At 57.8% G+C, this 56,913-nt stretch carries 52 protein-coding genes and 1 tRNA gene (1 of these 53 running past the window's edge); 26 read left to right on the forward strand and 27 right to left on the reverse strand.

The genetic code is table 11. The features are described from left to right. Nucleotides 1-563, reverse strand: the start of a protein-coding gene (gene hslU / locus ACR0A2_RS11170; RefSeq protein ID WP_480835031.1) for an ATP-dependent protease ATPase subunit HslU. The gene continues 745 nt to the left of window position 1, outside the view; 563 of the gene's 1,308 nt are visible here — the first part of the coding sequence; the start codon lies at nt 561-563; its stop codon lies off the left edge, out of view. Between the two features lie 192 nt (nt 564-755). Between hslU and ACR0A2_RS11175 the strand changes: the two genes are divergently transcribed. Continuing rightward, complete coding sequence (locus ACR0A2_RS11175; RefSeq protein WP_480835032.1) at nt 756-1,997, forward strand: MFS transporter; 1,242 nt, start codon at nt 756-758, stop codon at nt 1,995-1,997. On the opposite strand, the gene hslV is transcribed toward ACR0A2_RS11175, so the two are convergent. After that, entirely contained in the window at nt 1,989-2,546 is a 558-nt protein-coding gene (hslV, locus tag ACR0A2_RS11180) for an ATP-dependent protease subunit HslV (protein WP_171230161.1), read from the reverse strand. The genes ACR0A2_RS11175 and hslV overlap by 9 nt on opposite strands. 29 nt (nt 2,547-2,575) lie before the next feature. Here hslV and ACR0A2_RS11185 point away from each other — a divergent pair, with 29 nt between their 5' ends. After that, on the forward strand, nt 2,576-2,938 hold the full coding sequence (locus ACR0A2_RS11185; protein ID WP_480835033.1) for a DUF1127 domain-containing protein: 363 nt from the start codon (nt 2,576-2,578) through the stop codon (nt 2,936-2,938). 61 nt (nt 2,939-2,999) lie between these two features. On the opposite strand, the gene ACR0A2_RS11190 is transcribed toward ACR0A2_RS11185, so the two are convergent. The 10 genes from ACR0A2_RS11190 to regB all read right to left on the reverse strand — a co-directional run bounded on the left by ACR0A2_RS11190 (nt 3,000) and on the right by regB (nt 15,606). Then, on the reverse strand, nt 3,000-3,362 hold the full coding sequence (locus ACR0A2_RS11190) for a Lin0512 family protein (RefSeq protein WP_480835034.1): 363 nt from the start codon (nt 3,360-3,362) through the stop codon (nt 3,000-3,002). Then, on the reverse strand, nt 3,359-3,709 hold the full coding sequence (locus tag ACR0A2_RS11195; RefSeq protein ID WP_480835035.1) for a Lin0512 family protein: 351 nt from the start codon (nt 3,707-3,709) through the stop codon (nt 3,359-3,361). Before ACR0A2_RS11195 ends, ACR0A2_RS11190 begins: the two co-directional genes overlap by 4 nt. Nucleotides 3,710-3,783: 74 nt before the next feature. Then, nucleotides 3,784-4,146: a thioredoxin gene (gene trxA, locus ACR0A2_RS11200; RefSeq protein WP_367396964.1), complete on the reverse strand. Its 363-nt coding sequence runs from the start codon at nt 4,144-4,146 to the stop codon at nt 3,784-3,786. 18 nt (nt 4,147-4,164) lie between these two features. Further along, entirely contained in the window at nt 4,165-7,521 is a 3,357-nt protein-coding gene (gene addA, locus ACR0A2_RS11205; protein ID WP_480835036.1) for a double-strand break repair helicase AddA, read from the reverse strand. Then, nucleotides 7,518-10,442: a double-strand break repair protein AddB gene (addB, locus tag ACR0A2_RS11210; RefSeq protein WP_480835037.1), complete on the reverse strand. Its 2,925-nt coding sequence runs from the start codon at nt 10,440-10,442 to the stop codon at nt 7,518-7,520. Before addB ends, addA begins: the two co-directional genes overlap by 4 nt. Then, a complete protein-coding gene (locus ACR0A2_RS11215; protein WP_480835038.1) occupies nt 10,435-11,121 on the reverse strand; it encodes a nucleotidyltransferase family protein in 687 nt (228 codons plus the stop codon). The genes addB and ACR0A2_RS11215 overlap by 8 nt, the downstream gene beginning before the upstream one ends. After that, nucleotides 11,118-12,122, reverse strand: a complete 1,005-nt coding sequence (locus tag ACR0A2_RS11220) for an aminoglycoside phosphotransferase family protein (RefSeq protein WP_480835039.1) — start codon at nt 12,120-12,122, stop codon at nt 11,118-11,120. The genes ACR0A2_RS11215 and ACR0A2_RS11220 overlap by 4 nt, the downstream gene beginning before the upstream one ends. After that, a complete protein-coding gene (tsaE, locus tag ACR0A2_RS11225; protein WP_480835040.1) occupies nt 12,119-12,592 on the reverse strand; it encodes a tRNA (adenosine(37)-N6)-threonylcarbamoyltransferase complex ATPase subunit type 1 TsaE in 474 nt (157 codons plus the stop codon). Before tsaE ends, ACR0A2_RS11220 begins: the two co-directional genes overlap by 4 nt. 41 nt (nt 12,593-12,633) lie before the next feature. Beyond that, complete coding sequence (locus ACR0A2_RS11230; RefSeq protein ID WP_480620442.1) at nt 12,634-14,142, reverse strand: PAS-domain containing protein; 1,509 nt, start codon at nt 14,140-14,142, stop codon at nt 12,634-12,636. 66 nt (nt 14,143-14,208) lie between these two features. Then, a complete protein-coding gene (regB, locus tag ACR0A2_RS11235; protein ID WP_480446487.1) occupies nt 14,209-15,606 on the reverse strand; it encodes a sensor histidine kinase RegB in 1,398 nt (465 codons plus the stop codon). A gap of 90 nt (nt 15,607-15,696) precedes the next feature. Here regB and ACR0A2_RS11240 point away from each other — a divergent pair, with 90 nt between their 5' ends. The 3 genes from ACR0A2_RS11240 to ACR0A2_RS11250 all read left to right on the forward strand — a co-directional run bounded on the left by ACR0A2_RS11240 (nt 15,697) and on the right by ACR0A2_RS11250 (nt 17,431). Further along, a complete protein-coding gene (locus ACR0A2_RS11240) occupies nt 15,697-16,323 on the forward strand; it encodes an SCO family protein (protein ID WP_480835041.1) in 627 nt (208 codons plus the stop codon). An 80-nt stretch (nt 16,324-16,403) separates the two neighbouring features. Next, the gene (locus ACR0A2_RS11245) at nt 16,404-16,958 is read left to right on the forward strand and encodes an ActR/PrrA/RegA family redox response regulator transcription factor (RefSeq protein WP_152459641.1); all 555 of its coding nucleotides are present in this window, start codon (nt 16,404-16,406) and stop codon (nt 16,956-16,958) included. A 101-nt stretch (nt 16,959-17,059) separates the two neighbouring features. Continuing rightward, a complete protein-coding gene (locus tag ACR0A2_RS11250) occupies nt 17,060-17,431 on the forward strand; it encodes a VOC family protein (protein WP_480835042.1) in 372 nt (123 codons plus the stop codon). A gap of 78 nt (nt 17,432-17,509) precedes the next feature. Here ACR0A2_RS11250 and ACR0A2_RS11255 read toward each other — a convergent pair whose 3' ends face one another. Then, entirely contained in the window at nt 17,510-18,223 is a 714-nt protein-coding gene (locus ACR0A2_RS11255) for an SGNH/GDSL hydrolase family protein (protein ID WP_480835043.1), read from the reverse strand. Nucleotides 18,224-18,274: 51 nt separating this feature from the next. Beyond that, nucleotides 18,275-18,868: an HD domain-containing protein gene (locus tag ACR0A2_RS11260; RefSeq protein WP_480835044.1), complete on the reverse strand. Its 594-nt coding sequence runs from the start codon at nt 18,866-18,868 to the stop codon at nt 18,275-18,277. A 206-nt stretch (nt 18,869-19,074) separates the two neighbouring features. On the opposite strand from ACR0A2_RS11260, the gene ACR0A2_RS11265 reads away from it, so the two are divergent. The 4 genes from ACR0A2_RS11265 to ACR0A2_RS11280 all read left to right on the forward strand — a co-directional run bounded on the left by ACR0A2_RS11265 (nt 19,075) and on the right by ACR0A2_RS11280 (nt 22,126). Further along, the gene (locus tag ACR0A2_RS11265; RefSeq protein WP_480835045.1) at nt 19,075-19,389 is read left to right on the forward strand and encodes a hypothetical protein; all 315 of its coding nucleotides are present in this window, start codon (nt 19,075-19,077) and stop codon (nt 19,387-19,389) included. A 103-nt stretch (nt 19,390-19,492) separates the two neighbouring features. Beyond that, nucleotides 19,493-20,881, forward strand: coding sequence for an adenosylhomocysteinase (ahcY, locus tag ACR0A2_RS11270; RefSeq protein WP_171206516.1), 1,389 nt, complete (start codon nt 19,493-19,495; stop codon nt 20,879-20,881). 13 nt (nt 20,882-20,894) lie between these two features. Then, nucleotides 20,895-21,644 (forward strand): extensin-like domain-containing protein, encoded by a 750-nt coding sequence (locus ACR0A2_RS11275; protein ID WP_480835046.1) that lies wholly within the window; start codon nt 20,895-20,897, stop codon nt 21,642-21,644. A 140-nt stretch (nt 21,645-21,784) separates the two neighbouring features. Further along, the gene (locus ACR0A2_RS11280; RefSeq protein WP_171171577.1) at nt 21,785-22,126 is read left to right on the forward strand and encodes a DUF2853 family protein; all 342 of its coding nucleotides are present in this window, start codon (nt 21,785-21,787) and stop codon (nt 22,124-22,126) included. Between the two features lie 218 nt (nt 22,127-22,344). On the opposite strand, the gene ACR0A2_RS11285 is transcribed toward ACR0A2_RS11280, so the two are convergent. The 5 genes from ACR0A2_RS11285 to tsaD form a co-directional block, all read right to left on the reverse strand. Continuing rightward, entirely contained in the window at nt 22,345-23,658 is a 1,314-nt protein-coding gene (locus ACR0A2_RS11285; protein ID WP_480835047.1) for a hypothetical protein, read from the reverse strand. Between the two features lie 161 nt (nt 23,659-23,819). Further along, nucleotides 23,820-24,242, reverse strand: coding sequence for an EVE domain-containing protein (locus ACR0A2_RS11290; protein ID WP_171723979.1), 423 nt, complete (start codon nt 24,240-24,242; stop codon nt 23,820-23,822). Next, nucleotides 24,242-24,511 (reverse strand): YciI family protein, encoded by a 270-nt coding sequence (locus tag ACR0A2_RS11295; protein WP_152459651.1) that lies wholly within the window; start codon nt 24,509-24,511, stop codon nt 24,242-24,244. The genes ACR0A2_RS11290 and ACR0A2_RS11295 overlap by 1 nt, the downstream gene beginning before the upstream one ends. A 1-nt stretch (nt 24,512) precedes the next feature. Next, complete coding sequence (locus ACR0A2_RS11300; RefSeq protein ID WP_480835048.1) at nt 24,513-25,475, reverse strand: NAD(P)H-dependent glycerol-3-phosphate dehydrogenase; 963 nt, start codon at nt 25,473-25,475, stop codon at nt 24,513-24,515. Next, nucleotides 25,472-26,569, reverse strand: a complete 1,098-nt coding sequence (gene tsaD, locus ACR0A2_RS11305) for a tRNA (adenosine(37)-N6)-threonylcarbamoyltransferase complex transferase subunit TsaD (protein WP_480835075.1) — start codon at nt 26,567-26,569, stop codon at nt 25,472-25,474. Before tsaD ends, ACR0A2_RS11300 begins: the two co-directional genes overlap by 4 nt. A gap of 98 nt (nt 26,570-26,667) precedes the next feature. On the opposite strand from tsaD, the gene ACR0A2_RS11310 reads away from it, so the two are divergent. Genes ACR0A2_RS11310 through ACR0A2_RS11320 form a run of 3 tightly spaced genes read left to right on the forward strand, consistent with a single transcriptional unit; the run spans nt 26,668 to nt 30,190 of the window. Continuing rightward, complete coding sequence (locus ACR0A2_RS11310) at nt 26,668-27,381, forward strand: uroporphyrinogen-III synthase (protein ID WP_171233504.1); 714 nt, start codon at nt 26,668-26,670, stop codon at nt 27,379-27,381. 54 nt (nt 27,382-27,435) lie between these two features. Further along, nucleotides 27,436-28,686 carry a COG4223 family protein gene (locus tag ACR0A2_RS11315; protein ID WP_480835049.1) on the forward strand — a complete coding sequence of 417 codons (1,251 nt, stop codon included), beginning with the start codon at nt 27,436-27,438 and terminating at the stop codon, nt 28,684-28,686. Between the two features lie 10 nt (nt 28,687-28,696). Continuing rightward, nucleotides 28,697-30,190 (forward strand): heme biosynthesis HemY N-terminal domain-containing protein, encoded by a 1,494-nt coding sequence (locus ACR0A2_RS11320; RefSeq protein WP_480835050.1) that lies wholly within the window; start codon nt 28,697-28,699, stop codon nt 30,188-30,190. Nucleotides 30,191-30,531: 341 nt separating this feature from the next. Here ACR0A2_RS11320 and ACR0A2_RS11325 read toward each other — a convergent pair whose 3' ends face one another. Beyond that, a complete protein-coding gene (locus tag ACR0A2_RS11325; protein ID WP_480835051.1) occupies nt 30,532-31,119 on the reverse strand; it encodes a TetR/AcrR family transcriptional regulator in 588 nt (195 codons plus the stop codon). An 80-nt stretch (nt 31,120-31,199) separates the two neighbouring features. On the opposite strand from ACR0A2_RS11325, the gene ACR0A2_RS11330 reads away from it, so the two are divergent. Continuing rightward, nucleotides 31,200-31,673, forward strand: a complete 474-nt coding sequence (locus tag ACR0A2_RS11330; protein ID WP_253286155.1) for a cupin domain-containing protein — start codon at nt 31,200-31,202, stop codon at nt 31,671-31,673. A gap of 260 nt (nt 31,674-31,933) precedes the next feature. Here the strand turns inward: ACR0A2_RS11330 and ACR0A2_RS11335 are convergent, their stop codons facing one another. Further along, entirely contained in the window at nt 31,934-32,575 is a 642-nt protein-coding gene (locus ACR0A2_RS11335) for a TetR/AcrR family transcriptional regulator (RefSeq protein ID WP_480835052.1), read from the reverse strand. 87 nt (nt 32,576-32,662) lie between these two features. Here ACR0A2_RS11335 and ACR0A2_RS11340 point away from each other — a divergent pair, with 87 nt between their 5' ends. Together ACR0A2_RS11340 and ACR0A2_RS11345 are read left to right on the forward strand one after the other, a co-directional pair. Then, the gene (locus tag ACR0A2_RS11340) at nt 32,663-33,823 is read left to right on the forward strand and encodes an efflux RND transporter periplasmic adaptor subunit (RefSeq protein ID WP_480835053.1); all 1,161 of its coding nucleotides are present in this window, start codon (nt 32,663-32,665) and stop codon (nt 33,821-33,823) included. Nucleotides 33,824-33,835: 12 nt separating this feature from the next. Next, nucleotides 33,836-36,979: an efflux RND transporter permease subunit gene (locus ACR0A2_RS11345; protein ID WP_480835054.1), complete on the forward strand. Its 3,144-nt coding sequence runs from the start codon at nt 33,836-33,838 to the stop codon at nt 36,977-36,979. 518 nt (nt 36,980-37,497) lie between these two features. On the opposite strand, the gene ACR0A2_RS11350 is transcribed toward ACR0A2_RS11345, so the two are convergent. After that, nucleotides 37,498-37,584, reverse strand: a tRNA-Leu gene (locus ACR0A2_RS11350). Between the two features lie 201 nt (nt 37,585-37,785). On the opposite strand from ACR0A2_RS11350, the gene ACR0A2_RS11355 reads away from it, so the two are divergent. Continuing rightward, a complete protein-coding gene (locus ACR0A2_RS11355; RefSeq protein ID WP_480835055.1) occupies nt 37,786-38,769 on the forward strand; it encodes a complex I NDUFA9 subunit family protein in 984 nt (327 codons plus the stop codon). On the opposite strand, the gene ACR0A2_RS11360 is transcribed toward ACR0A2_RS11355, so the two are convergent. Further along, the gene (locus tag ACR0A2_RS11360; protein ID WP_480835056.1) at nt 38,770-39,573 is read right to left on the reverse strand and encodes an undecaprenyl-diphosphate phosphatase; all 804 of its coding nucleotides are present in this window, start codon (nt 39,571-39,573) and stop codon (nt 38,770-38,772) included. Between the two features lie 230 nt (nt 39,574-39,803). Between ACR0A2_RS11360 and ACR0A2_RS11365 the strand changes: the two genes are divergently transcribed. The 8 genes from ACR0A2_RS11365 (at nt 39,804) to ACR0A2_RS11400 (ending at nt 52,009) form a co-directional block, all read left to right on the forward strand. Beyond that, the gene (locus ACR0A2_RS11365; RefSeq protein ID WP_480620871.1) at nt 39,804-41,237 is read left to right on the forward strand and encodes an NAD(P)-dependent oxidoreductase; all 1,434 of its coding nucleotides are present in this window, start codon (nt 39,804-39,806) and stop codon (nt 41,235-41,237) included. A 24-nt stretch (nt 41,238-41,261) separates the two neighbouring features. After that, nucleotides 41,262-41,699, forward strand: a complete 438-nt coding sequence (locus ACR0A2_RS11370; RefSeq protein ID WP_480835057.1) for a GFA family protein — start codon at nt 41,262-41,264, stop codon at nt 41,697-41,699. Next, nucleotides 41,696-46,228: a glutamate synthase large subunit gene (gene gltB, locus ACR0A2_RS11375; RefSeq protein ID WP_480835058.1), complete on the forward strand. Its 4,533-nt coding sequence runs from the start codon at nt 41,696-41,698 to the stop codon at nt 46,226-46,228. The genes ACR0A2_RS11370 and gltB overlap by 4 nt, the downstream gene beginning before the upstream one ends. A 180-nt stretch (nt 46,229-46,408) precedes the next feature. Then, nucleotides 46,409-47,323 carry a Hint domain-containing protein gene (locus ACR0A2_RS11380; protein WP_171233493.1) on the forward strand — a complete coding sequence of 305 codons (915 nt, stop codon included), beginning with the start codon at nt 46,409-46,411 and terminating at the stop codon, nt 47,321-47,323. Between the two features lie 39 nt (nt 47,324-47,362). Continuing rightward, the gene (mtgA, locus tag ACR0A2_RS11385) at nt 47,363-48,097 is read left to right on the forward strand and encodes a monofunctional biosynthetic peptidoglycan transglycosylase (RefSeq protein WP_171640519.1); all 735 of its coding nucleotides are present in this window, start codon (nt 47,363-47,365) and stop codon (nt 48,095-48,097) included. 58 nt (nt 48,098-48,155) lie between these two features. Then, nucleotides 48,156-48,821: an FtsZ-binding protein FzlA gene (fzlA, locus tag ACR0A2_RS11390; protein ID WP_171635778.1), complete on the forward strand. Its 666-nt coding sequence runs from the start codon at nt 48,156-48,158 to the stop codon at nt 48,819-48,821. A 74-nt stretch (nt 48,822-48,895) separates the two neighbouring features. After that, nucleotides 48,896-49,933, forward strand: a complete 1,038-nt coding sequence (gene queG / locus ACR0A2_RS11395) for a tRNA epoxyqueuosine(34) reductase QueG (RefSeq protein ID WP_480835059.1) — start codon at nt 48,896-48,898, stop codon at nt 49,931-49,933. A gap of 72 nt (nt 49,934-50,005) precedes the next feature. Then, nucleotides 50,006-52,009 carry a hydantoinase/oxoprolinase family protein gene (locus ACR0A2_RS11400; protein ID WP_480835060.1) on the forward strand — a complete coding sequence of 668 codons (2,004 nt, stop codon included), beginning with the start codon at nt 50,006-50,008 and terminating at the stop codon, nt 52,007-52,009. Between the two features lie 39 nt (nt 52,010-52,048). Here the strand turns inward: ACR0A2_RS11400 and msrA are convergent, their stop codons facing one another. Next, nucleotides 52,049-52,561: a peptide-methionine (S)-S-oxide reductase MsrA gene (gene msrA / locus ACR0A2_RS11405; protein ID WP_152459670.1), complete on the reverse strand. Its 513-nt coding sequence runs from the start codon at nt 52,559-52,561 to the stop codon at nt 52,049-52,051. Further along, nucleotides 52,561-53,007: a peptide-methionine (R)-S-oxide reductase MsrB gene (gene msrB, locus ACR0A2_RS11410; RefSeq protein ID WP_170345953.1), complete on the reverse strand. Its 447-nt coding sequence runs from the start codon at nt 53,005-53,007 to the stop codon at nt 52,561-52,563. The genes msrA and msrB overlap by 1 nt, the downstream gene beginning before the upstream one ends. Nucleotides 53,008-53,152: 145 nt before the next feature. Here msrB and ACR0A2_RS11415 point away from each other — a divergent pair, with 145 nt between their 5' ends. After that, nucleotides 53,153-53,674, forward strand: a complete 522-nt coding sequence (locus tag ACR0A2_RS11415; protein ID WP_480835061.1) for a glutathione peroxidase — start codon at nt 53,153-53,155, stop codon at nt 53,672-53,674. Here ACR0A2_RS11415 and ACR0A2_RS11420 read toward each other — a convergent pair. Beyond that, nucleotides 53,650-54,537, reverse strand: a complete 888-nt coding sequence (locus tag ACR0A2_RS11420) for a DMT family transporter (RefSeq protein ID WP_480835062.1) — start codon at nt 54,535-54,537, stop codon at nt 53,650-53,652. The genes ACR0A2_RS11415 and ACR0A2_RS11420 overlap by 25 nt on opposite strands. 182 nt (nt 54,538-54,719) lie before the next feature. Between ACR0A2_RS11420 and ACR0A2_RS11425 the strand changes: the two genes are divergently transcribed. Beyond that, nucleotides 54,720-55,916: a BCCT family transporter gene (locus ACR0A2_RS11425; RefSeq protein WP_171171652.1), complete on the forward strand. Its 1,197-nt coding sequence runs from the start codon at nt 54,720-54,722 to the stop codon at nt 55,914-55,916. Nucleotides 55,917-56,117: 201 nt separating this feature from the next. Here ACR0A2_RS11425 and ACR0A2_RS11430 read toward each other — a convergent pair whose 3' ends face one another. Then, nucleotides 56,118-56,636, reverse strand: coding sequence for a CHAP domain-containing protein (locus ACR0A2_RS11430; RefSeq protein ID WP_480835063.1), 519 nt, complete (start codon nt 56,634-56,636; stop codon nt 56,118-56,120). Nucleotides 56,637-56,913 lie beyond the last annotated feature (277 nt).

Genomic DNA, 56,913 nt, shown 5'->3' on the forward strand with positions numbered 1-56,913 from the left:
ATGCCCATCTGACCGCCCGGCTGCCCCGGAATGTCGAACATCGGCATCGGGTTCGAGGTGTCGGACAGTTCCAGCTCGATCACCGTGTCGTCCAGTTCGCCGGCTTTCAGCTTTTTGCGGAACATCTCGCGCGTGCCTTCGCGCGCATCCGCGCCTGCAATGGCTTCGATCACCCGATCTTCGGCGGCCTGATGGGCCTTGGCCTTGACGTCTTCGCGCATGAATTCGCGGGTTTGCAGGATGGCCGCATCTGCCAGATCGCGCACGATCTGTTCCACATCACGACCGACATATCCGACTTCGGTGAACTTGGTGGCCTCGACCTTGATAAACGGCGCGCGTGCCAGTTTGGCCAGACGGCGGCTGATTTCGGTTTTGCCGACGCCGGTGGGGCCGATCATCAGGATGTTCTTGGGATAGACTTCCTCCCGGATGTCGTCCGGCAATTGCTTGCGACGCCAGCGATTGCGCAGGGCGACGGCCACGGCGCGCTTGGCGTCCTTCTGCCCGATGATGAAGCGATCCAGTTCCGAGACAATCTCGCGCGGGGTCAGGTCGGTCAAAGGGCAGTCCTTTCGGTCGGCATTTGTGTCATGCGGCTTAGGTAATCACCGCGCGGGCGAAAACAACCAAGCCTGTATTCATGGCCGCGTTGGTTAGCAATGCCGGCTCAGGTTTGCAAATGCTTTGCTTGGGGAATACGCGAACCCTCTGCTACAGTGATTTCAAGGGTTTGAGGGTCAGGAGCGTAAGACATGACAAATATTGCCAAGATTACCCTTCTGTTTGTGGTGTTTGTGGATCTGATCGGACAGGGGCTGGTCTTTCCCATCATCAACTCGCTGATCATGGAAACGAAATCCGGGTTTCTGCCCGAAAACACGCCCCAGGGGCGCAGGCATTTCTATTACGGCCTCGTGATCGGGTGCTTTTTCCTGTCTTGGTTTCTGGGCGTTGTCTATGTTTCGAAAGTATCGGATTCGATCGGGCGTAAGAATGCTTTGCTGGTGTGCCTGGGCGGTGCACTGGCCGGGTATGCCCTGACCATTGCCGCGCTTTATCTCAACAGCCTTCTTCTGCTGATTGTCGGGCGTTCGATCACCGGATTTACTGCGGGCAACCAACCCATTGCGCAAGCGGCGATGATCGACGGCAGTACCGACGCGACAGACCGGGACCGGAACATGGGCTATATCGTGACGGGCGTCAGCTTTGGCCTTGTGGGCGGGCCGATCATCGGCGCGGTCTTGTCTGACGCCGCCCTGCTGGGCGGCTTCGCCACGCTGAGAACGCCCTTTTACGGCGCATTTGTCCTTGTGCTGATTGCAATCTTTCTGGTCCTGTTTTTCTTCCAGGATACCCGAACGGATCGCGCGCCCTTTGTTTTCCGTCCCCGTGACATAACAGACAGCCTGATGGCAGTGCGTGGTCATCCGATGGTGTTGAAGATCCTGCCGGTCTATTCGTTCTTCATGATCGCCAATGTCACCTTCTACGTCTTTGTTGACAATTTCCTGACCAGCGCCTTCGGATACGGAGTTATCGGTGGCAGCATGGCGATGGTCGTCATCGGTGTGGCGCTGGCCTTCTCCAGCACGTTCCTGGTGAAACCCGCGCAGGAGAAATTCAGCAAACATGCGATAATCCACACGTCACTCATCGTCATGGTGATCTGCGGTTTCGCGTTCGCCTTCAGCCCAAGCGGCGTGTTCAGTTATGTGCCGGTCTTTTTCTTCTATTTCCTGTTCGGAATCGCCTACCCCACCATGCTTGGGCTGTTCTCTTCCAGCGTCAGCGAAGCGGATCAAGGCTGGGTCATGGGTGTGACCACTGCCGTGTTCTGCCTTGCGGGCGGGATCATGTCGCTGATCGGGGGCGGATTGATGAGCATCGATATCCGCGTGCCCTACTACATCGTGGTCATCGCAGCGATCATTGGCCTGATCGGCATGCATCGCCGCTGGAAAGGCAAGGAGATCGTGGCGCTGTTAGCCTGAGATCGTCTCAACCGTCAGATTGCCATTGGTATAGACACAGATATCGGCCGCGATGGACATTGCCTGACGCGCGACCTCCTCCGCCGACTTGTCACTGTCCATCATCGCGCGGGCAGCGGCCAGGGCAAAATTGCCCCCGGATCCGATGGCAGCCACGTTGTGTTCAGGTTCCAGCACGTCACCCGCCCCGGTGATCACGAACATGTCCTTGCCGTCCGTGACGATCAGCATCGCTTCGAGCTTTTGCAGGTATTTGTCCGTGCGCCAGTCTTTGGCCAATTCCACAGAAGCACGGGCAAGTTGGCCCGGTGTCGCCTCGAGCTTGGCCTCCAGCCGTTCCAGCAAGGTGAAGGCGTCTGCCGTCGACCCGGCAAAGCCGGCGACAACTTCGGACCCTCCGGGGGACAGGCGACGCACCTTGCGGGCCGTGCCCTTGATCACGGTTTGACCCAGGCTGACCTGCCCATCACCGGCTATGACGATCTGACCGTCCTTCTTGACGCCAATGATCGTCGTGCCGTGCCAACCGGGAAAGTCGTTGTCTGCCATGATCGTCTCCGTTTTCGCTGGCGGTATATATGGGCTGGGTCGCAGGTTGGCGCAACCCGTTCTTCAATTGCCCAAAAGATATGCAAAAAACGCATTCCGGGGTTACCGGACCAGCAATTGTGAGTCCGGGCATGCAGGACTACATGGCGCTTACAACCGACAACGGGTCGGCTGTTTCTTCACAAAGGACCGCGCACATGGCAACCACAGCTAACATTCATGCGCCGCTCGGAGCAGCTACCATCCTGCACGTAGTGGACGCGTTCATCAATGTCGTCAACACCGTTGTCGAATGGAAAGAATCCCGCAAAACCCGCAAACTTCTGTCGGAACTCAGCGACGCTCAGTTGGACGATATCGGCCTGAGCCGCGCAGACATCGCCGATTTCTGATGTTCCCGCAGATCAGCAACTCGAGACAGCCGCACGGATTTCCGAGCGGCTTTTTCTTTGTTCAGCCCTGAACGTATTTTCCGGCAAGATCAGGCAGAAACGCCTCGATCGCCGCAGTTGCAACCACGTGCCGCGTTCCCGCTTTTTCGTCGACAACGTCAAGCCCACCTTTGACTGCGCGAACCTCGGCCCTGCCCCGCGGCAGATCCGTGGCAACCAGATCGCAATCCACCTGTTCAGGATCCTGCACCCCGATCGTGACGCTGACGCGCATTTCGGAATGGTCGATCCCCAGCTTTGAAAACAACGTGATGGATGAATGGTGCAAAGCATCCTGCACCGCGCGGCGGGCTGCCTTGGTATAGTCCTGGCCGTACAGATCGTTACCTGTTCCCATCTCCAGAATGATGCGTTTTTCGCTCATTGCGCGGGCTCCATGTCGAAGGAAACGATCAGGGCGGCGTTGGCAATGACCGTGTGCCCGTCACTGTGGGGCTTTGCGATGTCCAGCCCGCCTTTGGTGACAGTGATATTCGGATGACCATAGGGAAAGACAGCCTTCAACGCTTCGGTGTCCACCTGATCCGGCTGCTGAACCCCTATTTCGGCATCAATGATCATCGCCTCTTTCGGAAACCCGAACAGTTCCGACATGTTGACCGAGTTGTGCCAAAGCGCATCCTTAATCGCCCGCAGTGACGCCTGAGTATAGTCCATCCGGCGCAGGGATGTGCCCATCCCGAATTCCACAAGGACGCACGTTTTTGCCATTGGTGTCTCCGATGTCTTCAATAGAAAAGGCGCCCCGATCTGAGGCGCCTTCGAGATAATCTGTTAGGACCAGATCAGATGGATTCGTCGATCCAGCTTTGCAGGGCGGCTTTGGGCGCCGCGCCCGCGCGGTTGGAAACGACCTGACCGTCCTTGAAGATGAACAGCGCGGGGATGCCACGTACACCCATGGCGGCGGCTGAGTTCGGGTTGCTGTCCACATCGACCTTGGCGATTTTGACTTTGTCGCCATACTCGGCCGCCAGCTCTTCCAGCGCAGGGCCGATTTGCTTGCACGGGCCGCACCATTCGGCCCAGAAATCCACGACCACGGGAACGGTCGAATTCTTGACTTCGGCGTCAAAGGTGTCGTCGGTAACGGCTACGGTCGACATATTCTGTCTCCTGAATGGGGTAAACTTGGGAACAGAACGTATGTGCCGCTTCGGGTAAGGTCAAGATATCTGGGTGCGGGCCAAAGCATCTGTCATAAGATCGTGTGGCAACCACATCAGCCGCGCCGTGCGGGTCCACAGAATGGCGGTACGAATGCTGCGATCCGGATAGATCTGCGCCAGCGCCTGCGCGTATGCCCCCATCTGTCGCAGCAGGCCTTCGGGGCAGTCTTCCGCGCGGTCTGGAACAGTGGCATTTGATTTGAAATCAATCACATGCACTTCCGTTGCCGACAGGATCAGACGATCGACAACCCCATGCATCCGCTGCCCGTTCAGAGCGGCTGTAATGGGCACCTCGGCCAACGTGTCAGGTGCAAAGGCGGGCTGCAAACCTTCCGCTGTCAGCACAGTTACGGCTTCGTTCAAAATCTCTTGCCGGTCCGTTTCGTGCATATCGGGCAGCAACCGGGCGCAAAGCTCTGGCCAAAGGTCTTTCTCGGCCACGGGAAGGTGTTCCAGCAACAGGTGCAGGCGGGTTCCGCGCAGTTTGGCCGCATCTTCATCCAGGCCGGCATCTCCGGGCAACGCCTTAGGGCCAGCCAGATCCGAAGGGCTGAGCGTGCCGGCAGGCGCAACCGGATCCGGTGCAGGGTGTTGGAACATGTCCGGCAATTCGACTTGCTGAACGGCAGTTTTCGGTTGATCGATCAAGGGCAGCGCGTCCCAATCCCCGTGGGACAGGCGGCGGATATCGGTACCCGGCACCTGCGCGGCCCCGGCCCGATCCATCGCCGCCTCGACCATCTGATACCAGCTGTTGCCGTCTTTCCCCAAATCACCTGCCGCCGCCACGATCAACCACTTTTCCGCCCGTGTCAGAGCCACATACAGCAACCGAAGCCGTTCGTTTTCCTCGCGCTTGCGCGCCTCTTCCCGCGCCTGCGAGATCAGGTTTGGTGACGCGTCCGCCGACACTTTCCACAAGGGTGTTCCGCCGGCCAACATGATCTCGGCGTCACGCGGGGGCTGGCGTTTGCCGGTATCCGGCAGGATGACGATCGGCGCCTCCAACCCTTTTGAGCCATGAACGGTCATCACCCGGATCCTGTTGCCGACGCCGGTCATCTGTCGTTTGATTTCCAGATCGTCAGTCTGCATCCAGACCAGAAATCCCGTCAGGCTGGGGATATCCGTTCGCTCATAGGCCAGAGCCTGGGACAACAGCGCGTTGATGCCGTCTTCGGCCTCTGCCCCCAACCGCCCCAACAGCTTGCGCCGTCCGTCATGGCGGGTCAGGATACGTTCGATCAGATCATAGGGACGCAGAAAGTCGATCTGGCTGCGCAGATCATTCAGCACGGACAGTGTTTCCGGAAACTCTTCCGCGCGGTTGCGCAGTGCGGCCCAAAGGAACTGTTCCTTCCGACGGTGCGCCAGATCGAAAAGCTGCTGTTCGGACCAGCCGAACAAGGGGGATTTGAGAACCGTCGCCAGGGACAGGCTGTCTTCGGGCGTGGCCAGAAAGCTGAGCAAGGCCGCAAGATCCTTCACCGCCAGTTCAGCGCCCACTTTCAGCCGATCTGCTCCGGCGATGGGCAGGTGCAGCGCCTTGCAGGCACGGATGATCTCGGCAAACAGGTCCGAGCGGCGTTGCACGAGGATCAGAAAATCCCCCGGCTGCACTTTTCGACGAACGAATTGGCCGGATTTGCCATCTTCCGGGATCGTCTCGCCCCGTTCGATCATGTCTTTGATCGACTGTGCGACCTTCTCGGCCAGAATGACGGTGTGATGCCGTGCGCCGGGACGATCGACCGGATCGGTCCAATCTCCGTCTTCGGCATCCGCTACTTTTTCGACAACGGGCCAAAGATCAACACGACCCGGCAGATCGGCCTTGAAAGCACGGTGCTGACTGTCCTTATGAAACCCCGCGCCAGAGCGGTTTTCAAACAGGATATCGACCAGAGTCAGGATCGCGCTGGAGGATCGGAACGAGTATTCCAACGTCGAATCCCACAGTTTAGAGCCTGATTCAGCCAATTTCCGGCCAAACTCTTCCTGCATTCTGTCAAACGCCTGCGGGTCGGCGCCCTGAAAGGAATAGATCGACTGTTTCTTGTCGCCAACCACAAAGATCGTGCGCTCAACCCCGGATCGAGCCCCTTCCCCGCTGGTGAATTCCTGCGCCAGTTTTTCGACCACGTCCCACTGATCGGGGCTGGTGTCTTGTGCTTCGTCCACCAGAATATGGTCGATGCCACCGTCCAAGCGATACAGAACCCATTCGGCCACCGCCGGGTCATTCAGAACTCGCCGCGCGCGCAGGATGAGGTCATCAAAATCCAGCCAGCCTCGCAATTGTTTGCGTCGCTCGTACTCTGGCAGAAACGCAGCAGCAAATCGGTGCAGGACGGCGGTTTTCTGTGCCGCGACCAAAGCAAGGCGCTGTTCACGCGCGGCCTCGACCCGCATCATGAAGGATTCCAATTGCGGCATTCGGTTGGCAAACTCGCCTTCGCGCAGGGGTTTGGTTGGAAAACCATTGATCTTGGCGGTGAATGGTTCCTTAGCTTTTGCTCCGGTTAGGAATACGCTCTCCAACATCGGCAGATGCATCAATCGCGCTTCGGTGAAACTGGCCAGCTTCACCGCTGCCTTGGCATCGTTGACGCCGCTTTCATTCATACCGGGCAACATGGACTGGATCAGTTCGACTTCCCCACCAAGGAACACGCGCTCAAACAGATGGTTTTCATCAAAACCGTTGGGCAGATCGAACCTTTGCAGCAAGTCGGGCCACGCCATAGGCTGCGCGAATAGACTGCGTTTGTTCGTGATCGCAGCGGTTAACTTGTCAAAACCCGTATCGGTCACGAACCGTGCTACATCTTCAATCAACCCGGCCTGCGGGCCTGCGGCGAAATCTTCGACAATTTCCTCTCGCAACAAGGCTGCTGCGCGGTCTTCCATTTCGGTGAACTGCGGGCTAACGCCAGCCTCCAGCGGAAAGCGTCGCAGCAACGAGGCGCAGAACGAGTGGATGGTCTGGATTTTCAGACCTCCCGGCGTTTCGATGGCGCGGGCAAACAGGGTGCGTGCTTGCGCCAACCGGTCCGAGCCGATTTCGCCGGGTACACCCAGGTCGGTCAGCTCCTCCAACAAGGGGGTATCATCCAGCATGGCCCATTCGCCAAGGCGCTTGAACAACCTGTTCTGCATCTCGCTGGCGGCGGCCTTGGTGTAGGTCAGGCACAGAATATGCTGAGGCTGGACCCCGCCCAGCAGCAGACGCGCCACACGGTCGGTCAAAACCCGGGTTTTGCCGGACCCGGCATTGGCCGCCAGCCACGTCGAGGCATCGGGGCGCGCGGCCTGTACCTGCCGTTCGGTTGCGTCGTTGCGCGGGCTCATGTCAGATCCTCGGGGTAGGTTTCCGCAGTCCGGTCCCATTCGCCGAACCGCGCCAGGTGATCATAATCACCCATATCCGTATCCTTGTGCAGCATACGACGGGACGAAAACCCCTGATCAGGCTCTAAATAAGCGGAAATCAACTCTTTCAGCTCGGCAAGAACCTTGTCGGTCGGTTCTTTGTCCAAAGGCGCTGCAACCTCCTTATAGCTGCCACCCATACCGATGAAGATGGCTTCGGCCACGCTTGTCGGGTCAAGGCCCTCAATCCCGCCCTGCTCGGCCATGGCCGCCTCGATCAGCAACTGCTTGTCAAATTTGGATTGCTGGCTTTCCGTCGGTGGTGCGCCGGTTTTATAGTCGATGATGCGCAACGCGCCCCGGCTGTTGCAATCGATTCTGTCCGCGCGCCCGACAATGGTGAAATCCAGGGGGCGCAGCGCCAGTTTCATCGCCGCCTCAAATGCCACGGGGCCACCATCCTTCCGGCGCGCGAGCTCTGCCCCAAGGAAATCATCCGCGATCCGCTCAAGCCGGGCCAGCCACAGTTTGCGGGCCGTCGGCCAGGCGACGTGTTGATCCAAAAGGGCATGGGCCCGTTTCAGGAAATTGTCCCGCGTCAGCAAAGCGCTGTCGAGGACGCTGTCCTTGATGAAATGTTCAAGGATTTCGTGAATCACAATGCCTCTCAGCAAGGCATCGGGGGCCTGTACAAGCGGATCCAGCGGTTTCAGCTGAAGCACATGTTTGGCGTATATCGCGTATGGATCGCGGATCAGCCTCTTTATCTCGGTCACAGACAGACGGCGCGGACGCGCCGCGGCCGGTGGGCGCGGAGAAGGACGCGGTGCGGGGTCGATCGGCGGCGCATCTTCCAGTGCCTCGGACCAGTTCAGCCATTTTTCGCCCTGAGCGCGCATTTTGGCCAGAGCTTCGGGGCCACCCTGACCCGGCAAACCCTGCAACAGGTTGGTCAGTCGGTTCAGCCAGCGCGACGGTACCGTCTCGGCATCATCCGAGCGGGTCGCGCGGGTCAACCACACTTCGGGTGCGCCGATGGCCTGCTGGAAGTCATGCGCAGACAGGCCGATCCGGCGTTCGGGCAGCAACAAGCCGGCTTTGTCACGCATCTGCCGGTTCAACCAGGGATCGGGCGTTGGCGCCTCTGGCCAACTTCCTTCATTCAACCCGCCAAGGATCAGCAGGTCGGCGCCCTGCACCCGTGCCTCGAGCGTGCCCCAGATCATGATGTGCGGATGCGGCGCATCCCGGTCACGAACCTCTTCACCCGCAAGCAGAGCACCCAGCAGATCGGCAAAGTCATGGGCCGTCATCAGGCCGCCATGCTGCGCCTCTGCGCTGAGAGAATTAAGCACCTCCAGCGCCTTTTGGCCTGCGTTTTTGTCCCACAGAGTACCCGTTTCACCCGTGCTGCCGGCCGAGATCGCCTCGGCCAGTGTCATCAAACGCTCCACCCAGTCTGCGAGGCGCAGTTCACTGGTGATCTGCTGGTCGCAGAAGTGCTGCACGACCCATTTCACCCAGCTTTCCTGGGCCTCTTTGCGCACTGCAAAAGCCGCAAGGCTTGCACTGTCAGGAAAGGGCGGGCCGTGACGGCGCAGGTCAAGTTCCAGGTCACGCGTGTGCAGCAAATGAATTCCGCGGTCACCGCCATCATGACATAGCGGGTGCTTCAAAAGGGTCAGCAGCGCCTCGCCTTCCAGACGGCGTGTGAACAGGTTGGCCACATGGCGCAGAAAACGTCCCGGCGGGGAAAGTTGCAGCGGCAGGCCCGCACTGTCGTCCGGCACGATGTTCCACCGATCCAGCGCGGCGCTGACCTGGCGGGTCAACATGCGATCCGGCGTGATCAGAGCGGCGGTCTGTCCTGTTTCCGCCGCCTGCCGCAGGCGCAGGGCGATGGCCAATGCCTCGGCGCGCGGTGATTGAGCCTCGACCAGCGTCAGACCGTCGGTTGCGCCTTTTATATCGGACAGTCTGGGGCCTTCGGTCATCCAGGCGTCAGTGACGGGCGCTGGACGTAATGTCAGGGATATCAAGCGGTTACGCGAGGGTGAGGGGGCCGATAAATCCGTCCATGGGGTGATCTGATCCGGCGCAAGTTCCAGCGCGCGCATCAACTTGCGGAAACGGTATTGTGGGTGATCTTCAGACGTCAACGCATCATCCAACCCCTGCCAAACGTGGTCCGGCTGGTCGAAATCAAACCCGGGCAGCACCAATGCCCCTTGCGGCAGGCGCGCGATGGCTTCCATCAACATCAGGGTGGTGCCACGGGACCCGGTAGAGCCCGCCAGAATGACCGGGTGTTGCGGGGGGGCAATCTGCCATCGCGCGATCAGGTTTTCGACCACGCGGCGCTGGCGGGCCTGTGCATCTATCGTCTGCCCGCCGGTGTCGATGAATTGATCCGCGATGCCGATAAAGGCTTGTGCCCGCGACCAGTGTCCGGACATGTCGCTGACGTCCAGCTGCCGAATCGCTTCGGGCGATACGCCTTCGCCCTGCATTTCATCAATCAGCGCGGCAAGACTGTCGGACAGGTCAAAGATCGATGACCGGGCGGCAAGGTCCGGCTGTTGTTCCAGCAGTTTGGATACAAGCTGAGTCAACTCAAGACGCCGCCGCAGAGGCGGGATAGCAGGCGGGATCCGCGCCAGATCAACCCTTTCACCCAAGTCCGTCACCAACGAGAGACGCGGCAGAAGGCAAGGTGGCCCTTGATTGAACAGATCGCGGACGCGCCGTTCCATGCGTCGTGTGTTCAGGATCAACTCTACCCGAGCCAAAGCTTCGGGTGGGCCCGAACAGCGCAGCCGCAGGCCATCGACCAATGCCTTGGGGAAATCCGTACCGGGAGGCACGGCAAATACACGGGGCAGGGTGCCGGATTCAAACATCAGCCAGCAAACCCTCGGCCAGCGCGATGCCTTCCGGACGACCTACATCGCACCAGCGTCCCGGGTATTCGACCGCAAAAAGCCGACCCTGATCAAGCATCTTGTTCCAAAGCAGGTTGAGTGAAAACGCTGTTTGCGAGAACGAATGCAAACCCTGGGCCTTGAGGATCTGGGCCCCGCCGTAAACCAGACCAGGACCGCGCGTGATCCGTCCATCTTTTCCAGCAGTGAAATCACCCGATCCAATATGTCCAACGGTTCGCGCAACTGGAACACACATCAGCAGCGCATCCATACGACCGGGGTCCCAGGCTTGCTGCAACAGGGTCAACGGGTTTGGCCCGGACCAGATCGCGTCCGTGTTCAACGTGATTACGGGGTCGGTGCCCAGCATCGGCAAAGCTGCCCGCAATCCGCCACCTGTTTCCAGGATTTCAGGGTCTTCCCGAGACAGCAGAACGCCTTTGGGGCCGATATGCGCCGCGAGCTGATCAGCGTGATAATGCAGGTTGGCAACGGTACGGACGGGATCAAGATCTTCGACAAGGTCCAGCGCATGATCAATCAGTGGTCGCCCCGCCACTTCGATCAATGGCTTGGGCCGATCTTTGGTCAGCGCGCCCATGCGGGTGCCGAACCCGGCTGCGAACAGCATTGCGGCAAATGGCGATCCGGTCATTGCGTTCTCAACTTGGCCAGGTTTTCCGGTGTGGGTCTGGGCAAAGCTTCGTGCAGCAGGGACGCCACCGAAACCAGGGCAGGGTGGTCCAGATCGCGCATCAGATGTGCCCAGACGGCCGGGATCATGTCCACATAGTGAGGCTTGCCATATTCCGTCGCCAGACGTGCGAAGACGCCAAGGATACGCAGGTTTCTCTGGGCCCCCAAAACACTGTAGGCCGTGCGGAAATCATGGTCGTCCATACCTGACGCAGAGATGTAGTGGTTGATCATCTGCATTTCGATCCCGGCCGAGACATCTCGGCGTACATCCTGTAGCAGAGACACCAGATCGTAGGCCGGGTGCCCCAGCATGGCCAACTGAAAGTCCAGCAACCCGACGCGCTTCACGCCTTCGCGCTGCGGCAGCCACAACAGGTTTTCCGCGTGATAATCCCTGAGAACGACGACTTTCGAACCGGATGTTTCACGATGCAGGATGTCCGCGAACCGGTGCTCGAACCGGGACATGGCGTCTTCATCACATGTTCCCAGGATACCGGCCGCATACTTGGTGAAAGCCAATGTCGCCAGTTCCGTCATCAGGGACGGATCATAAGACTTCAAGGCAAGAGAAGGCGCCTGATGCAGGTGGAGCAGCACGTCGGTGGCGGCCCGGTACAATTCACGCTCTTTGCCCGGGTCTTTTTTCAGGACGCGTGCAAAAAGATCATCACCCAGATCTTCCAGCAACAGAAAACCGTACTGGGTATCTTCGGCATAGATTTCCGGCGCGCTCAGACCAACCGATCGGAGGTATTCGGCAACCCGCAAAAAGGGTTCAACATCGTCACTTTTTTCAGGTGGCGCGTCCATCAAAACCGCAGTGCGCCCGTTGGTTGGATCAATCAGCCGTTCGTATCGCCGGTTCGAGGCATCGCCTGCCAGTGGCGAACGTGTTGCTCCGGCCCAGGGTGTTTGCGCAATCAGGGCTTCGGCCAGGACCGTCCTGTTCGTCATGCGGTTCTCTCCAGTTTTTCCGCCCATTTCGGAGCAGTCCAAGACAGGGTCACACGGCGGAAATCGATATTGTTAGGGTCTGTTTCAAAGGTCAATTTCAACGCACCTTGAGGCGCCAACGGGCCCAGCTTGTCCGGCCATTCCACAAGGCAGATTGCCGTATCGAAAGCGTCCGTCAGGCCCAGTTCGTCAACTTCTTCGGCCGAGCTCAGACGATACAGGTCGCAATGCCATATTTCCCCTGATGGCGTGTCGTAAGCCTGGACCAAAGTGAAAGTTGGCGAGGGCACATCTTCGGGTTCATCCATCAATGACTGAATGAGGTTGCGCGCGAAATGCGTCTTGCCGCTGCCGATCGGGCCCTCCAGCAGAACGACATCGCCCGGGCGCAGAGATGTTCCCAATTGCCGTGCGAAAACTGCGGTTTCTTCGGGCGATTTGAAAGTCAGAGATCGGGCGGTCTGTGTCATGCCGCCACAATGGCCTTGCGCCTGACCGGCTGCAACCCGGTTCAGGCGCTGATCTGTTCCATCGCGGTGGATTTCGATGGAAATTCGGATTGCGTAAACCGCACGATTGTCGCGCCGTTATGAACCGGTGTGACGGTGCAATCCACGGTTATGCCGGTTCTCATCTGGATTTCAGCTGTCCATTCGGCGCGATTTTCCCGCATTTCGACAAAATCCCGCACCTCACCCAAAACCGGTGTCGCAATACAGAGGTCTTGCCAGCGTCGCGTGACGTCGGTGACCGTTTCGCTTTGGAACCCGACCTCGTGCGCGTCTCCCCACAGCTTTTGATACGCATAGTTGGTGAAGGCCAGCGTACCGTCATCCGCAAAGACGGCAATCGCGTCCGCCAGTTTGTCCAGGATGGACTGCATCAGATCCATTTCTGATCGAAAGCGCCGCGTCAGGGTGATTTCGGCGGTGATATCCTCGAATAGAAACGCCACTGCGCCGTCCGGGTGAGGGCGGCCGCTGACGGAATAGACCGATCCGGATGGCAGCGACCACGTCTCGTGATAGTTTCCATCTTCAGCCGCTTCGAGAAGGTCGTTCATCTGACGCCGCCAGCTGCGGTAATTCTTCGGCTCCGGCATCATGTGTTGATCCCGCAAGCGGTCGAAGAAACTGCTCAGGCTGGGGCGGCAACTGAGGAAATCGGGCGGCAACGTGGTCAGATCGATCAGGGCCGGGTTGAACAGGGCCAATTGCCGATTGCGGTCAAAAATGGCGAGACCAATGGACAATTGGGCAAAGGTCTTGGTCATGGTCTGCACGAATTTGCGCTGGGCGGTTTCCGCCTCGACAATCGCGTTGACGTCAACGGCGTAGCATAGATGACCGTTTTCGTGTTCGATCCGAGTCAAATCGAACCAAAGCTTGCGATCAGTATCTGCCACATCCACCGACACGCGGGTTTTTCCGGTAGGTCTTGTGGCATCCTCCGGGCTTTCAAAAAGCGGCGCAGTCAGATCGGCGTCCTGATCACGTGCCTTTTGAACAAGTGCGACATAGGCGGCATTGCACCATTGCACCCGATTGTCGTTATCCGCCAACCATACCGGGTAAGGGGCCAGATCCATTGCCAGACGGGTCGGTTCGCCTGGGGTAACCGATCCGGCCGAGGAGGTCCTGGCGCATTCGCAAAGTCGAACGCGGACGATACCGTCGATCCGCTCACACACGACTTCTCGTTCAACGGTGCAGTCAATGGCCGACACCAGGATTTTGCCCTGATCGCGCACTTTGTCGGGAGTTTCGGGAAAGGTGGGGAAGTCCCTTTGCAACAAGCGCCGCAGGTCCAGCCAGTTTTCAACATGCTCAAACCCGGCGAGTGCGAAATCAGAATGGCTAATCAGTTGGTCGCCATCGAACAGGAATACGGCGTCAAACAGCGAGGTGTTCGAAAACAGACCAAAAGCCTTGTCGCGCTGAGCCCGGCGTGGCAACAGCCACAGAACGGCGAAACAGCACGAAACAAGACTGATCGCGGCCAGAATAATCCAATCGGCCATCAAATTCCCCAAGCCTGAACGATACAAGGACAGACTATGCGTGGGATTGGTTAACGGTCTCTTAATTCACACCTGGATGCGCGTGTTGGATCCCGACGGGACCGGGGTGTCACCCTTCTGTGCATCAATCAGTTTGCGTGGCCAGGTCACCTTGACGATTGCCCCGCGCCGTTCAGGATTGTCGGTCAGATGCTGGTAGGGGTCCGAACCATTGGCGAATTCCAGTTCGGCGCCGCTGCGTTCCAGCAGGGTTTTGGCGATGAACAATCCCAGGCCCATCCCTTCGTATTCCGGGCGTGATCTCTGATCGGATTCTGCCCGTCTTCGGCGCATAAAGGGATCGCCGATGCGTCCAATCATGTGGGGCGGATATCCCCGCCCGTCATCCATGATGCTGACGGTGATCCTGCTGTCGGTCCATTCGGCCTCGACCCAGACATTTGCGCGGGCGAAATCCACGGCATTCTGAATCAGGTTGCGCAAACCGTGAATGATCTCGGGTTTGCGCAGGATCGAGGGCTGCTGAACATCCCCGTCCTGCGCGGGGCCTTCGGAAAAATGAACCTCTTTGCCGCGACCGACATGTGGTTCGGCCGCTTCGTTCACCACTGTCGAAAGCGGTGCCTGCCGCAGATGCAGATCATCTTTGCCCGCCCGCCCCATGTCGCGCAGAATGTCACGGCAACGGTCTGCCTGCTCGCGGATCAAGGCGGCGTCTTCTTTCAGGTCCGGGCGGTCGTCCAGTTCTTCGATCAGTTCCGCGCTGGTCAGTTTTATCGTCGCCAGAGGCGTGCCCAGTTCATGCGCGGCAGCGGCAACGACGCCCCCCAGATCGGTCAGCTTCTGTTCGCGCGCCAGCGCCATATGCGTGGCGGCCAGCGCTTCGGACATGGATTGGACTTCGGAACTGACGCGATGGGAATAGGCACCGATGAAGACGATGGCGATGATGATCGCGGCCCAGTTTCCAAACAGAAGGATATCAGGGATATCCAGAACAAGCCCGAGGCTTGTCCGCAACGGAAGGTGAAATTCCGCCAGCACAGTTGTCAGAACGATTGCGACGGCGCCGACAATCAGGGTCGATCGAGTGCTCATGACATTGGCTGAAATCGTAACCGGGCCCAGCAGAAGCAGCGCAAACGGATTGTTCAACCCACCAGTCAAATAGAGCAGAATTGACAATTGCAGCAGGTCGAACAGAACCATCAGGAAGTTTTCGAACTCGGTCAGGCGCTTGTTCTGCGGAAACAGCAATATGGCGGTCAGGTTTCCCATGACCGAGATTCCGATGGCCAGGTAACACAGGCCCAGTTCCAGCTGCACGTCATAATATCGCTGGGCCACCGTGATTGCAGTGAGCTGGCCGATGATGGCCACCCATCGCAAAAGGATCAGGGTCCGCAGACGAATCCAGCTGCTGCGTTCCTGGCCGCGCCAAAAAGTCTGATTGGATTCTGCCATCGGTCGCTTATGTCCTGTTGCATCGGCTGGTCATCTTGATAGGTGTCCCGGCCGGAACGATCAACAACCCCTTAAGACCGGATAATCGAAATGACCCGCCTTCTCGCAATTCTCGCAACTGTTGTTTTGGCTATCGGACTTGGGGCCATGTGGATTCTGACGCGGGGCGGCGGGTCCGATGACAAATTCGCACAATGCCGGTCCAGCCAGATTGCTGGGGGTGCCGCCGCAATTGGTGGACCATTTGAACTGGTGAACGGCAAAGGCGAGACGGTTACGGACAAAGATGTGATTACCGAACCGACGCTGGTTTACTTCGGATACACGTTCTGCCCGGACGTTTGCCCGTTCGACATGTCCCGCAACGCCGAGGCTGTCGATATTCTGGCCGAACGCGGGCTGTCGGTGACACCTTTGTTCATCTCGATTGACCCGGATCGCGATACGCCCGAAGTCATGGCTGACTATGCTTTCAATCTCGGGGGCAAGACGATCGCCCTGACCGGCTCGCCCGAACAGGTCAAGGCGGCCAGCAAGGCCTACAAGGCCTATTACAAGGCGCATGACAAGGGCGACGAATTCTATCTGGTTGACCATTCCACCTTTACCTATCTGGTCACACCCGAAGATGGATTCCTGGAATTCTTCAAGCGCGAAGACACGGCCGAACAGATGGCGGACAAGGTTGAATGCTTCCTGGAACAGGCCGCGTCGTAACAAGGTTGTTTGACCTTTGTTCCCGCGCTGCTATTACTCATGTTCGAGCCAAAGGCATGAAATAGCGAAAGACCTAACATATGGCAGACACTTCTCAGCTTGACATCGGCCCTGACAAATCCCTGCTTTTGGTTGATGATGACGAGCCGTTTCTGAGACGTTTGGCCAAGGCCATGGAAAAGCGTGGCTTCGAGGTTGAGACCGCAGGATCCGTCGCGGCAGGGCGCGCGATATCCACTGCCCGGCCCCCGGCTTATGCTGTTGTTGATCTGCGGCTTGAGGATGGCAACGGATTGGACGTTGTCGAGGTATTGCGGGAAAAACGCCCCGACAGCCGTGTCGTTGTTCTGACCGGATATGGTGCGATCGCGACCGCCGTCGCGGCTGTCAAGATCGGCGCGACCGATTATCTGTCAAAGCCAGCGGATGCCACCGACATCACGAACGCATTGCTGGCAAAGGGTGACGAGATGCCCCCGCCGCCGGAAAACCCCATGAGCGCGGACCGTGTGCGCTGGGAACATATCCAGCGCGTCTATGAGCTGTGTGACCGGAATGTTTCCGAAACCGCGCGACGGTTGAATATGCATCGGCGGACGTTGCAGCGGATACTGGCGAAACGCAGCCCGCGTTAGGTCGGCCGGCCGCTCGATGACGGTTTAGTGACTTGTAACCTTGGACCCTGTCGAGGACTGTTCGGCACATCTGGAATCTTTTGTCAGAACAGGACCACTTTATGATCGGATATGTAACCGTTGGCGTTTCGGACATGGCGCGCGCCAAGGACTTCTATACCAAACTTTTCGCGGACAAGGGCGCGAAAGTGGTTATAGACGCAGGCCGGATCGCGTTCATCGGCAACAAACCCGACGCGCCGATGCTGGCGGTGTGCGAGCCCTTCGACGGTGATGCCTGCGCCGCCGGAAATGGCAACATGGTCGCCTTTGCAGCCGACTCCAAGGATGAGGTCAAGGAACTATATGACAAGGCAATCAGCCTAGGTGCGGTGGATGAAGGCGAACCTGGTCAACGCGTCCCCGACAGGTTCTATGGTGCCTATGTGCGTGACCCGGATGGCAACAAACTGTGCTTCTACGTCTTCGGCTGAAACGGCGTGAACACAAACCCTGCCCAAGTTTCAGATTGGTCTGCAAGCAGCGGTGCTGACCGCGCACATTCAGTACCTTCAGGGTGAGCAGGAAATTTCTGCGCAGAGCTGCCGCGCCAGCTGACGATATCCGATTGCGTTGGGATGCAGCCCGTCCGATGTCCAGTCGGCGGTGTTCTCGGCGAACCCCTCCGGCGGGGTCAGAAACGTGCAGTTCGCCATATCCTGACAGGCCTGTTGTGCAGCCGAATTGAAGGCCGTTCGAAACGCCTCTTGTTCCGCGGTCCAGTTTGCACCGGTGACGGGTAACACAGCACGCCAGATCAACCTGTCGGCGGGCATGAACAGGGCCTTCAACTGTGCGACATAGCCTGCAATCTTCTCTGGCGGTGTGGCGGTCAGAGCGTCATTGACCCCGATTCCCAGATACCATGTCGGGACATGGGCAATCAGTTCCGGTTTTGCCCGTGCGATCAGGCCCGGGGTGGTGTCGCGGCTGATCCCAAGATTCAGCGAGTTGGGCAGGATGTTGCTGGTCAACCACCCTTCGATGATGGAATCGCCGATGAAAGCGATCTGAATATCCGGTGAGACGAGCGCCTGAGAAATCGGCCGCTCGTGCAGCCAGACCATGAGCTTGTAGTGATCGGTTTCCGTGACCGGGACATGTGTGCCCGAGATTTTTCTGAGCGCCTTCGACACATATCCGGTTTCGACCAACGCTGCCGCAAGACCAACAGTCAGCAGGACGTTGACGACAAGCAAAACTCGGGTTCCGGTCTTTGTTTTCATCTTTCTTCCACCCGTCCCACCGTCCCACTCACCGCATTCGGACAGCGTCTTTCAGATCTGAGCGATCAATTCTGCGTGCCGCGCTGTAAAGGCGTGCCGCACCTCGACCGGGGGCCGCAGCCTGATTTGTAAACCTGCCATGATCCCCCTGTCCGGGCGGCCAAAGAATTTCGTGGCTTCGGCCTCGGAAAACCCGGCAATCTGTGCCGCCTCCATCCAGGCGCTGATCTTGTCGGCCTTCTTGATCTGGCGCTTCACCGTTTTTGGGACCTCAGCCGGTAGTCCAAACCGTATGTGGATTGCTGCCGCCAGCCGGTCGTCCAACGCGCCATAGTCTGGGCCGACGGCGGATTTCACGGGCGAGATCATATCGCCGATCACATATTCGGGCGCGTCATGTAACAGGGCCGCCAAACGCCATTTCATGGGTGCTTTGGGGGCAATACGGCCAAAAATCTCTTCAACCAGCAGGGAATGTTCGGCCACGGAATAAGCGAAATCGCCGTTTGTCTGACCGTTCCAACGAGCGACAAAGGCAAGGCCGTGTGCGATGTCTTCAATCTCGATATCCACCGGTGTCGGGTCCAGCAGGTCCAGCCTGCGACCCGACAGCATCCTTTGCCACGCTCTGGGTTGTGTTGCCATTCTGCCATGCCTTGTGAAGTTGGACACGTTCAATTCGCGTTTTTATGGTATGATGTACCTGTCTGGATCACACGCTGCCAACATTTTCTTGAGCGTTCGTGCTTTGAAACGGCGCGGTATGATCCCGACATTAAAGACTGAGGGGGGTGCATTCTCCTCCCAGTGTGCCCCTCTCGAACTGAAACACGTATCGAAAGGAGCACCCTATGTTCAAACGTTTATTCGCAATCGCACTGACCTTCGGAATGGCCGCCACCGCGCCGCCTGCCTTTGCCCAGAATTGTGCGGCACGGGATCACATCATATCCAAATTGCAGAAGAACTATGCCGAAGAATTGGCCTTTGGCGGCCTGCAAAAAACACGCGGCGCGCAAGCGGTGTTGGAGGTTTGGACCTCGAAAGAAACGGGAAGTTATACCGTTTTGGTAACCAATGCGAACGGTATCAGCTGTATTGTTGCCGTTGGCACCGATTTTTTTGAAGCGATACCAAAGATCGAAATTGAAGGCACACCAAGCTGATATTGGCCATATCGTTTCCGATCACAGTCTTCAAAGTTGCCACCTGCCCCAAGGAATGCTAGGGGCAGCCAGGACTGTGAATTACCGGAAAATGGAGCACCTGATGGCCGGGGACTATATCGTTAAAGACATTTCATTGGCTGGCTTTGGCCGCAAAGAGCTGGACATAGCCGAAACCGAGATGCCGGGCCTGATGTCCCTGCGCGCGGAATACGGCGACAGCAAGCCGTTGAAAGGGGCGCGCATCGTCGGGTCGTTGCACATGACCATCCAGACGGGCGTTCTGATCGAAACGCTGGTGGCGCTGGGCGCGGATGTGCGCTGGGCGTCTTGCAACATCTTCTCGACCCAGGACCACGCCGCCGCCGCGATTGCCGAGGCGGGTATTCCCGTCTTCGCCGTCAAGGGCCAGACACTGGAAGAGCACTGGGATTATCTGGACAAATCCTTCCTGTTCGAGGAAGGCCCGAACATGATCCTGGATGATGGCGGCGACGCAACGCTGTACATCCTGCTGGGTGCCCGTGCCGAAGCGGGCGAGGACATCATCCCTGTTCCGGGTTCGGAAGAGGAAGAGGTGATCAAGAAGCAGATCGCCAAGCGTATGGCGGCAAGCCCGGGCTGGTTCACAAAAATGCGTGACCAGATCAAGGGTGTTTCCGAGGAAACCACCACCGGTGTGAACCGCCTGTATCAGCTGGTCAAGGACGGCCACCTGCCGTTCCCCGCGATCAACGTGAATGACAGCGTCACCAAGTCGAAATTCGACAACAAATACGGCTGCAAGGAATCGCTGGTCGACGGTATCCGCCGCGCCACTGACACGATGATGGCCGGCAAGGTTGCAGTGGTCTGTGGTTACGGTGATGTGGGCAAAGGCTCGGCAGCGTCGTTGCGCGGTGCTGGTGCCCGTGTGAAAGTCACCGAAGTCGACCCGATCTGCGCCCTGCAAGCCGCGATGGACGGTTTCGAAGTGACCCTTCTGGACGACGAAGTCGCCACTGCGGATATCTTCATCACAACCACCGGCAACAAGGACGTGATCCGCATCGAGCATATGCGCGAGATGAAGGACATGGCCATCGTCGGCAACATCGGCCACTTCGACAACGAAATTCAGGTGGCCAGCCTGAAGAACCACAAATGGACCAACATCAAGGAACAGGTGGACATGATCGAGATGCCTTCGGGCAACCGCATCATCCTGCTGTCCGAAGGCCGTCTGCTGAACCTGGGCAACGCCACCGGGCACCCGTCCTTTGTGATGTCGGCCTCGTTCACCAACCAGGTTCTGGCCCAGATTGAGCTGTTCACCAAGGGTGACCAGTACGAGAACAAGGTCTACATCCTGCCCAAGCATCTGGATGAGAAAGTGGCCCGCCTGCATCTGGATCGCATCGGCGTGAAGCTGACCCAGATGGATGCGGATCAGGCCGCTTACATCGGTGTCAAACCGGAAGGTCCGTACAAGCCGGAACACTACCGCTACTGATCGCCGTCTGGGTATGACGCAGAAATCTGGGCGCCGCCGGTATTTGTACCTGGCGGCGTCTTTCTTTTTCAGGCTGGCGGTTGTTGTGATCCTTTTGGGCGGTGGTGTCTGGTGGGTGTTGGCGCATCCCGAAACGCCGATACCGTCACATTGGAACCCGTTGCGTGATCTGAAGGTAACCGCCCCGATTACACCCGTCACCAAGTTCCAACTGAACCGCGCACTGGCCAGCGAAGCACAGTGCAGGGCCGCTCTGGAAGACTCAGGTGTTCGGTTTGAGGCGATGGGGGACCTGGTCGTCGATCAGAACTGCGGTATCGCCGGTCGGGGTCGTCTTACCAAATTGGTGACATCAGGGATCGAGGATGTTGAAACCAGTTGCGCCACGGCGTTGCGCCTGACCATGTGGGAACATCACGTCGTACAGCCTGCCGCACGCGATCTGCTTGGGGCCTACGTTTCCCGATTGCGCCACAACGGCAGTTACAATTGCCGCCCCATGCGCACCGCGCAGGGTGAAAACGGTGGGTGGAGCAGCCATGCCCGCGCGGATTCGATAGATATCGTCGGTGTGGATACCGTTGACGGTCGGACGCTGACCTTGTTGTCAAACTGGCAGGGCTCGGGACCGGAAGGCGCCTTTTTTCGGCGGATCTGGCGCGGGGCCTGCGGTTGGTTTCGCGTGGTTCTTGGGCCCGATTTCAATCGTTTGCACGCGGATCATTTCCACTTGCAAGGCCCGGGGTGGGGCTATTGCCGCTAGGCTTTTCAGCAAGAAACGTGCAGGCTGCGACCAAGGGGGAGAAATCGCAAATTTTTTTCCTTTTGGAAAAGCCTGCGACGCGGCTAGTCTTTCGATCATCGGTAAAAGGTGCCGAGTAAACGGATCAAGGAGACTAGGATATGGGCAAGCGCGACGAGCTGATCGCCAAATACGCAGAAGACCTGAAAACCAAATGCGGGATGGACCCAGATATGGACCTGCTGACCAAGGTCACCATCGGTTGTGGTCCGGCGATCTATGACGCAGATGCGGCAACTGTCGCGGCCAGCCAGGACTCGGAACTGGAAACCGTCAAGAACAACTTCCTGATCAAAAAGCTGGGTCTGGCAGATGGCCCCGAGCTGATGGAAGGGATCAACAAAGCCATGGAAACCTATGGCATGTCCGAGCGCAACAAGTACCGTGCCGTTGTCTATTATATTTTGACCAAGCATTTCGGAAAAGAATCCGTGTACAGCTGACCCGGTCGAAATTTACCAAGCGCCCGTCGAGATTTTGGCGGGCGTATTTAATTTGAGTTTCAATTTAAAGACTTGGCATTTGAAACCAAGGGTGTGGTTGCGCTAAGTTCAACCTGTGACCAGGACGGTCAGAACCAGATATTTCCATACGCGTGTGGTGAGTAGGGAGCACGCGGGGGTAGGGAAGGTTCTGTATCGTCAGAGCCTTCCCTCGTTTCTTATCTGAGTTCGCCAAGAATACGCGCAATGAAATTGTCGAATTCCGTGGGCCTCGGGTCCGAATTCCTGGATGACGCGCCACCGCTGCCTGCCAGGTAGACTTCTATCCGCCCCGGACGGGTCTTGCTGCCCGAATTCGTGAAGTCCCTCAATATTCCGTCAAGAGCATCAGCTGCCAGCGCCGCGTTTTCAGCGTCGCTTGGATGATAGAAACGAACCTGTGTTTCTCTGACCCGAAAACCCACGCGGTCTGTTGACACGACAGTCGCGCGGCCCTGTGTAAGCAGTTCCAAAGCTCGGCTGCTGGCGTCTTGTGACACTCTCAAGGGAACAAAAAGCGAGACTTCCAGATCAATGGGGGATTGTGCGGGCGAAAGCGGTTTAACCTCTGCATAAGACGGGGCCGCAGATAAAGTGATCTCTTGCTGGACAGGGTCCAAAACCATCAAGGATGTCTGCGAAAAGCTGTCTTTGTTCGACCGGTTGGTGTGGCGCCACGGCGGTTCGGCAGAAGCCGGATACAAGGTTTGAACATCCGCAGAAGAAGCGGTGGCCAAGATGGGTTCGAGCTGTGGCGGAATGAATATGGCTGGCGGAGACACAGACACGGCCAGTTCCGCTTCTGGGGTTGGGGGTCTTGGTTCCACCCTGTCTTGGTCATCCGCAGCCGAAATGTCTTCGGCAGGAACGGGTGGCGTCACGATCGCTTCAACCGAGACGCTCTGGTCGAGAGTTGCGCCTGTGATCGCATCCTCGACCTCTTCGATGATTGCCGGGTTGGAAACGGGCGCGACTTCGGAAGACGCTGAATCGGCGGGGTTCTCGGCTGCTTGTGTGTCTCGTGTGGTCGGTGACTCAGCGATTCTGACGGTGGGCGCTCTGTCTGAAAGCAGCTCCTCGATTTCAGGAAGAGTTTCCGTCGCCGCATCCAAGCTGACTGGGGGCGTTCCACCGGTAGAGCGCCAAGTTCCGGCAATATGTGTGACCGCCCATTGCAGGAACGCGCCGCAAACCAAGGCGGCCAGAACAATACCTGCTCTAACCAAGGGTTTTTTCTTGGTTTTTGTTTCTTCTAAATGCAAAGAACGGACCCGGTCTGATACGATCTCTTCGATTTTGGTTTCGTCTGGCCGGGGCAGGTGCTCTGTCTCGGAAGGTTTCAGGGCGGGTTTTTCCTGCGCTTCACCCTGCGCCCCGCTGAGCACTCTGGCACGCTTTTCACGCGCCTCTTTCAGGCGCGCTTCCCAGTTTTTTGAATTCTTCGCAGCAACGGCGTCTTCGAATATCCCATTGCCGCCTTCGTCGTCAGACATGGGTTTTTGCTTTCAAGAAAGACCGATCTTTATTCGAACACCACCAAGCAATTTCAATCGCGGAAAAACGCGACCGACATGTTCTCACCCGGCAAAGCCCAAGGAAAGATAGCATCTTGCCAGGGGTTTGAGAAGTTCTGCGCCCGGCGCCATTTTCCCGTTCAATCAGGCTGGGTTTCACCCAGCATGCAAATCACCCGCCAGTCATCCTCGGTCACGGGTTGCACCGACAAGCGAGAATTCTTCACCAGCACCATGTTGGCCAGACGCTCGTCCGCCTTGATCTGGTCCAGCGTTACGGGTTTGGAAAAGGGCCGCACGGCTTTGATGTCGACACACTCCCACCGTTCATCATCGGTGGTGCTGTCGGGATGGGCCTCGGCACAGACCTCGACAATGCCAACAACGGACTTGTCCTTTTGCGAATGGTAGAAGAACCCCCGGTCCCCAACCTTCATCTGACGCATGAAATTGCGCGCCTGATAATTGCGGACACCGTCCCATTCCTCGCCCGCGTCGCCCTTTGCGACTTGCTGATCCCAACTCCAGGTCGACGGTTCCGACTTGAACAACCAATAGGCCATCAACCGATCACCTTTTTCCACGGGATCAGCTCAACCGATTGGAACAATCCTGCCTTCGCGTAAGGGTCGCCGTCGGCCCACGATTGTGCGGCGGCCGGGTCTTCCACATCGAGGATTATCAATGAACCGATCATGGCGTCACCGTTCAGCAACGGTCCGGCCTGTGACACGACGCCGGTTTCTTCGATATAGGCCAGGTGGGCCGAGCGGTTGTCCAATCGGGTTTGCAACGCGTCGGGTTTGTCACGAGCGATGAGGGCGATCAGCATGTTATTCCTCCTTGAGGGGTCGATTTAATAGGTTTTGAATGGCCTCGGTGACACTGTAGGCGCCATGGCTCAGGTCCGCCACCGTGGCGCTGATGGGCATATCCAGCCCTTCCTTGGCGGCAATGTCCGACATGGCACGGGCAGTGGCGACGCCTTCGACCGTTGTTTGGCTGTCAAAGGGCTGATTCAGACCCAAACTCAGGCCAAAACGATAGTTTCGGGACAGCTCGGAAGAACAGGTCAGCACAAGATCCCCTAGACCGGACAAGCCCATCAGGGTGTCGGAGCGCGCGCCGCGCATCGCGGCAAAGCGCTGCATCTCTGCAAACCCGCGGGTCATCAAGGCCGCCCGGGCGCTGTCTCCCAGACCTGCGCCGATGGCGGCACCGCAGCCAATGGCCATGACATTCTTCAGCGCGCCGCCAAGTTCGGCGCCGATCGTGTCTGTGGTGCGGTAAAGGCGCAGGTTCGCCGTCGTCAGTTCGGCCTGAAGCGCCTTGCCAAGTTCCGTATCCTCGCAAGCCAGCGTCAAAGCGGTGGGCAGGCCATGTGCAATGTCATCTGCAAAACTGGGCCCGGTCAGCAGCGCGACGCGGGCATCCGGGATGCTCTCTTTGATGACCGCGACAGGTCCAAGCCCCGAGGTCAGTTCAATTCCCTTGCAGCAGGCCACCAGAGTCTTGCCGCGCAGGGCCGGTGCGTGATCCTGCAAAGCGCTGCGCAATTTCTGCATTGGCACGGCCAACAAAAGCGTGTCAGCCCTGAGCGCCTCGGCGATATCCGCGGTCACGGTGATGTCCCCGGGCAAGGTTATGTTGGGCAGCCGGGTTGCATTTTCGCGCGTCTCGCGCATCTGCTGCGCCCGATCGGCGTTTCTTGACCACAGTGTCACTGGCCCATTGCCTGCCAGCGAGATAGCCAGAGCAGTGCCAAACGCACCGGAACCCAGGATGGATACGCTCATGCCTTGGCCCCTTTCTTGCCACCGCCCAGCATGGCCGGGCTGTGCTGATCCAGAGGCCAGCGAGGGCGGGCGGTCAGGTCCAGCCCATCCCGCGCGCCGGCACGAAAGCGTTCCAGGCCAGCATAGGCAATCATCGCCGCATTGTCCGTGCACAACGCCAACGGGGGGGCGGTAAATTGGGTATTTTTTTCAGCACAAACAGACTCTAATGCGGACCGAATGGCCGAGTTCGCGGCAACCCCTCCGGCAACGGCAATCACGGGTTCAGACGGAGAGGTTTCCAGATACAAATCAATCGCACGCCGGGTCTTTTCGGCCAATGTGTCCACAATAGCCTGCTGGAATCCGGCGCACAGATCTGCGCGGTCCTGGCGCGTCAAGCCACCCTTTTCATTCACGATCTGGTCGCGCATCCGCATCAAGGCCGTTTTCAATCCCGAAAAGGACAGATCGCAACCGGGCCGGTCCAGAAGCGGCCTGGGAAATCGAAAGCGTCTGGGATCACCGGCGCGCGCCTCGGCTTCGACGGAAGGGCCACCAGGTTGCGGCAGGCCCAGAAGGCGGGCGGTTTTGTCGAAGGCCTCTCCCGGCGCATCGTCGATGGTGCCGCCAAGGCGGGTAAAATGTTCGGGCCCGTGGGCGATCAGGAACTGGCAGTGGCCGCCAGACACCAGAAGCATCAGGTAGGGGAAGGTAATGTTGTCCGTCAGTCGTGGTGTCAACGCGTGACCGGCAAGGTGATTGACACCCACCAGCGGCAGACCGGTTGCCGCACTGATCCCCTTGGCGCACATGACGCCCGACATGACCCCTCCGATCAGACCCGGCCCCGCGGTGACCGCAATGGCGTCCACGTCTTTCAGTGAAAGACCAGCGGTGTCCAGCGCTTGCAGAACGCAGACATCCAGCTTTTCCGCATGCGCCCGGGCCGCGATCTCGGGCACGACGCCACCAAAAGGGCTGTGCAGTTCGGTTTGGCCATGTACCACGGATGACAGGATTTCGGCCTTGGCGCCCGTCGTTTGACGCACGATGGCCGCGGCGGTATCGTCGCAGCTGCTTTCCAATCCCAGTACGGTAAGTGTTTGCACCATCACCCTGATCCGTTGCATCATGATCTAACGGCGGGGTATCACCCTGCGCGGATGCAAACAATCCTGAAGGGCCAAGGGGCCGCACGTTGTATTTGTTGATGACCCGCCCGCGCGCTGCCTCTGAACGGTTCGTCGCGCAGCTGCCGACCCGCACCAAATCCCGGGTTCAGGTCATCTATTCTCCGATCATGGAAATCCGGCCTCTGCCGGTCGAGGTTGAGACCGAGGGTGTGCAGGGGTTGATTTTCACGTCGGCCAATGCGGTGCACGCGGCGGCCCTGAAAGGTGTGGACCGCAACCTGCCCGCTTTCTGCGTCGGACCGACAACGACCAGCACAGCGAAGGGTTGCGGGTGGCGGGCCGAAATGGTCGGGGCCACGGCGGAAGAACTGGTGGGACATCTGCTCAAGCGGAGGCCCAAAAGCCCGTTGTTGCATTTGAGGGGTGAGAACACGCGCGGCAATGTTGCCGGTCGACTGACCGAATCCGGCCTGACCGTGGGGGAACTGCCAGTCTACCAGCAATTGCTGTTGCCGCTAACATCCGAAGCGACCCGGGTGGCAGATTTGGATTCGCTGGTAATCGCACCGCTTTTTTCGCCAAGAACGGCGCGACATTTTGCCGATATTTGGACCGGATCCGCGCCTTTGTGGTTGGCCGCAATCAGCCAGGCCACGGCGGATCCCCTTTATTCATTGGACTATGCACGCCTGAAGATCGCAAAGAAGCCGACACCAAAGAAAATGCGTAAGGCTGTCAAAAAGCTTGTGAAACATGCGTTGCGGGTTGAGGGCGGCGCGGTCCCCGATTAACTTGACTGGGGCTGTTATTCATCTGAATTTGGATTCGATAAGGGGAATATTGCGGTGGCTGGTAAGAAAAAGTCCGAAGAAAAGCCGGTGGAAACCCCCAAGGCAGATGACGTCGTCGAACCCGAACTGCAACAGGAAGATACACCTGTTGACCCGACTGAGACCGTAGAAGAAGAACTTTCCGAAGCCGAAGCCGAAGCCGAAGCCGAAGCCGAAGCCGAAGCCGAAGCCGAAGCCGAAGCCGAAGCCGAAGCCGAAGCCGAAGCCGAAGCCGAAGCGTCGACTGAAGATACTGCCCCGGCCGAAGAAAAAGTGGTCGAGCGTGTCGTTGAAAAGCGTGGCGGATTTGTTCCCGCTTTGCTGGGCGGTGCCATCGCTGCCGCCGTCGGGTTTGCGCTGGGCAATGGCGGGCTGTTGTCAACTGGCTCGGACAGCTCGGATACCTTGGCGACGTTGGAATCCAAACTGGCAGACCAGTCCGACCAGATTGCCAAGCTGTCTCAGGCGCTTGCAAACAGTCCGGATGATGCTGGTCTGACGGATCAGGTCAAAGCGCTGTCCGACAAATTGACACCCGTGGAAAGTGACCTGAGTGCGATCAAATCCACTGTGGATACGCTGTCAGGCCAGATCGGACCATTGTCAGACCGCATTGCGACGCTTGAGAAAACCCCGATCGAATCCAGCGTGTCGCCCGAATCCATGGCCGCGTTCGAAGCTGAGCTGAAGAAGCTTCAGGACTCGCTGGCCTCGCAACGGGCCGAGGTTGAAAAAATGGTTTCCGACGCTCAGGCGCTGGAGGCGAAAGCATCAGCCGATGCGCAGGCTGCGGCCAATGCCGCCGTTCTGTCGCGTTTGCATGGGCAATTGGATGCGGGTCAGCCCTATTCCGATCTGGTTGCAGAACTGAAAGCAGGCGGTGTGGATGTGCCGGATGCCCTGTCCGGGCCGGCTGACAAGGGTGTTGAAACACTCTCTTCTCTGCGCGACAGTTTCGCGCCTGCGGCCCGAACCGCGCTGGCCCAAGCCCGTGAAGCCGACAAGGGCACCGGCCTGATCGCATTCCTGCAACGTCAAACGGGCGCGCGCTCGGTCACGCCCCAGGAAGGGGATGGGCCAGACGCCATCCTGTCGCGGGCACAGGCTGCGCTTGCGGACGGAGACCTGGCCAAAACCTTGAGCGAACTGAAATCACTTCCCGAAGCGGCACAGGCTGCAATGTCCGATTGGGAACAGGCGGCCCAAACACGGGTCGCCGCCGTCGATGCGGCGAATACACTGGCTTCCAGCCTGAACTCGAACTGAAGGACCTGCCATGCTGTGGTCACTGTTTAAGATCCTCGTTTTTGTTGCGATTATCGGCCTGCTGGCGTTGGGCGGTCACTTCCTGATGCAAACCAGTGGCGGGGTTCAGATCACCGTCGCGGGCACGGAATTCACGTTGGGGCCGCTTCAGTCAGTGATCGCGCTGGCCGTATTGGTTTTTGCGGTCTGGCTGTTTTTCAAGTTGCTCAGCCTGCTGATCGCAACGCTGAAATTCCTGAACGGTGACGAAACGGCCCTGTCTCGGTATTTTGACCGCAATCGCCAGCAAAAGGGATACCAGGCGCTGGCTGATGGTCTGTTGGCGCTGGCCTCGGGCGAAGGGCGCGTGGCAATGACCAAAGCCAGCAAGGCCGAGAAACTGCTGAACAAGCCCGAGCTTACAGACCTGCTGGTGGCACAGGCCGCCGAGATGACCGGGGATACGAAAAAGGCATCGGATACTTATAAAAAACTGGTGACCAACAGCGCCACCCGTTTCGTCGGCGTGCGCGGGATCATGAATCAGAAGCTGGCCGAAGGTGATGATGAAACGGCCCGCAAACTGGCCGAAAAGGCCCTGGCGATCAAACCACGTCATGAAGAAACGCAGGACGTGCTGTTGAACCTGCAAACCAAGGCGCAGGATTGGGCCGGTGCCCGTTCGACTCTGACGGCCAAGTTGAAGGCCGGGTATTTGCCGCGCGATGTCTTCAAACGGCGTGATGCGGTTTTGGCCTTGTCCGAAGCCAAGGGAATTCTGGACGAAGGTGCGACGGTCGAACAGCAGGAGCGCGCGATTGAAGCCAATCGCCTGTCGCCTGATCTTGTGCCAGCCGCTGCCATGGCGGCCCGCGCGTATATCGCCAAAGGCAAGCCGCGGGCCGCAACCAAGATTCTGAAAAAAGCATGGGAGGCTCAGCCGCATCCGGATCTGGCCCATGCCTTTGCCGACATCGTGCCGGATGAAACCCCCGACCAACGGATCAAGCGGTTCACCGCGCTGACCCGGATTCACCCCGAGAACATGGAAACGCGTCTGATATTGGCCGAACTGAACATCGTGGCCGAGGACTTCCCCGAAGCCCGCCGTGCGCTGGGCGATGTGGTCGAAACGCAGGGTGATGCGCGCGCCTATACGTTGATGGCCGCTATCGAACGGGGCGAAGGGGCCTCGGACGCCATTGTGCAAGGCTGGTTGGCCAAAGCGCTGAATGCGCCGCGTGGTCCGCAATGGGTGTGCACCAATTGCCATGATATCCAACCTGAATGGGGACCGGTCTGCCAGAACTGCGGCAGCTTCGACACGCTCAGCTGGCAGACACCACAAACACCCGAAATCGCAAGCGCGACCGGCGTACATATGTTGCCTTTGATCGTTGGTGCGCTCGAAGATCAATCCGAAGAGCCTGAAGTCATGGAGCCCGCGGACGAGGATGATGTGGTCGAAGTGACACCAGAGTCGGCAGAGGTGGCAGACGAAGCCGAGGTTCAAAAGCAGGCCTGAGCCCTGCAACGCCCGTTTTTGCCTGCTTACACTCATTGAGATTGATGCGACGCCGCGCTTTTTGGTGAAGCCAAACCGGGCGCCAGTGGTCCGAAGGGTCGTGCTTTTTCGTCTCTCTCAGCGGCTTGTCGACGCGTTGGCGGCCTCTTGCATTTACAGGCTGTGTTGGCCGCTTCCTCCGCAAAGCAGCCGTTTAACAAAGGCGCAGTTAACGTCCGAGATGCGGTCAAAATGGCCGTTCGCGTTCTTCGTCGCGAAGTACACAGTCAATCCAAAGCGGACGTTTAACTGGTGTCTATTTTCCAGCAGTTTTGGGATGAAATCGGCATCTGAATTCTGCCTCAGTTTTTTGGTAAGTACCGATCCAACAGAGCGTCGACCAACCCTTCCTGAAGTTGGTAACCAGTTGCTTCGTCCACTCGCAAAATATCTTCCAGAATAATAAGTTGTTCCATGCCCGTCGTCATGGACAATCGCTTTGCCAGGTCGTCAATTTCCTTCGGCTTCATCAATGGCTGAACTGGTGCAAGTGCTTCCGAAAAAGCCGCCACTCTTCTGGCGCCACGCATTTTGACAGTTCCATCTTCAAGTGATGCCTTGAGTGATTCAGCAAGAAACTGCCGGAAGTGCGCCTCATGAACCCGAGAAAAATCCAGATAGTAGCGCGCTACAGCATGTACGCGGCTCCTGACGTTATTCCGCCCCTCGAGAAGTTCTGAAGTTGGAGTAACTTCAAGATCGAGCGTCGCATCCAAAGCCAAGACACTTGGATCAGAAAAGTAACGATAGACCGTCGCACGACTGGTTTTGGCACGCTCAGCGACTTTTGCCAGCGTGACTTCTTTGCCTTCCGACATCAAGTCACGTGCAGCTGAAAGAAGTGCTTCTCGTGTTCGATTAATTTGATTCGTACGCGACGCCAATACCAAGCCTTTTATGATACACTTGTCTCATTAGTAGATATATGTATCATAAGGGCAGTGTGTTTCAAGTAAAGGGAGTTGAAGTAATGGCTGAACCTCGTCCGCGAATTTATCATCTTCTAGGAAACCTTCTGACCTTTCACGCCTTTCCCAGTGAGACCGGAGATCGTTGCACAATCGTTGAGATAAAGACGGCGCCGGGTGCCGGTGCGCCACCCAATCATCATGCTGGCGAAGACGAGAGCTTCTATGTGCTCGATGGTGAATTCGAGTTCTTTGTGAATGGTGAGACAATCAGCGCAAAAAGTGGTGACTTCGTCAAAGTTCCGGACGGCGCAGTGCATGCCTTTACATGTACTGGGGAACGGCCTGGCCGGCTACTTTGCATAAACGCCCCTGGCGCGATGCATGACACTTTCTTTACTGAAGCTGGTGAACCAATGCCTGACGGTACAACAGACATTCCGGCGCCAGATGGACCGCCAGACATTCCGGCAATCATGGCCGTAGCAGACCGAGCAGGAATGACGATCTTGGTGCCTGCAGAAGTTCCCAGCTAACGAACGCGCATGCACAATTCCAGGTTGAGAAACGGAAGTATTGGACTGAAAACTCTGCTATTGACCCTATCTGGTACCACTTGCTCAATCCCAAGCCGGCATTCACGACGAGACCTTGCGATTGTGGATAGCGGACATTCGCTGCGCTTTCCAAAAATGCCTTCTATGTCAACCAGAGCAATCGTTTAGGCATAGGCGTGATAGCGGCTTAAATTGTCTGCTATCTGTGCTTGGTTGAGTTCGTTTTGGCGTGAGAACGCTCAACTCAGCATTCTTTCCGAAACGTCTTCAAGAAGGGTATGAAGATCGAACTCTTCGCCTTTCTCAGCAAGCCCTTTGTCATGCAGAATGAAGGACAGCCCGTGCACGAAACTCCACAACAAAAAACCACGGCGGCGAACTTCGTCTGTGATTCCGGGTTCACCGAGACACTTTGCTACCTCAGTCAAAAGAATCCCGAAACTTTGCTGGCCACCTTCCTCCAGCCGGGGATCCGCGATGCGATCTGTGAAGCCGCCAAATTTCAATCTGAAGATCCCGGGCTCATTTAATGCGAAGGCAACATACTCCATCCCGATGGCAGTAATGCGCTCGGGAGATCCTTCGGGAACGCCTTCCAGTGCGGCAAGCATTTTGTCTCGGTGCCGATCCATTCCTTCAAGGACAGTGGCGACCAACATTTCTGTCTTGTCTTTGAAGTGCTTGTAAGGTGCCGCGGTTGATACGCCAGCCCTTCTACAGGCCTCGGAAACGGAAAAACTGTCCGGACCTTTTTCTTCAACCAACTGTCGGGTTGCTTCGATCAGTGCAGCGCGGAGATCGCCGTGATGATAGGCTTTCTTGCTCACCGTTTGACCGGTCGCTTGGCTGATTTTTGAGTGACTTTTTTCTATGCTGGTCATGATCCAACATGTGCCAGATCACGTATCCCTTGTCAAAGTGAGAACTTCTAACATATGTTAGAGATGCTAACTTGATGAGGTCCGCAAATGCCAAGTCCCGCGAAATACTTTACTGAAAAGACCAAGCCGAGCTTCTTTTTGCGTGTTTTACGCGGTACCGTGCGTGTCGGGGTGACCGTTAGCTTCATAGGTGTTGCGGCGGCCGCAGTTTACTTCGGTGCATCGGAGCTGACGCGCAGAGCAGATGCTGTACCGGCGCCAGATGCAGCTGCTGTAACCCCAGTCTCCGCCACACCAATCACGTCCGAAAGCGCCTACACAGTCGACCGTGTGTTCATCGGGCAGGTCGAGCCTCAGCGTTCGGCAGATATCTCTTTCGAATTGAATGGGACGCTTGATCAAATTCTGGTGGATGAGGGTGACGAGGTTGCTAAGGGCCAACTTCTCGCAACGTTGGACGTAGCTCTGTTGGAGGTTGAACGCGACCGACTGACGGCATCTCGTGATGCCATTGCAGCCCAGCTTTCATTTGCCGAGAAAACGGTCGAGCGAAACGCGAAACTCATCGAACAAGGCTTTACCAGTCAAGCTCGCCTAGATGAGGCAGTTTCCCGAAAAGATGAATTGATGTCTAGAATTGGAGAACTGGATGCAGCGCTGCGGGACGTAACCGTTCGGATCGAGAAATCCAGCATTGAGGCTCCGTTTTCTGGTCAAATAACCGCGCGACACGTGGACGGCGGTGAAACTCTGCGCTCGGGTGAACTGGTTCTGGGTATGGTCGAGGTCGTGTCGCCGCAGATTCGGATCGGTATCCCACTCGACGTTGACCCGGCGCTTCTGACAGATGTTGAAATCGAGATCGCTGGTCAAAGCTATCGGGCTAACCTTGCAACCTTGCGGCCCGACATTGATCCGGTAACCCGCACCAGAACCGCACTGTTCGATCTGAGGAACGCGCCGGACGTTGCCTTCGGGCAGACCGCTCGTGTGCATGTAATTGATCCCGTACAGAGTGCGGGAACCTGGGTGCCCACGACATCCTTGAAAGAAGGTACGCGTGGGCAATGGACACTGCTGGTTGCTGACGCGCAGAAGACTGTGCGCCTGGCGACGGTCGAAGTTCTGCATGCTGAAGATGACCGTGTCTTTGTGCGTGGCACGTTTCCGGAAGGCACCGTCCTGATCGATCAGGGGCCGCAGCGCGTAACCGTTGGTCAGCGCGTCGCCTTCAACACTGGCGAGTAACGGAGCAATCTGATGGAAGCTCTTACCTTTCGCCACCCCCGGCTGGTTGCCCTCATCATTTTGGTGCTTGTATCTGCAGGTCTGTCTTCGTTCCTGTCGCTGGGACGGCAGGAAGACCCAACGATTACCAACCTCTTCGCAACTGTGACGACGCAGTTCCCGGGTGCAGACCCTGAACGGGTCGAAGCGTTGGTTACCGCAGAAATCGAAGAAGAGCTTCGGAAAATTGCGGAGGTGGATGAAATCAGCTCTGTATCCCGGTCGGGCGTATCGGTCGTTTCGGTAGAGTTGCTGGAGACGCTGGATGAAGCAACCATTGAGCAGGTTTGGGCCGAAGCTCGGGATGCCGTAGAAGATGCTCGACAGAACTTTCCGAGTGGAGTGTTGCCGCCGGAATTCGATGCCGAGGGTATTTCTGCCTATTCTGCTGTCATTGCCGTTGCGGCCGAGGATCCAGACTTCCCGTTAACTTTGCTGTCGCGGCATGCCGAAGCTCTGGGTGACAGGCTGCGCGCGATACCCTCTACGCGAGCCGTGGACTATTTCGGTCAGCCGGAAGAAGAAGTGCTCGTAAATGTCGATATGGACAAGGCCGCTGCGCTTGGGCTCAGCGCTGCCGAGATCTCCCAGCGGATTGCAGAAGCAGATGGGAAGGTCCAATCTGGGCGGTTGCAGTCCGATGTCGACCTGACCATAGGCATAAGCGGAGAAATTGAGACTTTGGACCGCATTCGAAGCATCGTCCTGCGAGAAAATGCAGACGGTGCCGTGGTGCAGCTCGGAGATATTGCCAGCGTAGACCGGGGCGCGCGCAAACCGCAGCCCTCAATCGCGTTTGCCAACGGAAAGCCCTCGGTTTTGATAGGAGTTCTGGCGCAGGACGGGGTACAGATCGACCGTTGGACAGGCTTTCTTCGGGATGAGCTTGAGGCCGGCGCCGCATCGGTACCTTTGGGCATGCAGGAAATACTGCTGTTTGATCAAAGCCAGTACACGACGGATCGTTTGTCAGAGGTTGGGATCAACATGGCCATTGGCGTGGCTCTGGTCGTGGCAGTTTTGTTTGTTACGTTGGGGGTTCGGGCAGCTGCGATTGTGGCTTTGGTATTGCCGGTTGTTTCATTGGCAACTCTGGCGACTATGAACATGATTGGATTGCCAATTCATCAGATGTCCGTGACGGGCCTGATTGTTGCCCTCGGTCTGCTCGTTGACGCAGCCATCGTCATGACCGATGAAATTCGGCGTCGTCTGCAGGATGGGATGGATCGGCTTGCAGCCGTACGAGATGCTGTTCGCCGGTTGGCCGCACCTTTGCTGGCATCGACTGTCACAACGGCACTTGCCTTCACGCCGATGATCTTGCTGCCGGGACCCGCCGGCGACTTTGTGGGTGCCATCGCGATCGCCGTGGTGCTTATGCTTGTCTGGTCGCTGGTTGTGGCGTTGACGGTGACTCCGGCGATTGCGGGCTGGTTGCTGTCCGATCGCCCAGACGCAGGAATGCTGAGTCGCGGCATCAGTATCCCGCCGCTTGCCCGCTTGTTCGAGGCCTCAATCCGATTGTCCGTTGCCAATCCGGTACGATCCATCGCCTTGGCACTGGTCTTGCCCGTGCTTGGCTTCGCGGCCTTTCCAACGCTTACTGCGCAATTCTTCCCGGGCGTCGACCGAAACCAGTTCTATATCGAGGTCGACATGCCAGGTGGAACATCAATTTCCACCACCGAAGCAACCGCCCGCCAGATCGATGAAATGCTACTGGCAGATGAAGGTGTTAAGAGTGTCTACTGGACAGTCGGAGAGTCCGGCCCGGCATTCTACTACAACATCGTTGGCAACCGTTCGCGCGAGCCCGGGTTCGCACAAGCCATGATCACGACCGACACGGCCGACGATGCGGCCCGCCTTGTCGGAGCGTTGCAGAGCCGTCTGGATATCGACTTTCCTGATGCGCAGATCATCGTGCGCAATCTTGTTCAGGGTCCTCCGGTCGCCGCACCGGTTGAAGTCAAAATTCAAGGGCAGGACATCTCGGAATTACGCAATCTAGGCGACGAGGTTCGTTCAGTCATGGCCAATCTCGATCTGGTGACGCAGGCGCGCGCCAGTGTGAACGGCGGCAACCCTCAAATCCGGTTCGAGATTGATGAGGTCAAAGCCCGTTTGCTGGGGCTGGACGTGGCGGATATAGCGGGTCAGCTGGACACGGCGCTTGTTGGCATCACCGGTGGGTCACTGATCGAAGGGACTGAGCAGTTGCCGGTGCGCGTACGTTTGGGTGACGAGGTGCGATCAGATCTAAGCGCGATTGTCAGTATGCCCATTCTACTGCCGAACGCTGCCGAAATATCCGCGACAGGAATTTTCCCTGCTGTACCGTTGTCGGAACTAGCCAGACCCATAATCGAACCTGCGGAAAGCGTCATAACTCGAACGGATGGCGTGCGAGAAAACACCATACAGGCGTTTATCGTACCCGGTGTTTTACCCGAAGAGGCTTTGCAGGACATATTGGAAGCGCTTGATGCGTCCGGGTTTGTGTTGCCGCAAGGCTATTCGATGTCCCTAGGCGGCGACAGTGATGCGCGATCCAATACCGTGGGAAATCTGCTCGCCTCTGTCGGGTTGATCGTCACACTCTCCATCGCGACTATCGTTCTGACCTTCAACTCGTTCCGGCTGACCCTTGTGACCTTGGTCGTGTGCGTGTTGTCTGCAGGCCTTTCACTGCTGTCGCTGGCCGTCATGCAATTCCCGTTCGGAATAACGGCAATCATCGGGGTCATCGGCTCAATAGGGGTTTCGATCAACGCGGCGATCATTATTTTGACCGGGTTACAACAAGACCGAGAGGCCAGTCAGGGAGATCGCGCAGCCATGGCGCGCGTTGTGACTGGTTCCAGCCGTCACATTATTTCGACAACAGTCACGACCTTTGGCGGCTTCCTACCTCTGATCTTGGGTGGAGGTGCATTTTGGCCACCATTCGCCGTAGCAATCGCAGGCGGCGTTTTGTTGTCAACCGTTGTATCTTTCTACTTCACCCCTCCCGTGTTCGCTTTGGTGTATCGTAGAACATTCAACAAACAACGTCCGGCCAATAACCGCCATTCCGAACCACGTGAAGCCGTCGTCGCGCTTGTGGCAGAATGAGAATTGAGCCCAATTCCCCTTGTGAGTTGGTGTGGTTCAAAGCCGTCGTTATTCGAAGTAAGAATCAAGTTCTGCTGTGGATCGCACGCCGGGTTTTGCAATGTCTGGCTTCTGCGCGTTGCCGTCGTTAGCGCGGACTGCAGCACTTGGTTACTTTGGGGCCGGATCGGAAAGTTGCTCGACAGAGATGCACGACTGCTTTGCGATACTTTTCCGTCAGTGACCCGCTTGCGCCGGTTGTGCGGGGGATACGACTCATAATCGATTTGGGCTATCTGTCTCGTTGTAGATTGCGCAGCCTTGGCTTTGATCACTAGGACCATTGGAACGGGCGGAACAACCTTAACAAAACCTAACAACTCGGTTGCAGTCAGCGGACGATTCTGTCGAAGCTTGGAAGCTGCGCGATACCAACCAATACCTACAGATCTATCTGCGAAAAGTCGGGAGATAAATCAGGGGGGTATTTTGATGCCCGCAAAGAAAATTTTTGTGTTTCAACATCTTGCGGGGAGATATGGTGCCCAGGAGAGGACTCGAACCTCCACGTCCATACGGACACTAGCACCTGAAGCTAGCGCGTCTACCAATTCCGCCACCTGGGCAGGTGTCGTGGAGGCGCGTTTAAGCCTAGTCGCGGGGGGCGTCAACCAGATTCGGTGAGATTTTTTTAAGTTTTTTGAATTCGGTTCCCGGCCGGTGTTTTCCACGCATGGTTTTCAACGCCGTCGCGGCGAATTAGCGCCTTGTTTGACTGGCCTGCGGGCGCTAGTTCTAGGGCGCAATTTCTCAGCAGGAGCCCTCTCATGTCGAAACTGGTGACGATTTTTGGCGGATCGGGATTTGTCGGTCGCTACATCGCGCGGCGCATGGCGAAAGAGGGGTGGCGTGTCCGGGTGGCCGTACGTCGTCCGAACGAGGCCATGTTCGTGAAACCCTATGGTGCTGTGGGTCAGGTCGAACCGGTGCTGTGCAATATCCGGGATGATGCCTCGGTGGCGCTGGCGATGCAGAGCGCCGATGCGGTTGTGAACTGCGTGGGTGTGCTGAACGAACTTGGCAAGAACGGGTTTGATACCGTGCAGGCCGAAGGAGCTGAACGCATCGCGCGTTCGGCGGCCGAGCAGGGCATCAAGCGGATGGTTCATATCTCGGCCATCGGTGCGGATGCGAATTCAGCCAGCGCGTATTCCCGGACCAAAGCACATGGTGAAGCGGGCGTGTTGAAGCATATGCCAGACGCCGTGATCCTGCGTCCTTCGGTGATCTTTGGCACCGAAGACCAGTTCTTCAACCGTTTCGCCGGAATGACCCGCATGGGACCGTTCCTGCCTCTGGTCGGGGCCGAGACAAAATTCCAGCCCGTTTACGTAGACGATGTTGCGCAGGCAGCCGTCAAAGGCGTTCTGGGGCAGGCAGAGCCGGGTGTTTACGAGCTTGGCGGCCCCGAGGTTAAGACCTTTCGTGCCTTGATGCAGCAGATGCTTGAAGTGATTCACCGTCGCCGCGTCATCATCGGCCTGCCGTTCTTTGCCGCGCGGATTATGGCGGGTGTGCTGGATATCGTTAAATTTGTCAGCTTCCAGCTGTTCCCCAACAACATTCTGACGCGCGATCAGCTTAAGAACCTGCGTCACGACAATGTTGTCGCCGAGGGCGCAAAGTCTTTTACAGACCTTGGTGTCGTGCCGACCACGCTGGAATCGGTACTGCCGGAATACCTGTGGAAATTCCGCCCCTCGGGTCAGTATGACGACATTCAGAACTCGGCCAAAAACCTGCGTATCTGATCAGCTGTAGGCCATGATCAAAAGGATCACGCCTAGAATGACGCGGTAGATGACGTAGGGTGTGAAGCTGACGCTGCGCAGAAGCCGCATCATCAAGCTGAGCGCCAGCAGGGCCGAAAGAAAGGCAAACAGCGCCGCAATGGCCCCATCCCGGGCCAGTTGCATATCGGCCCCGCGCACCACATCCAGTGCCAGCAGAGTGCCCGACGCCAGTATTGTCGGGATCGACATCAACATTGCGATCCGCGCGCCGTCTTCACGGGTATATCCCAACTGCCGCGCGCCGGTTATGGTTATCCCGGATCGCGATGTGCCTGGGATCAGAGCAAGAACCTGCCAAAGGCCCATGATGAACGCGTCGCGTATTCCCCAGTTTTCGGCCTCTTTGGTTTCAGGAGCCCTCTGATCCACCCAGTACAGCAGCAGACCGAAACCCAGCATTGTCCATCCGATGACCGTGATCGAGCGCATGGCCTGGCTCAACCCGGTGACATGCAGAATGAGGCCCGCGATCACGGTAGGAACAGTTGCAACGATCAGGCCCAGAGCAAGCCGGGCCTGCGGTGTATCCGCCCGTCCGGTCAATGCGCGCGGTAATCCGGCAAGGGCCTGTTTTACATCTGACCGGAAATACAGCACCACGGCGCCCAGGGTTCCCACATGCACCGCGACATCAATGGCTTGACCCTGGTCCTGCAACCCCGACAGGTTGGGCAGCAGGATCAGGTGACCAGATGAGGATATGGGCAAAAACTCAGTGATTCCCTGAATGATTGCTACGAGAATCAGGTGAAACAAACTCATCTGCCCTGCCGTGCTGCTGCCACGTGTTCTTTGTGAGTTATGGGTATAAGGGCGATGGAAAAAAGGAAAGCGCGCATATAGGTCCGAATCGGATCTAAAATTTCCAATTATTTTCCACTTTTCTTAAAGGCGCGCTGTATTTTTTCAATTTAGGTCAGCATAATTGACTTTTCATCCAAAAGCGCATCCCGTAAAGAAACGGAACCTAGCCAATTCATGGAGTCTGACCCGTGGCCAAGCAACCGATGCTGAAATTTGTGCAGATCGACCGCGTCATGCCGGAAAAGCGTGCTGCCAATGACCGCAAGGACGACTTTGACGAGATCTATTCCGAGTTCGCCGCCGAAAAAGCAGCCGAGCAGGCGAGTCGGTGCAGCCAATGTGGTGTTCCGTACTGCCAGTCGCATTGCCCGCTGCAAAACAATATTCCCGACTGGTTGCGCCTGACTGCGACCGGGCGCCTGGAAGAAGCCTATCAGGTAAGTCAGGCCACCAATACCTTCCCCGAGATCTGCGGGCGCATCTGTCCGCAGGACCGCCTGTGCGAGGGCAACTGCGTGATCGAACAGTCGGGCCATGGAACCGTCACGATTGGTTCGATCGAGAAATACATAACGGATACCGCATGGGAAAAAGGTTGGGTCCAGCCGGTTGCTCCATCGGCCGAACGCGCTGAAAGCGTAGGTATCATTGGTGCAGGCCCTGGTGGATTGGCCGCTGCGGATATGCTGCGCCAGGCTGGTATCCAGGTCACGGTATACGACCGCTATGACCGGGCCGGTGGCCTGCTGATGTATGGCATTCCGGGGTTCAAACTGGAAAAAGACGTCGTTCAGCGCCGCAATGACTTGTTGGCTGATGGTGGGGTCGAGTTTGTTCTGAATTGCAACGTGGATGCGGCCAAGTTCGAAGAAATCCGGGCTAGGCATGATGCCGTTATCATTGCGACCGGTGTCTACAAGTCGCGCGACCTGGCAATGCCGGGCAGCGGTCTGGCCGGGATCGAGAAGGCAATCGACTTCCTGACGGCCTCGAACCGTAAGAGCTTTGGCGACGAGGTCGAAGATTTCGACAACGGTCGCTTGAACGCCGACGGCAAGAAAGTTGTCGTGATTGGCGGCGGTGACACCGCGATGGATTGCGTCCGCACTTCGATCCGCCAGGGCGCGACTTCTGTCAAATGTCTGTATCGCCGGGACCGTGCCAACATGCCGGGATCACAGCGTGAAACACAGAACGCCGAAGAAGAAGGTGTGATCTTCGAATGGCTCAGCGCACCCAAAGGGTTCACGGGTGAAGACACGGTCAAGGGTGTTATCGTTCAGAAGATGCGCCTGGGACAGCCAGACGCATCCGGTCGTCAGGCCCCCGAAGTGATCGAAGGCGCGGACTATGTCGAAGACGCCGATCTTGTGATCAAGGCGCTTGGATTCGAACCTGAAGACCTGCCGACGCTGTTCGGACAACCTGATCTGCCAGTCACCCGCTGGGGTACGATCAAGGCGGCGTTCCAAACCGGCGAGACCGAAATGGACGGAGTCTATGCAATCGGTGACATCGTGCGCGGTGCCTCGCTGGTGGTCTGGGCGATCCGGGACGGTCGTGACTGCGCTGATGCGATCATCGAACGCTTCAATGCCAAATCTGCCGTTGCGGCCGAATAATCCCGGCGATCAGGAGGGTTCGAAATGCCTGAATTGCAAGGCCAATGCATGTGTGGCGCGGTTACGGTGACGGCAACTCCGGCGCGGGATGCGCTGGGGGCCTGCCATTGCGACCAGTGCCGGCGTTGGACCAGTTCCATGCTGGTGACGTTTCAGGCCGAAGAAGGCTATGCCGCGCTTGGCCCGGTCAAAACCTTCACTTCCTCTGACTGGGCCGAGCGCGCCTTTTGCGCCGATTGCGGCTCGGCGCTTTGGTATCGGATCACGCTTCCGGGCGAGATGCACGGCCAGACGCAAATGGCGGCAGGTCTGTTTGACAACGCCGCAGGCAACCCGCTGAAACTTGAACTTTACATCGACAATAAGCCCCAGGGCTACGCGTTCGCAGGCGAACGCCGGCAGATGACCAAAGCCGAGGTCGAAGCCATGTACGCCCCCTCTGACGAAGGAGACAGCAAATGACCAAATATGATGCCGATTGGGTGCGGGCCGAAGAAGCCAAGCGCAAATGGATGGCTGAAAATGGTCTCTATTCCGAGGAAGAAGAGCATTCTTCCTGCGGTGTGGGTCTCGTTGTGTCCGTGGATGGGAAAGCGTCGCGCAAGGTTGTGGACGCCGGTATCGACGCTCTCAAGGCGATCTGGCACCGCGGCGCGGTTGATGCTGACGGCAAGACCGGTGATGGCGCGGGCATTCACGTGCAGATTCCGGTCTCGTTTTTCTACGATCAGATCAGGCGCACAGGCCACGAGCCCAAATTGGACGAACTGATCGCCGTCGGTCAGGTTTTCCTGCCGCGCACCGACTTTGGCGCACAGGAACAGTGCCGGACCATCGTGGAAAGCGAAGTTCTGCGCATGGGCTATTACATCTATGGCTGGCGTCACGTGCCGGTCGATGTCACCTGTCTGGGTGAAAAAGCCAACGCCACCCGGCCCGAGATCGAGCAGATCCTGATCTCGAATTCCAAAGGTGTGGACGAAGAGACCTTCGAGCGCGAGCTCTATGTCATTCGTCGCCGTATTGAAAAGGCCGCCTCAGCTGCCGGTATTTCCGGGCTGTACCTGGCGTCGCTGTCCTGCCGTTCGATCATCTACAAGGGCATGATGCTGGCCGAGCAGGTTGCCGTCTTCTATCCCGATCTGATGGACGAACGGTTTGAATCCGCCTTCGCCATCTATCACCAGCGCTATTCCACCAACACTTTCCCGCAATGGTGGCTGGCGCAGCCCTTCCGCATGCTGGCGCATAATGGTGAGATCAACACGCTGAAAGGCAACATCAACTGGATGAAAAGCCACGAGATCCGCATGGCGTCCTCGACGTTTGGGGATTATGCCGAGGATATCAAACCGATCATCGCCGGAGGATCGTCGGATTCGGCCGCATTGGACTCGGTTTTTGAGGTTCTGGTGCGCGCAGGTCGCTCGGCCCCGATGGCGAAAACCATGCTGGTTCCGGAAAGCTGGTCCAAGCAAGCGGTGGAACTGCCGCAGGCGTGGCGCGACATGTATTCCTACTGCAACTCAGTGATGGAGCCGTGGGACGGCCCAGCCGCGCTGGCCATGACGGATGGCCGCTGGGTCTGTGCTGGACTGGACCGCAACGGCCTGCGTCCGATGCGTTACGTCGTGACTGGCGATGGTCTTGTCATTGCAGGATCCGAGGCCGGCATGGTGCCGATTGATGAGTCCACAGTGACCGAAAAAGGCGCGCTGGGTCCGGGCCAGATGCTGGCCGTCGACATGAAAAAGGGCAAGCTGTATCGCGACACCCAGATCAAGAACAAGCTGGCGAGCGCATTGCCGTTTGGCGAGTGGGTCGGCAAGATCAACGATCTGGACGAGGCGCTGGCAGGTGTGACCGAAAAGCCGATATTCTCGGGCGAAGATCTGCGCAAACGCCAGATCGCGGCAGGCTATTCGGTCGAAGAGCTGGAACAGATTCTTGCGCCCATGGCCGAAGATGGCAAAGAGGCGCTGGCGTCCATGGGTGACGATACGCCCTCGGCGGTTCTGTCCAAGCAATACCGCCCGCTCAGCCATTTCTTCCGGCAGAATTTCTCTCAGGTCACCAACCCGCCGATCGACAGTTTGCGCGAATACCGCGTTATGTCCTTGAAAACCCGGTTCGGGAACCTGAAAAACGTGCTGGATGAGGACAGCAGCCAGACCGAGATCATCGTTCTGGAAAGCCCCTTTGTCGGAAACGCACAATGGGATGAACTGGTTGGGAACCTCAATGCTCCGCTGGCCGAGATCGATTGCAGCTTTGAGCCTGGTCAAGGTGCGCTGAGCGCGGCTTTGGCCCGTGTCAGAGCCGAAGCTGAAGAGGCTGTCCGGTCTGGCGCAGGGCATCTGGTGCTGACCGACATGCACTCGGGTGAAGATCGTGTGGCGATGCCGATGATCCTTGCCACCAGCGCAGTGCACTCGCACCTGACCCGTCAGGGCCTGCGGACGTTCTGTTCCTTGAACGTACGCTCGGCTGAATGTGTCGATCCGCATTACTTTGCGGTTCTGATCGGCTGTGGCGCGACCGTTGTGAACGCCTATCTGGCCGAAGACTCGCTGGCCGACCGGATCGAACGCGGGTTGCTGGATGGCACCCTGACCGAAAATGTTGCCCGCTATCGCGAAGCCATCGACCAGGGCCTGCTGAAGATCATGGCCAAGATGGGCATCTCGGTGATCTCGTCCTATCGCGGAGGCCTGAACTTCGAGGCTGTTGGACTGAGCCGCGCGATGGTGGCAGAGTATTTCCCAGGTATGACCAGCCGGATTTCCGGCATCGGCGTCACCGGCATTCAGGCAAAGGCCGAAGAAATCCATGCCAAGGGCTGGAACAGTGGTCTGGACGTGCTGCCCATCGGAGGTTTCTACAAGGCCCGCGCAACGGGCGAGACCCACGCGTGGCAAGCGACCTCGATGCACATGTTGCAGATGGCCTGCAACAAGGCGTCCTATGAGCTGTGGAAGCAGTATTCGGCCAAGATGCAATCGAACCCGCCGATCCATCTGCGCGACCTGATGGATTTCAAACCATTGGGCAAACCGGTGCCGATCGAAGAGGTGGAATCGATCACCTCGATCCGCAAGCGTTTCGTCACGCCGGGCATGTCACTGGGCGCACTCAGCCCCGAGGCGCACAAGACGCTGAACGTGGCAATGAACCGGATCGGGGCGAAATCCGACTCGGGTGAAGGTGGTGAAGACCCTGCACACTTCGTGCCGGAGCCGAATGGCGACAACCCCTCGGCCAAGATCAAACAGGTGGCCTCGGGCCGGTTCGGTGTGACCGCCGAATACCTGAACCAGTGCGAAGAGCTGGAAATCAAGGTTGCCCAAGGTGCGAAACCGGGCGAGGGCGGTCAGCTGCCGGGCATGAAGGTCACCGACCTGATCGCGCGTTTGCGGCATTCCACCAAGGGCGTTACGCTGATTTCTCCCCCGCCGCATCATGACATCTACTCGATCGAGGATCTGGCGCAGCTGATCTATGACCTGAAACAGATCAACCCGCGCTGCAAGGTGACGGTGAAACTGGTGGCGTCCTCGGGCGTTGGCACGATTGCAGCCGGTGTGGCCAAGGCGAAAGCGGATATTATCCTGATTTCGGGTCACAATGGCGGTACGGGTGCCTCACCCGCGACCAGCATCAAATATGCTGGTCTGCCTTGGGAGATGGGCCTGACCGAGGCGCATCAGGTTCTGGCGATGAACAACCTGCGCGACCGGGTGACTCTGCGCACCGATGGCGGCCTGCGCACCGGGCGCGACATCGTCATGGCGGCGATGATGGGGGCCGAGGAATACGGCATCGGCACCGCCGCCCTGATCGCGATGGGCTGTATCATGGTGCGTCAATGCCAGTCGAACACCTGCCCCGTCGGCGTTTGCACGCAGGATGAATCGCTGCGTGCCAAGTTCACCGGCAACGCGGACAAGGTGGTGAATCTGATCACCTTCTACGCGCAGGAAGTGCGCGAGCTGCTGGCCAGCCTTGGCGCGCGTTCCGTGGATGAAATCATCGGTCGGGCCGATCTGCTGGCGCAGGTTAGCCGGGGTTCGGCACATTTGGACGATCTGGATCTCAACCCGCTGCTGATCACCGTCGATGGTGCGCATAACATCGTGTACAATCGCGACAAGGACCGCAACGCCGTGCCCGACACGCTGGATGCCGAGATCGTGCGCGATGCGGCACGGTTCCTGAAGGACGGCGAGAAGATGCAGTTGTCATATGCCATCCAGAACACGCACCGCACTGTCGGAACCCGTATTTCCAGCCACATTGTGCAGAACTTCGGCATGCGGAACACGTTCCAGGATGACCATCTGCACGTGAAACTCCAGGGTTCGGCGGGTCAGTCTCTGGGGGCTTTCGCTGCCCCGGGTCTGAAGCTGGAAGTGTCGGGGGATGCCAATGACTATGTTGGTAAGGGCCTGTCTGGCGGCACGATCGTTGTGCGCCCGCCGCAGGTTAGCCCGCTGAAGGCAGACGACAACACAATCATCGGCAACACGGTTCTCTACGGTGCAACTGACGGCCATCTGTTTGCGGCTGGCCGCGCGGGTGAACGGTTTGCCGTGCGCAACTCGGGTGCCACAGTTGTGGTTGAAGGGTGTGGCTCGAACGGGTGTGAGTACATGACCGGCGGTGTGGCCGTGATTCTTGGTGATATCGGGGCCAATTTCGGTGCCGGGATGACCGGTGGCATGGCATATCTGTATGATCCCGAAGGCAAGGCCGAAGCGTTGATGAACAAGGAAACGCTTGTGACCTGCCCGGTCACCGTGGACCATTGGGTGGATCAATTGAAAGCCTTGATCACGCGTCACGCCGAGGAGACTTACAGCCGCAAGGCTGCGGATATTCTCCAGCATTGGGATGTGGAAAAGGGCAACTTCTTACAGGTTTGTCCCAAAGAAATGCTCAACAAACTCAGCCACCCGCTGAGCGAAGAAGCCACGGCAGTTCCGGCGGAGTAAGCCGAAATTCCACCAAAAAACCGGCCCCGCGTGCCATTTGCAGCACGCGGGGCCACAGTTTTTGTGAGGTTTCGGTGGGATTCTTGCTTGTTCTTCCGAATTTCGCCATGCTTTTTTCACCTTGTAGTGATAGCCATTGCCTGTTTCGGTTTCTAATGGTGACAGAGTAGGGGCAACAGTATGCCAACGACATATCGCGATCAGTTCTTCACCTTTGATCCCGCAAGCCCGCCACCAGCGGGAACGGCCGTCGCGGTCAGCAATTTCACCCTGACTGATGCGAATGATGACAATCTTATTGACGCGCCCAGTGGTGACACGGTCAACGGTCAAGACGTTACAAATTCCTGGCCAGGCGATACTGTAACGATCAACGTGTCAGGCGTTGGGAACGTGACCTATACAGGAACCACGTTCTACCTGGCCGATGGGTCTCGGGCTTTCACCCCCACAGACGGCCAGGTTCTGCAGCCCGGAACGCTGGTGTCGACCACTTTTGTTAACACGTCAGGCCCGCTGAATGTCGGTAACCTTGGGCCGCCGTGCTTTACGGCCGGGACCATGATCGCCACACCGGAAGGTGAACGCGCGGTTGAGGATTTGAAGGCTGGTGATCTGGTCATCACGGTGGATCACGGACCACAACCCTTGATTTGGGTCGGATGTACAACCGTCGCAGCCGAAGGCAAACTGGCCCCAATCCGTTTCGATGCCGGGGTGTTTGGTCTGGATCGCCCCTTGCTGGTTTCACCGCAGCACCGGATGCTGATCGAAGACTGGCAGGCGTCCTATTTGTTCGGCCATACCGAAGCGCTGGTTCCGGCGCATACTCTGGTCAACGATGACACTGTGAAACGGGTCGAGGGCGGTGAGGTTGAATATTTCCACCTGTTGTTCAAACAGCATGAGATTGTTTTCGCCAACGGAGCAAAAAGCGAAAGCTATTATCCCGGGCACGCTTTGTCGGCTTCGGATCGGGAAACGCAAAGCGAAGTGCTGCACTTGTTTCCCGAGTTGACCGGGCTTGATCCGATGTCGCTGAAAACCGCGCGCCCGATCGTTCATCCACGCGAGGCGCGCGCTTTCGCGATTTAGGCCGTTTCAAACCGGAACCTTGCGTCGTATAGCTGAGACATGGCGAAGAAAGCAGCCCGCAAATCCGGCGGAAAAAAACGCAAGGCATCCAGAAAGAAGGAACCAGTGGCGCGGCAGATCCGCCGCTGGGTAACGCGAGCGATCATGGCGGTTTTGGGCCTCGTGGTTGCTCTGGTCCTGATTTATTCGGTGGTGAACCCTCCTGTCACCCACACCATCTGGTCGGAATGGCGCCGGCTGGGAAAGGTTGAACGCGAATGGGTCCCGATCGAAGACATGGCACCGATCATGGCAAGATCAGTTGTTGCAGCCGAGGACGCAAATTTCTGCCTGCATTGGGGCTTTGACGTCGAAGCCATCCGCGATGCCCTTGAGGATGGCGGCAATCGTGGTGCCTCGACCATCACGCAACAGGTGGTGAAGAACGTGTTCCTCTGGCAGGGCCGCAGCTGGGTGCGCAAGGCATTGGAAACCTCGATCACGCCGGTGGTTGAAATATTCTGGAGCAAACAGCGTATTCTTGAGGTGTATCTGAATGTCGCCGAAACGGGAAATGGCGTGTTCGGGGTGGAAGCCGCCGCGCAACGCTATTTCAACACCAGCGCGGCAAAGCTGACTTCGGTTCAAGCGGCGCGAATTGCCGCAATCCTGCCATCCCCGCGCAACCGGTCGGTCACGGATCCGACTGCGCGCACCCGCAGACGGGCGGCTTCGATCCTCGATGGGGCGGCCACCATCCGCGCAGATGGTCGCGCGGATTGTTTCGAGGATTGAAACCCGCTATCTGCCAAGGCTAAATCTGTCGGGTATTCACTGGTTCGAATGGAAGTCCATGGCGCGTCTGTTTCACGTTCCCCTCTCTCCGTATTGTCGCAAGGTCCGCCTGTCGCTGGCGGAGAAGAAGATCGAGGTTGAGCTGGTAGAAGAGCGATACTGGGAACAGGATCCTGATTTTCTGCGGCGCAACCCAGCGGGAAAAGTACCCGTGTTGCGTCTGGATGGGCAGATCATGTCGGAAAGCGCGGCGATCTGCGAATACATCGAAGAAACCCGCCCAGAGCCACCTTTGATGCCGAAAACCCCCGAAGCCAGGTTTGAAGTAAGACGCCTTGTCGGTTGGTTCGACGACAAGTTTCACCACGAGGTGACATCAAAGCTGTTGTATGAGCGAGTGAACAAAAAGGTGACAGGACAGGGGTATCCGGACAGCAAGAATGTCAAGCAGGGTGCCAAGGCGATCAAGTACCATCTGGATTACATGGCGTGGCTGCTGGATCACCGCCGTTGGCTGGCGGGGGATCAGATGACATTGGCGGATTTCGCGGCCGCCGCGCATCTGTCTTCGCTGGATTACATCTCGGACGTGGACTGGAACCGTAGCCAGGTGGTCAAGGACTGGTATGCCAAGATCAAGTCTCGACCGGCATTTCGGTCAATTCTGGCGGATCAGGTGCCAGGGTTCCGACCGCCGCCCCATTACGCTGATCTGGATTTCTGATAGGGTGCGCAAGGGGGGGTGTCTGCCCCCCATCGCGCCAAGGGCGCGATTCCCCCCGAGGATATTTTGGCCAGATGAAGAGCGGATCGGATCTTAAGGAAAAGCTGGTGCAACAAGCCCAGGCAGAGGGGTTTGTTGCCTGTCGCGTGTGCCGCCCTTGGGATGTTCCACAGGTGCCGAAACGATTGCGGGCCTATCTGGACGCCGGGTACCACGGGCAAATGGGATGGATGGCCGAGCGCACGCATTGGCGTGGCGATCCTGCCGCGCTTTGGCCCGAGGCGCAATCGGTTGTCATGTTGGCCGAAAGCTATACGCCGGAACATGACCCGATGGAGATCCTGAAACACCCGGATCGTGGTGCAATTTCGGTCTATGCGCAGAACAAGGACTATCATGATCTGGTCAAGAAGCGGCTGAAGCGGTTGGCGCGATGGCTGATTGCCGAAGCCGGAGGTGAGGTAAAAGTATTTGTCGATACCGCGCCAGTTCCCGAGAAGGCGCTGGGATATGCCGCTGGACTGGGGTGGCAGGGCAAGCACACCAATCTTGTAAGCCGCGAATGGGGAAACTGGGCCTTTATAGGGTCTGTTTTCACTACTCTGGACCTGCCGGCAGACAATTCAGAGATCGATCATTGCGGGTCGTGCCGCGCCTGTCTGGACAGTTGCCCGACCGATGCGTTTCCTGCCCCGTATCAACTGGATGCACGGCGGTGCATTTCATACCTGACCATTGAGCATAAAGGCCCAGTGGGCCATGAGTTGCGCGGTAAGTTGGGCAATCGGATCTATGGCTGCGACGATTGCCTGGCGGCCTGTCCATGGAACAAGTTTGCCGTCGCAGCGAGCGATATGCGCTATGCCGCCCGGGATGATCTGAAAGCGCCCGGCTTGGAAGAACTGGCAGCGCTGGACGATGCCGGTTTCCGTGCAAAATTTTCGGGCTCGCCGATCAAACGCATCGGGCGGGACCGGTTCGTGCGCAATGTTCTGTATGCCATTGGAAACTCGGGACAGCCGGAACTGAAAACAGTGGCTCAGCGTCTGTTGGAAGACCCGGATGAGACCGTGGCAGAGGCGGCGCGCTGGGCGGTGGAACAACTGTCATAATTGCCGCAAACAGGCTGGACGTGTCGTGCATAACCGCTAAACCCATCCGCAGCGAACAGACAGGAGGACCCGATGACGTTGTCTTTGGGGGTAGATACGGGCGGGACCTATACCGACGCGGTGTTGATCAGGGATGAGAAAGAGGTCATCGCCTCGGCCAAGTCGCTGACCACCCGGGCGGATCTGGCGATTGGTGTGGGCAAGGCGATCTCGTCTGTGCTGGCAGAGGCGCAGGTCAAGCCGGATCAGATCTCGATGGCGTCATTGTCGACAACGCTGGCCACGAATGCTCTGGTCGAGGGGCAGGGTGGCCGTGTCGCGTTGATCTATATCGGGTTCAAGGACAGTGATCTTGAAAAACACGGGCTGAAAGAGGCGCTGAAGGGCGATCCGGCCCTGGTGATTGCAGGGGGGCATACCTATTCCGGTGGGCAGGCTGCCGCCTTGGATGCCGCAGCGCTTGAGGCCTTTTTGGATTCGCATAAGGGGATTTCCGGCTTTGCGGTTGCTGCTCAGTTCGCCACCCGCAACCCGGCGCATGAGTTGGAAGCGGCGCGCATGATCTCGGAAAGAACCGGGGCGCCAGTGACCTGCTCGCATCATTTGTCCGCCAAGCTCAATGGTCCGAAACGCGCGGTGACGGCTGTGCTGAATGCGCGGCTGATCGGGATGATCGACCGACTGATCGGGCGTGCACAGGATCAGCTGCACGCGCTGGGGATTTCGGCACCGATGATGGTGGTGCGCGGCGATGGCGCCCTGATGAGCGCGGAACAGGCCCGGGAACGGCCGATTGAGACTATCCTCAGCGGGCCTGCGGCTTCTATCGTCGGGGCGCGATGGCTTACCGGAGCGGACAATGCGCTGGTCTCGGACATCGGGGGAACGACCACTGATGTGGCACTTATCCGGGACGGAAAGCCTGCGATCGACCCGGCCGGGGCGCAGGTGGGTGGGTTTCGCACCATGGTCGAGGCCGTGGCGATGCGAACCCACGGTCTGGGCGGCGACAGTCAGGTGTATGTTGCGACCGAAGGGTTGCGGGGCGGTGTTTTCCTGGGCCCGCGTCGCGTGTTGCCCGTTTCGCTGATTGCATCAGAAGCGCCCGATGTTGTGCATTCCGTACTGGATGAACAATTGCGGGCCACGACCGTGGGCGAGCATGATACGCGTTTTGCCCGCCGCGTGCCCGGCATCCATGCCGAAGGAGTCGGCGCGCGGGAAGAAAGCCTGCTGGAGAGGCTGGGAGATCGCGTTCTGCCCCTGAGCGCCTTGCTGCGGTCGCGGATGGAGAACGGGGCGCTGATGCGCCTGGTCGATCGCGGAATCATCCAGGTGTCTGGGGTTACGCCATCTGATGCCAGCCACGTGTTGGGGAGGGTTCGTGCCTGGGATGTCGATGCGGCACGCAAGGCATTGGAACTGATGGCACGCAAACGGGTCGGGTCAGGGGATATGTTGGCAAACTCTCCCGAAGCGCTGGCCCAGATGATCGTGGATCAATTGACGGAACAGACCAGTTTGACCTTGTTAGAGGCTGCTTTTGAGGAAGAACAGGTTGGTTTTGGTTTGCCTTCGCAAGACTTGGCGCGTCATGTGCTGACACAGCGCGGGTTGGCACAACACCGTGGGTTGCTGTCGCTGAGTGCTGCTTTGAATGTGGATGTGGTAGGCCTTGGCGCGTCGGCCCCCAGTTACTACCCTGCCGTAGGTGAGCGGTTGCATTGCCGGATGATCCTGCCGGAACATGCGGGCGTGGCCAATGCGATTGGTGCTGTCGTGGGGCGGCTGACCTTGCGTCGCTCGGGCACGGTCACATCCCCGGCGGAAGGGCGATATCGTGTGCATCTGGAGGATGGCCCGAAGGACTTCGCCGCGTCAGAGGACGCTCTGGCCCTGTTGGAAAAGGTTTTGATGTCCGAAGTAGAGGGTGCAGTACGAGAAGCCGGCGCAGAAGACATTCGCGTGATCGTAGATCGTGACATCAAAACCGCGCGAGTCGAGGCAAAGGATGTTTTTGTCGAGGCCCTGATCACGGTCGAGGCAAGCGGACGTCCACGGGTGGCCGCAGGCTAGCCCCCCTGAAAGCTTCAGAGGGGCCGGGCAGGTGGTGCTTTATTCTGCTGCGCTGGAGCGTTTGGGCAGGACCCAATCCTGACGCGGGAAGTGGCAGGTATAGCCGTTCGGAATCCGCTCCAGATAATCCTGATGCTCTGGTTCGGCTTCCCAGAACTCTCCGACAGGTTCGACCTCGGTCACGACTTTTCCGGGCCACAAGCCGCTGGCATTCACGTCGGCGATGGTGTCCAGGGCCACCTGTTTCTGGGTGTCATCCACGTAGTAGATCGCGGATCGATAGCTCATGCCGATATCGTTGCCCTGACGGTTGACCGTGGTCGGGTCATGGATCTGAAAGAAGAATTCCAGCAGGTCGCGATAGCTGATCCGAGACGGATCGAACCAGATCTCGATCCCTTCCGCGTGGGTGCCGTGATTGCGATAGGTCGCGTTGGGCACGTCACCGCCGGTATAGCCGACACGCGTACGCGACACGCCCGGCAGTTTGCGGATCAGGTCCTGCATCCCCCAGAAGCAGCCCCCGGCCAGTACAGCGCGTTGCTCGGTCATCAGATATCCTCCACATGAATCAGGTATTCGCCATACCCTTCGGCTTCCATCTCATCCCGATGAATGAACCGAAGAGAGGCAGAGTTGATGCAGTACCGCAAACCGCCATGTTCACGCGGACCGTCCGGGAAGACATGCCCCAGATGGCTGTCGCCGTGTTTCGAGCGAACCTCGGTCCGGATCATGCCATGCGTGGTATCGCGGAACTCTTCGACATGTTCGTGCACGATCGGCTTGGTGAAACTGGGCCAACCACATCCGGATTCGTATTTGTGGGTCGAGGCAAACAGCGGTTCACCTGATACGATATCCACATAAATGCCCGGTTCCTTGTTGTTCAGGTATTTCCCGGTGCCCGGACGTTCTGTACCACTGCGCTGGGTGACGTGAAACTCTTCGGGTGAAAGCGCAGCAATGGCCGTGGGGTCTTTGGTATAGCGAGTCATGGATCCTCCGGCTGAAAAAGTGTTTGCGCCATTATCTGGGGGCTGCGGGGTGGAAAGCAAAGCGATATTTCAAACCGCTCTCGCAGTCGTGCAAGTGATCTGAACAACAAAGTCACGCGTATCAGGATGAAAGGGAGGACAAGACATGATGAGATTGCTGCTTTTGACTGCCCTGATCTTGCTGGGCCGCGCCGTTCAGGCGGCGCCGCTGACCGGTGAGTTCGACTCGATCGACGGAGGCACATTGGCCATCGAAGAGTGGCGCGGCCAACCCATCCTGGTGGTCAACACCGCGTCACAATGTGGGTTTACCGGGCAATACGAGGCTCTGCAAAAGGTACATGAGGCCTATTCCGGCAAAGGGCTGGTCGTTCTTGCGGTTCCGTCGGATTCGTTCAATCAGGAACTGGGGTCCGCGGAAGAGGTGAAACAGTTCTGCGAGATGAACTATGGGCTGACCCTGCCGATGACGGATATCACTCCGGTCAAAGGGGCTGACGCCCACCCGTTCTACAAGGCCGTTGCCGCGCAGACCGGGTTCACGCCCAAGTGGAACTTCAACAAGATCCTGATCGATTCCGAGGGTGAAGTTGCGGCAACTTTCGGGTCAAATGTAAAACCCGATTCCCGCAAACTGCTGTCTCAGGTCGAAGCTTTGCTGCCCTGAACGGGCTGGCGTGAAAGCTGAACCGCAAGAATGCCAAGGGTTGTAACCGTGACGCCAACCGCATCCATGGCGCCGAGCTTCTCGCCCAGCAGGATCGCCGCGATGGTGACGCCAAACACAGGGTTCAAAAAGTGGAAGGTGGCGGCTCGAACGGGTCCGATTCGGTCCAACAGCAGGAACCAGATCAGTGTCGCCAGCAATCCGGGGAAAAGAGTCGTGTAGGTAAAGGCCAGCGCCAGTGGCAGCGTCGGGTGGATGTAGATGGTTTCAAAGACCGGAGCAGCCGCAAACAGCGCGGCTGAACCAACCAACATCTGCAAGCCAACGACCATCATGAAGTTCCCGCCGGATGTTGCACCGCGAACGGCCAAGGTTGCAAAGGTCAAGGCAAGAGCACCCAAACCGCAAAGCGCGACCCCGAACATATCAACGCCCGCGCTGATCCGGCTGCTCATGATAAGGGCGACTCCGGCGAAACCGGCGAAGAGACCCAAAACACCCAGTGGCCGCAGCTTTTCGCCGAAAATCAACCTCCCCGCCAGCGCCACCAACAAGGGCATGGTGGATGCGATTATGGCCGCGACCGAAGCCTCGACCGTTTGCATCGCATAGAAGTTCAGACCCAAATACAGGGCATTTTGGCAGATCCCGAACAATATCGTTGCGCGCCATTGGTTTCGGGTCAGGTGCCAGCTTTGCCCCATCGCGCGAGCTATCATGACCCCCAGAACACCGGAAATCAGAAACCTCAAGGCCAGCGAAAACAGAGGGGACGCATCCGCCACGATAATACGCGCCGAGGTAAAGGCAGATGACCAGATCAGGGCAAATGTCAGCCCCATGGCTATGGCGCGCAGATCCATGGAGACCCCCTGTCACTTTGCGCGGACTGTTCCTGATTTTGGGGTCGGTCGCAAGCGGTGCGCGTCAAAAAAGACACATGAGTGATGCAAGAAAAGTCTTGCGCATGTTTATATTGATTGACCGGCCAATTAAAGATATCGGCGGCAGGACCTGACATATCAAGGGAGGTTTGTCGGTGCTTCTGGAGTACATTCTATCGTTCGGCGTCCTGCTGGCATTGGGGCTGGTCGCTTTCTTCGTCGTGAAATGGTGGAACCTGCGCTGTGTCGGCGTGACACCGGTTCATCTGTTCACGTTCATCGCGATTCTGTTCACATCCGGCCTGGATGTCGGCCTGATCATGTTTCCACTGACCGAATTCGGAGGATACGCCGAGGACCCGGCCTATGCCTTTGCCAACCCGCTGGCGATCGAATTCGGATTCTGGGGTTTCCTGATCTGGGCCTTCTATTTCCTGACGGCCTTCTACTTCTGCGTGATCGAACCCCGCGTGAAGTTCTTTGAGATCCCAGTGGTCAAGCTGATCAACAACGTCGTCATCATCGGCACATGCGCTTTCACCGCCAGCCTGTTCCTGATCTACCTGCCCGGCTATCTGCCCGAGGTCGGCGATGGCGAATCCGTCGTCACCACCTTCTACATCATCGTGTTTGTCGTCATTCTGGCAGCGGCCTATTCCTCGACCGATCTGAAATACGTTCGCATCCTGTCCGTCGGTTCGACCTTTCTATTCCTTGCCCTGATTCTGGGCATGTGGGCAGCCGCAGGTATGGGCGTGACCGGGTTCGTGGAAACCGGTAGCAATATCGGCGCCTATTTCGCCAACCTGCACAAGTTCGTCCTGCCATTGACCGACTATCACGCGTTCTACCTGTTCTGGTGGTTTGCATGGTCGATCATGATCGGACAGTTTACGTCGCGCTTTGTGGGTGGTCTGACCACGTGGCAGTTGCTGGCCGCGCTGTTGATCTTCCCGTCGATCCCGCTGGGGATCTGGTTCACCGTTCTTTATTATTACCACCTGAACGGCATCAGTACCGCTGGCATCACCAACATTGCGATGGTGATCGTAGGTGTAACGTTCGTGATCAACTCTCTGGACTCGCTGATCCGTCTGTACACCGACAACCTGAACCTGACCGTCGAGCGGTTCGGAAAGGCGATCTATGTGGCGGGCAACGTCGCGCTGCTGTTTGTCCTGACCCTGCTGTTCCAAAGCCAGTGGCTGCAAATCCAGTGGATCGGAGCGGTCGTGGTTGGACTGTATCTGGCTTGTGTCGTCTATATCCTGATCACCAAACGCCAGGAGGTATTGAGCATCGACTCGATGCCAGAAGATCGTGATCTGGACTTCCACAAGGTTGAAACGGTCCACTGACCGGACCAGAGACACGGAACAGAAACGGGCACCTCTGGTGCCCGTTTCTATTTTTACCGACAATATCGCAGCTTTGGACAATCTGCGGTCTTTTCAGACGCGCGACATTCCAACCCGGGCGGCGGCTGCCTTTACGGTACGATCAAAAGGAATGTTGCCCGCGTTGCAATCAACCCGCCCGTGAAATGAAGTTGGGCAAGGCTATTCGTCAACCGCGGGATAGATGAACCCGTTTACCGGGTAGGGATTGCCGTAGCGGCCCGGTTGGCTTTCAACCCGAACCAACGTCCAGTCATTGTTTTTTGAGACATCCTTCACGCCCATCTTCAACGACACCTTGTTTCGGTGCCAGTTGGCGTGATTCACGATGACTTCTCGGTCGGTGACGATATCGGATACGACAGCCACATGGCCCAGGGGCATTCCGCGGGTTGCCCGAAACGACATAACCGCACCAACAACGGGTTCCTTGCCGCGCTCAAACACTTGCTGCGCCCTTCCCCACCAGTCCTTCGCGTTGCCGCGAATTTCAATACCGCTGAGGTCTCGGGCGTAGGGAACGCACCATACTCTTTGCCCTCTGGCCCGCTTTTTCGAGACCTCTTGCAGCGCCATCAACTGGCGTTCAGGGTCGAGATTCTCATGGGTGGTGTTTTGCGCGCAGGCAGAGACAAGAGTGATAAGACCCACCGCAATCGCGGAACGGGTGCTGCCAGACAAGCGCGGCCAAGTCTTTTTCTTTCTACAGACGCTGTTTTGCAAGATGCTTCATTGCCGGTTCGAAGATTGACGAAGTTGTAAGGTGATCGGACAAGCCTTGAAAAGAGGCCCGCAAACGCCATGGCAAGATTTTGCCGGTTCTCTGACCCTGAAGGCGCATTTTCACTTGGGTGGTGAATTCCGGGCCGAAGCATGCTGTGTGAAACGGGTTCAAACCCGGCAGGCACAACATATTCAAGACGATAGAAAAAGGGCCCCCCGAAGGCGGCCCCCTATC

It is taken from the genome of Ruegeria sp. H8, from assembly GCF_056532905.1.

Bases quoted from the DNA above. Each gene is read 5' to 3' on its own strand.
- ACR0A2_RS11240 (WP_480835041.1), top strand. From the start codon at position 15,697: ATGACCCGCCTTCTCGCAATTCTCGCAACTGTTGTTTTGGCTATCGGA.
- ACR0A2_RS11370 (WP_480835057.1), top strand. From the start codon at position 41,262: ATGCCTGAATTGCAAGGCCAATGCATGTGTGGCGCGGTTACGGTGACG.
- tsaE (WP_480835040.1), bottom strand. From the start codon at position 12,592: ATGACACAGACCGCCCGATCTCTGACTTTCAAATCGCCCGAAGAAACC.
- ACR0A2_RS11250 (WP_480835042.1), top strand. From the start codon at position 17,060: ATGATCGGATATGTAACCGTTGGCGTTTCGGACATGGCGCGCGCCAAG.
- ACR0A2_RS11415 (WP_480835061.1), top strand. From the start codon at position 53,153: ATGATGAGATTGCTGCTTTTGACTGCCCTGATCTTGCTGGGCCGCGCC.
- ACR0A2_RS11285 (WP_480835047.1), bottom strand. From the start codon at position 23,658: ATGTCTGACGACGAAGGCGGCAATGGGATATTCGAAGACGCCGTTGCT.
- queG (WP_480835059.1), top strand. From the start codon at position 48,896: ATGAAGAGCGGATCGGATCTTAAGGAAAAGCTGGTGCAACAAGCCCAG.
- addA (WP_480835036.1), bottom strand. From the start codon at position 7,521: ATGAGCCCGCGCAACGACGCAACCGAACGGCAGGTACAGGCCGCGCGC.
- gltB (WP_480835058.1), top strand. From the start codon at position 41,696: ATGACCAAATATGATGCCGATTGGGTGCGGGCCGAAGAAGCCAAGCGC.
- ACR0A2_RS11220 (WP_480835039.1), bottom strand. From the start codon at position 12,122: ATGACGAACAGGACGGTCCTGGCCGAAGCCCTGATTGCGCAAACACCC.
- ACR0A2_RS11265 (WP_480835045.1), top strand. From the start codon at position 19,075: ATGTTCAAACGTTTATTCGCAATCGCACTGACCTTCGGAATGGCCGCC.
- ACR0A2_RS11360 (WP_480835056.1), bottom strand. From the start codon at position 39,573: ATGAGTTTGTTTCACCTGATTCTCGTAGCAATCATTCAGGGAATCACT.
- tsaD (WP_480835075.1), bottom strand. From the start codon at position 26,569: ATGGTGCAAACACTTACCGTACTGGGATTGGAAAGCAGCTGCGACGAT.
- ACR0A2_RS11335 (WP_480835052.1), bottom strand. From the start codon at position 32,575: ATGACCAGCATAGAAAAAAGTCACTCAAAAATCAGCCAAGCGACCGGT.
- msrA (WP_152459670.1), bottom strand. From the start codon at position 52,561: ATGACCGAGCAACGCGCTGTACTGGCCGGGGGCTGCTTCTGGGGGATG.
- ACR0A2_RS11245 (WP_152459641.1), top strand. From the start codon at position 16,404: ATGGCAGACACTTCTCAGCTTGACATCGGCCCTGACAAATCCCTGCTT.
- mtgA (WP_171640519.1), top strand. From the start codon at position 47,363: ATGGCGAAGAAAGCAGCCCGCAAATCCGGCGGAAAAAAACGCAAGGCA.
- ACR0A2_RS11330 (WP_253286155.1), top strand. From the start codon at position 31,200: ATGGCTGAACCTCGTCCGCGAATTTATCATCTTCTAGGAAACCTTCTG.
- ACR0A2_RS11320 (WP_480835050.1), top strand. From the start codon at position 28,697: ATGCTGTGGTCACTGTTTAAGATCCTCGTTTTTGTTGCGATTATCGGC.
- ACR0A2_RS11260 (WP_480835044.1), bottom strand. From the start codon at position 18,868: ATGGCAACACAACCCAGAGCGTGGCAAAGGATGCTGTCGGGTCGCAGG.
- ACR0A2_RS11290 (WP_171723979.1), bottom strand. From the start codon at position 24,242: ATGGCCTATTGGTTGTTCAAGTCGGAACCGTCGACCTGGAGTTGGGAT.
- ACR0A2_RS11275 (WP_480835046.1), top strand. From the start codon at position 20,895: ATGACGCAGAAATCTGGGCGCCGCCGGTATTTGTACCTGGCGGCGTCT.
- ACR0A2_RS11175 (WP_480835032.1), top strand. From the start codon at position 756: ATGACAAATATTGCCAAGATTACCCTTCTGTTTGTGGTGTTTGTGGAT.
- regB (WP_480446487.1), bottom strand. From the start codon at position 15,606: ATGGCAGAATCCAATCAGACTTTTTGGCGCGGCCAGGAACGCAGCAGC.
- ACR0A2_RS11310 (WP_171233504.1), top strand. From the start codon at position 26,668: ATGACCCGCCCGCGCGCTGCCTCTGAACGGTTCGTCGCGCAGCTGCCG.
- ACR0A2_RS11420 (WP_480835062.1), bottom strand. From the start codon at position 54,537: ATGGATCTGCGCGCCATAGCCATGGGGCTGACATTTGCCCTGATCTGG.
- ahcY (WP_171206516.1), top strand. From the start codon at position 19,493: ATGGCCGGGGACTATATCGTTAAAGACATTTCATTGGCTGGCTTTGGC.
- ACR0A2_RS11300 (WP_480835048.1), bottom strand. From the start codon at position 25,475: ATGAGCGTATCCATCCTGGGTTCCGGTGCGTTTGGCACTGCTCTGGCT.
- ACR0A2_RS11400 (WP_480835060.1), top strand. From the start codon at position 50,006: ATGACGTTGTCTTTGGGGGTAGATACGGGCGGGACCTATACCGACGCG.
- ACR0A2_RS11345 (WP_480835054.1), top strand. From the start codon at position 33,836: ATGGAAGCTCTTACCTTTCGCCACCCCCGGCTGGTTGCCCTCATCATT.
- ACR0A2_RS11380 (WP_171233493.1), top strand. From the start codon at position 46,409: ATGCCAACGACATATCGCGATCAGTTCTTCACCTTTGATCCCGCAAGC.
- ACR0A2_RS11195 (WP_480835035.1), bottom strand. From the start codon at position 3,709: ATGGCAAAAACGTGCGTCCTTGTGGAATTCGGGATGGGCACATCCCTG.
- ACR0A2_RS11280 (WP_171171577.1), top strand. From the start codon at position 21,785: ATGGGCAAGCGCGACGAGCTGATCGCCAAATACGCAGAAGACCTGAAA.
- ACR0A2_RS11355 (WP_480835055.1), top strand. From the start codon at position 37,786: ATGTCGAAACTGGTGACGATTTTTGGCGGATCGGGATTTGTCGGTCGC.
- fzlA (WP_171635778.1), top strand. From the start codon at position 48,156: ATGGCGCGTCTGTTTCACGTTCCCCTCTCTCCGTATTGTCGCAAGGTC.
- ACR0A2_RS11255 (WP_480835043.1), bottom strand. From the start codon at position 18,223: ATGAAAACAAAGACCGGAACCCGAGTTTTGCTTGTCGTCAACGTCCTG.
- ACR0A2_RS11215 (WP_480835038.1), bottom strand. From the start codon at position 11,121: ATGACCGGATCGCCATTTGCCGCAATGCTGTTCGCAGCCGGGTTCGGC.
- msrB (WP_170345953.1), bottom strand. From the start codon at position 53,007: ATGACTCGCTATACCAAAGACCCCACGGCCATTGCTGCGCTTTCACCC.
- ACR0A2_RS11190 (WP_480835034.1), bottom strand. From the start codon at position 3,362: ATGAGCGAAAAACGCATCATTCTGGAGATGGGAACAGGTAACGATCTG.
- hslV (WP_171230161.1), bottom strand. From the start codon at position 2,546: ATGGCAGACAACGACTTTCCCGGTTGGCACGGCACGACGATCATTGGC.
- ACR0A2_RS11230 (WP_480620442.1), bottom strand. From the start codon at position 14,142: ATGGCCGATTGGATTATTCTGGCCGCGATCAGTCTTGTTTCGTGCTGT.
- ACR0A2_RS11295 (WP_152459651.1), bottom strand. From the start codon at position 24,511: ATGCTGATCGCCCTCATCGCTCGTGACAAACCCGACGCGTTGCAAACC.
- ACR0A2_RS11185 (WP_480835033.1), top strand. From the start codon at position 2,576: ATGGGCTGGGTCGCAGGTTGGCGCAACCCGTTCTTCAATTGCCCAAAA.
- ACR0A2_RS11340 (WP_480835053.1), top strand. From the start codon at position 32,663: ATGCCAAGTCCCGCGAAATACTTTACTGAAAAGACCAAGCCGAGCTTC.
- addB (WP_480835037.1), bottom strand. From the start codon at position 10,442: ATGTTTGAATCCGGCACCCTGCCCCGTGTATTTGCCGTGCCTCCCGGT.